Consider the following 56125-nt stretch of genomic DNA (forward strand, 5'->3'; position numbering starts at 1 on the left):
GCCGGCAAGCCGGCTCCCACAGGTACGGCGCAATCGCTGTGGTAGCCGGCTTGCCGGCGATAGGGCCGATACATTTCCTGCAGGCAAAAAAAGGCAGGAAATGCTGGATGGGGTCAGCATTTCCCGCCTGAGTGCGAAGCAGTGGTACGTGTCGCTTAGAACTTGGCTTCCAGGTCCACCTGCAGCGTGTCTACGTCAGCATCGCTGTTCGGCAGGTTGGAGTAGTCGGTCTTGGCCATCATGTAGGCCGCGCCGAGTGCGAAGTTCTTGTCGATCTCGTAGCCGACCTTGAACTTGTGGCCACGCGAACCGGTGAAGCCGTTGCCGAAGTCGGAGTCGGTGAACAGGCTGACCACGGCGTTACGCTGCACGTCGCGGTAGTTGTAGTCCAGGCTCCAGGCACCCACTTTGGTTTTCAGACCAGCCAGCCAGGCCTTGTCCTTGCCGTCGGTGCTTTCGGTGTTCTTGACGAACTGGCCGTAGGCCGACAGCGGGATGGCGAAGCCGGTGAAGTCCAGCTGACCGAAACCTTCCACCAGGTTGAACTCGTTGGTGGTGTTGCCCAGCGAGCGCAGTGCCGCCGATTCCTTGTCGTTGTCGTAGCCGTAGATGCTGCCGCCCACGGTGACCTTGAGGGTGTCGGCGGCGTTGAACTTGGTACCCAACTGGCCGTGGTACAGCTGTGCGTCGTGCTTGAACTGCACGCCGTCGCCGTCGACGTTGTCCTTCAGGTTGTAGTGACCGAGGCTGCCGAACACTTCGGCCGGGCCCAGGTTGGTCTTGTAGGTGACGGCCAGGCCTTCGGGGTTGATGTCGCTGTCCCAGATGATGTCGCCCATGCTGACCCAAGGCTGCATCATCTTGCCGCCGATCAGGTGCAGGTTCGGCACCGCGGTGGGGTGCCAGTCGAGGTAGGCCAGGTCGACCCACAGCGATTTCTTCTCGAAGTAGTTGTCCAGGCTCTGGTTGGTCGAGCGGGCATCGGCGCTGCTGCCGGTGGCCACACGCACGCCGGCGTCGACCTGCGGGTTGATCTCGCTGTAGAAGCCGACACGGGCACGGACGCGCTCACGGTCCTGGTTGCCGCTGCGGGCGATCGGGTTGTCGACGTTGACGTCTTCGTAACGCAGGCGCACATCACCCTTGATCTGAGTCTTGGCGGCCCATGCCACTTTTTGTTCAAAGGAGCTCATACGTTCGGACTGAGCTTTCTGGTCGGCCTTTTCCTTGGTTTCTTTTGCCAGGTCGCCTTGCAGTTCGTTGTACTGCGCCTGGTTGATCGAACCATTGGCGCGGAGCATTTCGAGCAGCTTGGCGTCGACAGCAGCACTGGCTGGAGTACTCAGAGCCAGCATCATGCCGGTGAGGCTCACTCCAGTTAGTGTAGAAACAAGACGCATAAGGTTCTCCCTGTTGAATAAAGTGGGGAGGCTCACGCGGCCGCCCCCGAGTTGGCATGCCTTCGGAAAAGCCCTGGCTAGACAGGTTCTGGGCTTCCGAAAAACAGGCGCCAGTATTGCGGGGGGGAATGACAGAATAATGTCCAATTGGTGGCACTGCGGTTAAGTGAACAGCAGTTCAATTGAGTGTCGCGGCTGCATTGGCAATACTGCCCACTTCAATTCAACGAGTCGGAATCGTGATCAGCCTTCACAGCCTTGCCCACCTGCGCGACCTGCCGGCGACCACCTGGGATGCACTGGTGCCCGCTGGCCAGCCCTTCCTGCGCCACGCCTTTCTCAGTGCCATGGAAGACAGCGGCAGTGTCGCGCCTGACAACGGCTGGGCCGCCGAACACCTGGTGCTGGAGCGCGACGGTGAGGTGCGAGCGCTGCTGCCGGCCTACCGCAAGTGGCATTCATTCGGCGAGTACGTGTTCGACCATGGTTGGGCAGACGCCTGCGAACGTGCCGGCATCGCCTATTACCCCAAGCTGCTCGGCGCTGTGCCGTTCAGCCCGGTCAGCGGGCCGCGCCTGTTGAGTACCGAGCCCGGCGACGCCATGCTGTTGTTGCAGGCACTACCGGAATACCTGGGCAAGGGTGGGTTGTCCGGGGCGCATATCAACTTCACCGACAGCGCCCTGGACGAGGTGGTGGCTGGCCTGCCGGGCTGGATGGAGCGCCTGGGTTGCCAATTCCACTGGCGCAACCGGGGTTACCGCGACTTCCAGGACTTCCTCGACACGCTCAGCTCGCGCAAGCGCAAGCAGATGCGCAAGGAGCGCGAGCAGGTATCGGCACATGGCATCGAGTTCGCGTGGTACCGGGGCGATCAACTGAGCGAGGCGCAGTGGGACTTCGTCTACTTGTGCTACGCCAACACCTACACCGTGCGCCGCCGTTCACCCTACCTGACCCGCGAATTTTTCAGCCTGATTGCCGCGCGCATGCCCGAGGCGATCCGGGTGGTGATTGCCCGGCAGAATGGTCGCGAGGTGGCCATGGCTTTGAGCCTGGTGGGGGGCGAGAGCCTCTACGGCCGTTACTGGGGCTGCCTGGACGAGTTCGACCGCCTGCATTTCGAGACCTGTTTCTACCAGGGCATGGACTTTGCCATTGCCGAAGGTCTGCAGCGTTTCGATGCCGGGGCACAGGGTGAGCACAAGCTGATTCGAGGGTTCGAGCCGGTGATCACCCGTTCGTGGCACTACCTGCTGCACCCGGGGTTGCGGCGGGCGGTGGAGGATTTCCTGTTGCAGGAGCGGGCGGGGGTGCGGGCCTATGCCGAAGAAGCGCGGGGGATGTTGCCGTATCGTCAGGCATGAACATCAAGGGGGACGTGGGAACAGCGTGGGAGCGGGCAAGCCCGCTCCCACGCTGTTTACTGTATCAATCCACCCCGACAAACCCACCGGTCTGGTGATGCCACAGCCGCGCATACAGCCCGTGCTGAGCCAGCAGTTCACTGTGGCTGCCGCTTTCGACGATATGCCCTTTGTCCAACACCACCAGGCGGTCCATGCGGGCGATGGTCGACAGGCGGTGGGCGATGGCGATCACTGTCTTGCCCTGCATCAGCGTCTCCAGGCTCTCCTGAATCGCTGCCTCGACCTCCGAGTCCAGCGCTGAGGTGGCTTCGTCCATGACCAGGATCGGTGCGTTCTTCAGCAGCACCCGGGCAATGGCGATGCGCTGGCGTTGACCGCCGGAGAGCTTGACCCCGCGCTCGCCGACATGGGCGTCAAAGCCGGTGCGGCCCTGGGCGTCGGACAACTGCGGGATGAACTCGTCGGCCTTTGCCCGTCGCACCGCTTCCCACACTTCTTCATCAGTGGCATCGGGGCGACCGTACAGCAGGTTGTCGCGGATCGAGCGGTGCAGCAGCGAGGTGTCCTGGGTGATCATGCCGATCTGTGCGCGCAGGCTGGCCTGGTTGACCTCGGCGATGTTCTGGCCGTCGATGAGGATGCGCCCGGCCTGTACGTCGTACAGGCGCAGCAGCAGGTTGACCAGGGTCGACTTGCCGGCGCCGGACGGGCCGATCAGGCCGATCTTCTCGCCGGGGCGGATGTCCAGGTTCAGCGCATCGATGACCTGGCTGCCCTTGCCATAGTGAAAGCTCACGTGCTCGAAACGTACCGCGCCCTGGCTGACTTTCAGTGCCGGCGCATCGGGCTGGTCGCTGACCGTTACCGGCTGGGCGATGGTCTGCAGGCCGTCCTGGACCATGCCGATGTTTTCGAAGATGCCGTTGACCACCCACATGATCCAGCCCGACATGTTGACGATGCGAATCACCAGGCCCGTGGCCAGGGCAATGGCGCCGACGGTGATCAGCGACTGGCTCCACAACCACAGCGCCAGCCCCGTGGTAGCGACCACCAACAGGCCGTTGAGCGAGGTGATGACGACGTCCATGCTGGTGACGACCCGCGCGGCCAGTTGGGTTTTTTCGGTCTGCTCGCGGATCGCTTCACGGGCGTACTGCTGTTCGTAGTCGGTGTGGGCGAACAGCTTGAGGGTGGCGATGTTGGTGTAGCCGTCGACGATGCGGCCCATCAGTTTGGAGCGGGCGTCGGAGGAGATCACCGAGCGCTCTTTCACCCGGGGCACGAAGTAGTACAACGCCGCGATGTAGCAGACGATCCATACCAGCAGCGGCAGCATGAGCCGCCAGTCGGCTTCGGCGAACAGTACCAGCGAGCTGATGGCGTAGATCAGCACATGCCACAGCGCGTCCACCGCCTGCACTGCCGAGTCGCGCAGGGAGTTGCCGGTTTGCATGATGCGTTGGGCAATGCGCCCGGCGAAGTCGCTCTGGAAGAAATTCAGGCTCTGCTTGAGCACGTAGGTGTGGTTCTGCCAGCGGATCAGGCTGGTCATGCCCGGGCTGATGGTCTGGTGCACCAGCAGGTCGTGCAGGCCGAAGAACAGCGGCCGCAGCAGCAGGATGACCACCAGCATCCAGATCAGCTCAGCGCTGTGCGCGCTGAAGAAGTTGGCGTTGGGCGTGCCCTGGGCCAGGTCGATGATCCGGCTCAGGTAGCTGAACATCGCCACCTCGATCAGCGAGGCGAACAGGCCGACGATCAGCAGGGCGAGGAAGCTGGGCCACACCTGGCGCAGGTAATAGAGGTAGAAGGGCCAGACCTTGCCGGGCGGCGCCTCGCTCGGCGCCTCGCGGAAGATGTCGATCAATTGCTCGAAACGACGGTACAGCATGGGTGAGGTAACTCCTGTTCCATCCGACCCTCAGGCGGTTCACATCCTTGTGAAGCCTGCGGTCAGTCGATGCGTTTGGCTGACTTGATGTACACCGGGTCGGCCGGCACGTCGCGCATGCCTTTCTTGACGGTAGTTGGCGAGTTGACGATCTGGTCGACCACTTCCATGCCCTTGGTGACCTTGCCGAACACCGCGTAACCACGGTCACGCCCGGGGTTGAGGAAATCGTTGTCGGCCACGTTGATGAAGAACTGGCTGGTGGCCGAATTCGGGTCGGAGGTACGGGCCATGGACAAGGTGCCACGGGTGTTCTGCAGGCCATTGCTGGCTTCGTTGCGGATCGGGTCTTTGGTGCTCTTCTGCACCATCTGGTCGGTGAAACCGCCGCCCTGGACCATGAAGCCCGGGATCACGCGGTGGAAGATCGTATTGTTATAGAAACCGCTGTCGACGTACTGCAGGAAATTCTTCGTACTGATAGGCGCTTTTTCAGCGTTCAGCTCGATCTCGACCTGGCCGAAGCTGGTATCCAGCAACACGTGTGGCGTCTTGTCGGAGGCCATGACGCTGGTGGCGAAGGCGACCGAGCAGGCGGTCAGCAGGAGTTTTTTCAGCATGGGCTCAAAGATCCTTGAGAGGTGGAAGCGGCTGCGAGGAAAGGCAGCAGGGTACGGTTGAAGACTGCGGGTTGGTCCAGGGGCGTAGCGTGCCGGGAATCCTCGATGACCGCCAGTCGGGCGTGCGGCATCAGGGCGACGTAACGCTCCTTGAGTTGTATCGGTGTGTAATCGTGGTCGGCGGCGATCACCAGGGTAGGACAGGCGATCTGCCCGATGCGTTCCTGTACGCCCCAGTCGACGATGGCGTCGAAGCTTTTGAGATACGCGCGTTTGTCGTTGCGTGCCCAGCGTTCGGCCATCTTGCGCCGCAGTTCGGCCTGCTGGGGTTTGGGAAAGAGCCTGGCGGCCAGGCCCTTGCCCACGGTTTCGACGCTGAGCACACGGGCCAGGCCCCAGCGTTTGAGCCACCAGACCCAGTCACTGCGGGTGCGGCGTTTGACTTCCGGCGCACTGTTGACGATGCACAGGCTGCGCAGCCAGGCGGGGTGGTCGACGGCGAACTGGAAACCGACCATGCCGCCCATCGACAGGCCCACGAAGTGCACGGGACCAGTGCCAAGGTGCTGGAGCAGGGCCAGCAGGTCTTCGCTGAAGGTCTTGATGTGGTAGCCGCGCCGCGGCTTGGAGGATTGGCCATGGCCGCGGATGTCCATGAGGATGACCCGGTAATGGCGGCTGAACTCAGGTACCTGCAGCTCCCAGTCCTGGCTGCTCGAACCCAGCCCGTGCAGCAGCACCAGGGGTTCACCCTGGCCATGTTCCTCGTAATGCAGCAGGCATCCGTCATGTTCGAAACAGGCCATGGGCGCGGTCCTCTCAGGCTTGCGGGGGGGCTGCGAAGGGCACGTCCAGCGGCGCGGTGTCGAAGTTGCGCAGCAACTCGATGAGAATCTGCGTGGCCGGGCCCAGGGTCTTTTCCTTGCTCGAATAAAGGTAGAACAGCGGGTGGCGGCTGCCACCCTGATCCAGTGGCAAAGGCTTGAGCACGCCATCGCGCAGCTCGCGTTCGATCATGTGCCGGGGCAGCCAGGCAAAGCCCAGGCCGCTGCTGACGAAGGTGGTGGCGGTGCCCAGGCTGCCCACCGTCCAGCGCTGTTCGGCGCCCAGCCAGCCGACGTCGCGCGGTTGGGCGCGGCCGGAGTCGCGGATCACCACCTGCAGCTGGCTTTCCAGGTCCTGGAAGGTGATCTCGCGGCCCATGCGGTGCAGGGCGTGCTCGGGATGGGCGACGGCGACGAACTCCACCGGGCTGAGCTCGGTGCCCAGATAACCACCGATGTTGAAGCTGCTGATGGCAAGGTCGGCGATGCCTTCGTGCAGCACTTCCTCGACCCCGGACAACACTTCTTCACGCAGGCGCACCCGGCAGCCGCGGCTTTGCGGCATGAACGCACTGAGGGCGCGTACCAGGCGGGCACTGGGATAGGCGGCGTCCACCACCAGGCGCACTTCGGCTTCCCAGCCCTGTTCCATGTGGTGGGCCAGGTCTTCCAGTTGGCTGGCCTGCTTGACCAGCTGCCGCGAGCGGCGCAGCAGCACGCTGCCGGCCTCGGTGAGCACGGCCTTGCGCCCGTCGATGCGCAGCAGCGGCACGCCCAGTTGCTCCTGCATGCGCGCCACGGTGTAGCTCACCGATGACTGCGAGCGGTGCAGCGCTTCGGCGGCCTGGGCGAAGCCGCCGTGATCGACCACCGCCTGCAGGGTCCGCCACTGATCCAGGGTTACGCGCGGCGCTTTCATCCAGGGCTCCTGTTGTCCTAAGCTGCGCTCTTCTCAAGGAGAGCGCCGGTATGAAGAAATGTTGTGCGGCTTTGCTGTTGTGCCTGCCCCTGGGGGCCATGGCCTACCCCATCGATGTGGAGAAACAGACCGACGGGGTCAAGGTCGACTACACCGCCTATGACACCACCTATGACATCGGTTCGATCAACCTCAACAACTATGGGCAGGTGCCGGCGGCGTGCAAGGTCACGTTCCGCAATGGCCCCGAGGCGCCGCGCGTGCGCCGGGTCAATGTGCCGGCGGGCAAGAGCGTCGATGTAACGGCGAAGTTCAACCGCGAGATTCTCAAATTGCGCATCCAGGTGGACTGCAAAGCGGAATAAAACGGATTCATCGATAGATTGGTCCCACTTTTTACGCTTTTTTATCGATAGGTCAACCCTTAATCTCACCTCCATCGAATCGCCACCCTTTACCGCCGATGGAGGCACCCATGTCCCGCGTACTGATCATCGAAAGCAGCGCCCGCCAGCAGGATTCCGTTTCCCGTCAACTGACCCAGGATTTCATTGCGCAATGGCAAGCGGCGCACCCTGCTGACGAGATCAAGGTCCGTGACCTGGCCGTGGACCCGGTGCCACACCTGGATGCCAACCTGCTGGGCGGCTGGATGAAGCCTGAAGAGCAGCGCAGCGCCGCTGAGCTGGAGGCCCTGGCCCGTTCCAACGCACTGACCGACGAACTGCTGGCAGCCGACGTGCTGGTGATGGCGGCACCGATGTACAACTTCACCATCCCCAGCACCCTCAAGGCCTGGCTCGACCATGTGCTGCGTGCCGGGATCACCTTCAAGTACACCCCGACCGGCCCGCAAGGCCTGCTGGCCGGCAAACGCGCCATTGTCCTGACCGCCCGTGGCGGCATCCATGCCGGCGCCAGCAGCGATCACCAGGAACCTTACCTGCGCCAGGTGATGGCCTTCATCGGCATCCATGATGTGGACTTCATCCACGCCGAAGGCCTGAACATGAGCGGCGAGTTCCACGAGAAGGGCCTGAACCAGGCCAAGGCCAAGCTGGCCGCGGTGGCCTGAGGCTCAACGAATTCCCAACCCTGACACCTTGTTGCTCCTTTGGGTGTACCTGCCCGGTCATTGCGATGGCCGGGCTTTTTTATGGCTGGGACACAGCAAGTACCAATGCCGGCCTCTTCGCGGGTGAATCGCAGCGGCGAACCGCCGCTCCCACAGGTCATACATGTTCCTGTGGGAGCGGGTTCACCCGCGAAGAGGCCAGCACAGGCCTTACAAACCTCATGGTTGAACTGCCCGGACCCAACCCGCTAAGGTCGCCGCCTTGATCCACGAGAGGCCACCATGGGCTACCTGATAATCGTCGCGCTGATCCAGGCGTACTCTTTCAACCTGATCGGCGAATACCTGGCCGGCCACGTCGACAGCTACTTTGCCGTGCTGGCCCGGGTGCTGCTGGCCGGGCTGGTGTTCCTGCCATTGACCCGCTGGCGCCAGATCGAACCGCGCTTCATGCGTTCCATGTTGCTGATCGGCGCGCTGCAGTACGGCATTACCTACGTGTGCCTGTACCTGAGCTTCCGCGTGCTGACCGTGCCTGAAGTGCTGCTGTTCACCATCCTCACACCGCTGCACGTGACCTTGATCGAGGACGCCCTGAATCGGCGCTTCAACCCGTGGGCGCTGCTGGCTGCGCTGGTGGCCGTGGCCGGCGCGGCGGTGATCCGTTTCGACAGTGTCACGGGTGAGTTCTTCGTGGGCTTTTTGCTGTTGCAGCTGGCCAACTTCACCTATGCCGCCGGCCAGGTGCTGTACCGCCATCTGGTGGCCCGCCACCCCAGCGACCTGCCGCACTACCGACGTTTCGGCTATTTCTACCTTGGCGCGCTGCTGGTGGTGCTGCCGGCCTTCCTGCTGTTCGGCAACGCCCAGCACCTGCCGAGCACCGACACCCAGTGGCTGGTGCTGTTGTTCCTTGGGCTGTGCCCGACCGCGCTTGGCCTGTACTGGTGGAACAAGGGCGCCTGCCTGGTATCCGGCGGCACCCTGGCGGTGATGAACAACCTGCATGTGCCGGTAGGGCTGCTGCTGAACCTGCTGATCTGGAACCAGGATGAGCCGCTGGGGCGGTTGGCCATCGGCGGCTCGATCATCCTGGCGTCGGTGTGGATGAGCCGGTTGGGCGGGCAACGTACTGTGCAGCCTGCATCGCGTTGATTGTCAGGCTTTAATGGCCTTATCGCGGGGCAAGCCTGCTCCCACGGTGTTTGTGGGAGCGGGCTTGCCCCGCGATGGCTTCAGGCCAGTTCCTGACGCGTAGCTCGCGTCGCAAGCCCCACGCGCATGTCATTGCCACTGGGCTGCTGGTACAGGCTAAGCCCGAACTCCGGCAGCACCGCCAGCAGGTAGTCGAAGATATCGCCCTGGATGCGCTCGTACTCGGCCCATACCGTGGTGGTGGTGAAGCAGTAGATCTCCAGCGGCACGCCTTCGGCGGTGGTCTGCATCTGGCGAACCATGCAGGTCATGTTCGGGTGCACGTTGGGGTGGCTCTTCAGGTACGCCAGGGCAAAGGCGCGAAAGGTACCGATATTGGTCAGCTGTCGGCGGTTGGCCGACAACCCGGCATTGTGGCCCTGGGCCTCGTTCCATTCGCGCAGCTCCTGGCGCTTGCCAGCCAGGTAGTCGCCGAGCAGACGTATCTGGCCCAGGCGCTGTTCTTCTTCCTGGGTCAGGAAGCGTACGCCCGCGGCGTCAATGAACAGGCTGCGCTTGATCCGCCGCCCGCCGGACTGCTGCATGCCGCGGTAGTTGCGGAACGACTCGCTCATCAGGCGCCAGGTGGGGATGGAGACGATGGTCTTGTCGAAGTTCTGGACCTTGACCGTGTGCAGGGTGATATCCACCACATCGCCGTCGGCCCCGGCCTGGGGCATCTCGATCCAGTCGCCGACGTGGAGCATGTCGTTGCTGGTCAGCTGCACGCTGGCGACGAACGACAGCAGGGTGTCCTTGTATACCAACAGCAGCACCGCCGACATGGCACCCAGACCCGACAGCAGCAACAGCGGCGAGCGGTCGATCAGGGTGGCGACGATGACGATGGCGGCGAAGATCCACAGCATCATCTTGGCCAACTGCATGTAGCCCTTGATCGAGCGGGTGCGGGCATGTTCGGTGCGGGCGTAGATGTCCAGCAGCGCGTCGAGCAGGCACGAAAGCGCGCGGGTCATGAACAGCAGGGTGATGGCCAGGGCGAGGTTGCCGAGAAAATGCTGGGCGGTGGCCGAGAGCTCCGGCACCAGCTTCAGGCCGAACTGCACCACCAGCGATGGGGTGGTCTGGGCCAGGCGGTGCAGCACCTTGTTGTGGCGCAGGTCGTCCAGCCATCTGAGCGCCGGTTGCCGGCCCAGCAGGCGGCTGGTGTGCAGGATCAGGAAGCGCGCCAGGCGGCCGATCAGCAGCGAGACGAGCAGCAGCACGGCCAGGCCGAGGGCGGCGTGCAGCAGCGGGTGTTGGTCGAGGGTGCCCCAGAGGTCAAGGGCATCGCGCCAGAATCGTTGGAGGTCCATAAGCGTAGGAAACGGTCTGTGTTGCGGTACGAAACGGCATTAGAGCGTGGATCGGCGCAAAGTTGCCAAAAGAAATTCGGTTCTGGCGGCGGAAAACGTTACCCTATGCAACTTGAATTTTTCGCACTTGCCCGAGGTTACCCCCGTGTTTTCCCAATTCGCCCTGCACGAACGCCTGCTCAAAGCCGTGGCCGAGCTGAAATTTGTCGAGCCGACCCCGGTGCAGGCAGCGGCCATTCCCCTGGCCCTGCAAGGGCGTGACCTGCGGGTGACGGCACAGACCGGCAGCGGCAAGACCGCTGCATTCGTCCTGCCACTGCTCAACCGCCTGGTCGACCGCAGCGGCCCGAGCGTGGAAATCCGTGCGCTGATCCTGCTGCCGACCCGCGAGCTGGCCCAGCAGACCCTCAAGCAGGTGCAGCTGTTCTCCCAGTTCACCTACATCAAGTCGGGCCTGGTCACCGGCGGCGAAGACTTCAAGGAACAGGCCGCCATGCTGCGCAAGGTGCCGGATGTGCTGATCGGCACCCCGGGCCGCCTGCTCGAGCAGCTCAATGCCGGCAACCTCGACCTGTCCCATGTGGACGTGCTGATCCTCGACGAAGCAGACCGCATGCTCGACATGGGCTTTGCCGAAGACATGGAGCGCCTGTGCAAGGAGTGCGAGAACCGCAAGCAGACCCTGCTGTTCTCCGCCACCACCGGCGGCGCAGCCCTGCGCGACATGATCGGCAAGGTCCTCAAAGACCCTGAGCACCTGATGCTTAATAGTGTCTCGCAGCTCGCCGAAGGTACCCGCCAGCAGATCATCACCGCTGACCACGACCAGCACAAAGAGCAGATCGTGCAGTGGCTGCTGGCCAACGAGACCTACCAGAAGGCAATCATCTTCACCAACACCCGTGCCCTGGCCGACCGCATCTACGGCCATCTGGTGGCCAAGGAAGTGAAGGCCTTCGTACTGCACGGCGAGAAGGACCAGAAGGACCGCAAGCTGGCCATCGACCGCTTCAAGGAAGGCGGCTCCAAGGTGCTGGTGGCCACTGATGTGGCGGCGCGCGGCCTGGACATCGACGGGCTGGACCTGGTAATCAACTTCGACATGCCACGCAGCGGCGACGAGTACGTGCACCGTATCGGCCGTACCGGTCGTGCCGGCGGCGAAGGCCTGGCGATCTCGCTGATCACCCACAACGACTGGAACCTGATGTCGAGCATCGAACGCTACCTCAAGCAGCAGTTCGAGCGCCGTGTCATCAAGGAGGTCAAGGGTACCTACAGCGGGCCGAAGAAGGTCAAGGCCTCGGGCAAGGCGGCTGGCACCAAGAAGAAAAAGACCGAGAAGAAGACCGGCGACAAGAAGGGCGCCGCCAAGCGCAAACCGACCGCCAAGCCGAAGGCCAATGCGCCATTGGCCAGTTCCGATGGCATGGCGCCGCTGAAGAAGCGCAAGCCAGCGGCTGAGTAAGCGCTTTTTGATGCAAGCCCGCCACTGCAAAGGTGGCGGGTGATTTCGCGCTTTCCCCAAGCGTGCGTAGCCCATTTCCCAAACTGCTCCTCGGCCCATGCATTTTGCTGTCTGGCTTCCAGAATACCTCTGGCATGTTTTCGCTGGCAGGAGTAGCGTATGTACAACTGTAAATACGAAAGTCCCATGCGTTTTGAATGGGACGAGGAAAAGAACCAGCTGAACATCCGCAAGCACGGTATCGATTTCAATGAAGTGCCCGACATGTTCCGGCACCCGATGCTGGTGCTCAAGGATGAGCGGTTCGACTACCTGGAACCACGCTGGATCAGCATGGGCTGGATCAACGCCTGGGTTAGCGTGGTCGCGTACACCGAACGGCAAGGGGATGTGATCCGAGTCATCTCCGCCAGAAGAGCCACCCGACGCGAGGAAATGCGCTATGTCGAAACCATCCATAAACAGTGATGAACACTCCGGTCGCGGGCCGATCGACACCTCGGATATCCCCGAGTTGGACGACGATTTCTTCCGCCAGGCCGAGCTTCGCTTACCGGCCAAGCAAACCGTGACCATTCGCCTCGACGCTGACGTGCTGGCCTGGTTCAAGGACCAAGGCAGCGGCTACCAGACCCGAATCAACCAGTTGCTGCGCCAATACATGTTGGCCCAGCAGCGCCGCTGAAGCGGGCGCTGCTCAGGTCTTTTTCTCGGCTTCCTTCAATTCCTTGATCCGCTTGTCGATCAGTTGGCACTTGTCCGGCAAGTCCTTGCTCGCCGTGCCGAGCTCCATACCTTGCAGCTCGTCGTTTATCTCTTTGGCTTTCTGCGGATTCTGCTCGGTCAGCCGGGCGACCAGCCCGGCCAGTTCCTCGCGTTTGTGCGTGGCTTCTTCTGGCGTGCAGGCCCAGGCGGGCAAGGCGCACACCAGGCTGGCAAGCATTGCGGCGCGGTAGAGGGTTTTCATCATCTTGGCCTCTGATGGTCCTGCTACGTGTGAGGGGCGGGGCAATTTGAAAGTTCAGATTGCCTGGGATGCCATCGGTAGCTTGCCGATCTGAACGCCGGTCGGCTTCTGTCGGTCCCACCTTGTGTAACCCATCCGTTCATTGCAGGAGGCCATTCCATGAGCCGCTACGACTGGGACCTGATCGAGCGCTTGCTGCACGAGGTGCAGAACGGCGCCGGTCATAGCTTCACGCCACGCCCCTATGCCGAACAACACGCCGCAGCGCTGGCTGCAAATGGCCAGGCACCGGGCGACCTGGACCATCTGAAAACCCGCGCCTGCGAGTACGAGAAGCTTCTGTTCGAACGTGGCTTCATCGCCAGCCGGCCTGAAGAAGACGGCGGCAATGGCGAGAACTTCGTGCTGACCGAGCGTGGCTCACGCCTGCTCAGCCTGATTGACAGCAGCATCCCGGGTTTCGGCCATCCGCGCGAAGTCCTTGACCGGCAGGAGGATGCGCTGGACGAAAATACCTTCGACCAGGTCTCGGCAAACGCGCAGATCGCTTGAGGTCGTTTTGAGGCTGGCAAGTGGCGGGCTGAACGGCTGATAATCGCCGTTCGTCTGCCACTGCCGAGCCCTTGATCATGTCTGTAGAAACCCAGTTGGCCCGCTTATGAGCGAGGTCCGCAAGAACCCTGACGCCTTTGCCCTGCAGGTGATGCTGGGGCTGTGCCTGATCTGGGGCTGCCAGCAGGTGCTGATCAAATCCGCTGCCGTCGACATTGCCCCGGTGATGCAGGCGGCGTTCCGTAACGGCATCGCCGCCGTGCTGGTAGGGCTGCTGGTCTGCTTCAAGGGAGGCTGGGGTCAGGTGGGTATCACCTGGCGTGCCGGGGTGCTGGCCGGTGCGCTGTTCGGGCTGGAGTTCCTGTTCATCGCCGAGGGGCTGAAGCTGACCTCGGCGGCGCACATGTCGGTATTCCTCTACACCGCGCCGATCTTCACCGCTCTGGGGCTGCATATCATGATGCCCAGCGAGCGGCTTCGCCTGTTGCAGTGGCTGGGCATCCTGCTAGCGTTTGCCGGCATCGCCCTGGCATTCGCCGGAGGCGTCTCGTTCGAGCAGCTCGATGGGCGCATGTTGCTGGGTGACGCCCTGGCTATCCTGGGCGGCTTGGCCTGGGGCGCGACCACGGTGGTGGTGCGTTGCTCGCGGTTGTCCGAGGCGCCGGCGACCCTGACCCTGTTCTACCAACTGGCGGTGGGCTTCGCCGGGCTGTTGCTGATGGCTCTGGTGAGCGGGCAGATCGCTGATTTCGCGCTGACCCCGCTGGCAGTTGGCAGCGTGCTGTTCCAAGGCATCGTGGTGTCGTTCATCAGCTACCTGACCTGGTTCTGGTTACTGCGCAAATACCTGGCTTCGAACCTGGCGGTGTTCTCCTTCATCACGCCGCTGTTCGGGGTGACCTTTGGCGTCGTGCTGCTGGACGAACCGCTGAGCTTGAACTTCGTGCTCGGCGCGGTCCTGGTGCTGGTGGGGGTGATCATGGTCAGCGCCGAGGCTTGGGTGCGGCGGCAACTGCGCAGGGTCGTGGGGTAGTTGGCGAGCGGCAGGGGCGCCAGGCTCAACCCGACTGGCGCAGGCCGGTGCATGACGCGGATCGTGGCACGGCCCCCGTCAGCACCAGTACCCCGGCCAGCCCCAGCCCCGCAGCCGCCATCACCAGCGCCGGCTGCAAGCCACCACTGAAGTGGCTGCTCAAGGCCGCCAGTAGCGGCCCGCTCAACTGCCCCAGGGCAAAGCACGCGGTCAGCAGCCCGGCATTGCGCTGGGTCGCATGGGGCGCCAGTTCCCGCGAGCGCTGCATCACCAGTTGCATGCAGGCCAGGAACGGCCCACCGCAGAGCACTACCCCCAGGCCCAGCCCGATGCCGCCGCCTTGCAGGCAGGCCAGCACACCCAGGCCTTGCAGCCAGAGCGTGGCGGTCAGCCACGCCGAGGTGCGCCCTGGGCGGCGCAGGCTGACGACCACCACGCCCAGCGCCGCCGACAAACCGAACGCCGGCCAGAACAGATCGGCCATCCACTGCCCTTGGAACTGCTGGTTGGCCATCTGTGACAGGAAGGTGGCTGGCAAGATATAGCCAATGCCGTACAGCCCATACACCAGGCCCAGGCGACCGATACCCTTGCCCTGTGTCGGGCCACTGTTGCTGGTGGCCGCGACAGGCGCAGGCTCCAGGGCTTGTGGCAAGCACTGCAGCACGGCCAGCAGCATCACCAACGCCGCCATCGCGTAGATCAGCCACAGCGCCGCCGAGCCGAGCCCCAGCAGGTGCGCGCCCAGTGCCAGCAGGCCGGTGACGGCGATCCCGACACCCGGCCCGGCGAACACCAGGGCACCGAGGCGCTGTCGGCCATGGGCGTTGGCCAGTTGCTGGCTGAGGCTGGTGATCATCACCAATACCCAGGCACTGGCCACGCCCGTGCCGAAGCGCAGCAGCAAGTGGCTCCAGAAGCCTTCGGCGGCCGCTGAGGCGAGGGTGAGCAACACGCAGAGCCACAGGCCGCCGTGCAGGCGCAGACGCACCTGGGCCGGCTGGCGGGCGAACATGCCGTCCACCGCACCGAGGAAGTAGCCCAGGTAGTTGGCGGCAGCCACAAGGCCACCTGCCGTAAGGTCGAACTGGCCCTCGGCGATAAGGCGGGGTAGTTGCGGGGTGAGGGCGAAACGGCCGATGCCCATGGCCATCATCAGGGCCACGGCGCTGGCCAGCAGTTGCACGAAGGGCGACATGGAGGCGTCTCCTGCTCGAAGGGTTGCGATGAATGGCAGGGTAGGGCGGATTGACTTTCAATAAAATTGAATAATGATGATCAAGTTGTTCTGTTTTGGAGAATGATATGGAGTTCAGCCAACTGCGTATCTTCCTGGCCGTGGCCGAGGAAGGCTCGATCACCCGCGCGGCCGAGCGCCTGCACCGAGTCCCGTCGAACCTATCGACGCGCCTGCGCCAACTCGAGGAGCAACTGGGCGTGGAGCTGTTCGTGCGTGAGCGCCAACGCCTGCAACTGTCGCCTGCGGGCAAGGTACTGCTGGATTACGCCAACCGCCTGTCGGCCCTGCGTGACGAAGCGATGGCCGCCGTGCAAGGCGGGCAGCCGGCCGGTGATTTCGTGCTGGGTACCATGTACAGCACGGCGGCGATCCATTTGCCGGCGCTGTTGGCGCGCTATCACCAGGCCTACCCCGCAGTGAACCTGCAAGTCCAGGCCGGCCCCAGTGGCGATTTGCTGGAGGGGCTGCTCAGCCATCGGCTCGATGCCGCGCTGGTGGATGGGCCGCCAAGCCTGGCCGGGCTGGATGGCGTGCCCTTGTGTGAGGAAGAGCTGGTATTGATCACCAGCCCCGAGCATCCACCGGTCAGCAGCGCCCGGGATGTGGCTGGCAGGGCGGTGTTCACCTTCCGCCAGGGTTGCTCCTACCGTATGCGCCTGGAGGCCTGGTACGCCCATGCCCACACGCCCATGGGGCGAGTGATGGAGATCGAGTCGTACCAGAGCATGCTGGCCTGTGTGATCGCTGGCGCCGGGGTGGCGCTGATGGCGCAATCGATGCTCGACAGCCTGCCGGGGCGTGACCGGGTGCGTGCCCATCGCTTGCAAACGCCGTTCGATCAGGCGGTCACCTGGTTGATGTGGCGCCAAGGCATGCGTGGGGCCAATCTGCAGGCGTGGATCGAACTGCAACAAAGCGAAACGATTGACCGACCGTCGGAAGCTGTCGCCTGCGCTTGATCCGGGTCAAAATCGCCCATATCTGTAAGAACAGGCGCATGCGCAATGCAGGACATCGGACTATGATCTGTATGACGCATCGCAGGATTGATTGACCGTGAGGCTGAACCCGTCAAGGGGGCATTTATGAACGAACGCATGTATAACTGGCTCCACGACCTAGCCGTCGCCCTGGGCTTGCTCCCGCCACCTCTACAGCCGGTGCCGATCCCTACCGACGAAGAACAGCGCAAGCGCCAGCCGCGTCGTCGCTGATACACCAGACAAAAGGCCGCCGCATCGACAAGATGCGGCGGCCTTTTGCATTGAGGGTACTGCGAATCGCGGGGTCTGATGCGGGAGCGGGGTTGGCGTCAGGCCAGGTTGACTGCCGCAGCCGGCTTGCGCGACGCCAGGCTGACCACCACGAAGCTCACCAGGCCGACCGCCAGGCTGTAGTAGATCGGCGAGTTGGCATCCAGGCCATCCTTGAACATGAAGAACAGCGCGGTGACAAAGCCCAGCGACATGCTGGCGATGGCCCCGGCGGTGGTCGCGCGCTTCCAGAAGATCGCCCCCATCAGCGGGATCAGCATGCCGCCTACCAGCAGGTTGTAGGCCAGGGTCAGGGCGCTGATCACATCGTTCACCGCCAGGGCGATGCCCAGTACCACCAGGCCAGTCAGCAGGGTGAACAGGCGGTTGATGCCCAGGCTCGACTGCTTGCCGCCGCGCAGCTTGGGCAGCAGGTCTTCGGTCAGGGTGGTCGAGGCGGCCAGCAGGCCGGCACTGGCGGTGGACATCATCGCGGCCAGGGCGGCGGCCATCAGCAGGCCACGGATACCTTCAGGCAACTGGCCCTTGATCATCTCGGCGAAGGCATTGTTCGGGTTGGCCAGGTCTGGCATCAGCACATGGGCGGACATGCCGATCAAGGCGCAGGCCAGGCCGTACAGTACGCAGTAGACACCCGCAGTGGTACCTGCGCGCTGGCAGACTTTCTCGTCACGGGCGGTGAACACCCGCTGCCAGATGTCCTGGCCGATCAGGATGCCGAAGAAGTAGATCAGGAAGTAGGTGATGATGGTGTCCCAGCCGATGGTGGTCCAGCTGAAGCTGGCCGCCGGCAGCTTGGCCACCAGGGTGTCCCAGCCACCGGCCTTGTACAGGCACACCGGAAGCAGGATGAACATCAGGCCCACGGTCTTGATCACGAACTGGACAATGTCGGTCAGGGTCAGCGACCACATGCCACCGATGGTCGAGTACACCACCACCACGCCACCGCCGAACAGCAGTGCCAGCCAGAACGGCACGTCGAGCAGTACCTGCAGCACGGTGCCCATGGCCAGGGTCGAGGTCACGCCGATCATCAGCGCATAGGCCAGCATGATCGCCGCACTGGCCTGGCGCGCCATGGGGTTGTAGCGGCGCTCCAGCACCTGGGTCACGGTGAAGATCTTCAGGCGCAGCAGCGGTTTGGCGAGGAACAGGTTCAGCGCGATGATGCCCAGGCCCAGCGCGGCGCACAGCCAGAAACCGGAGATGCCATGCACGTAACCCAGGCGCACGGTGCCGACGGTGGACGCGCCACCGAGCACGGTGGTGGCCATGGTGCCCATGTACAGGGTCGGGCCGAGGTTGCGCCCGGCCACCAGGTAATCTTCGTGGGTCTTCGCACGTCGCATGCCGTACCAGCCAAGCGCGAGCATGCCGGCGGCATAGATCAGTACAACGATGATGTCCAAGGCCATTGGGGGTCTCCCGATTATCTTTATTATGGCGAGATCGGCCGTCCGGGCGGGTTTACGCGCCCAGCGGTCCTGTGATGTGTTGGCGGGCCTCTATGGCCCTCCCGAATGGCTCCTGCCGGGGTCCTGCAATTCATCAGCGGCCGCTGTTGGTGTAGGAGCGGCCTCGTGTCGCGAAAGGGTCGCAGAGCGGCCCCAGCGGTTCAGGGTTCAGCACGCAAGGCCGGGGCCGCTGCGCAGCCCTTTCGCGACACAAGGCCGCTCCTACAGAAAAAGCGATTCGGCCCAGGTCAGCGGCGTACTACCCCTGGCAGCACGCAGAGCATTTCGAACAACAGGTTGGCGCCCAGCAGCGAGGTGTTGCCGGTGGTGTCGTAAGGTGGGGAGACTTCGACCAGGTCACAGCCGATCAGGTCCAGGCCGTGGCAGCCGCGGATGATCTCCATCGCCTGGATGGTGGTCAAGCCGCCGATTTCCGGAGTGCCGGTACCAGGAGCCCAGGCCGGGTCGATGCCGTCGATGTCGAAGGACAGGTAGACCGGGCCACCACCGACTTTCTCACGCACCTCGGCCATCAGCGGTTCCAGCGATTTGTGCCAGCACTCTTCGGCCTGGACAACACGGAAGCCCTGGCGACGGCTCCAGTTGAAGTCGTCGGCGGTGTAGCCCTGGGCGCGCAGGCCGATCTGCACCACGCGGTCGCAATCAAGCAGGCCTTCTTCCACGGCGCGGCGGAAGGTGGTGCCGTGGGCGATCTTCTCGCCGAACATGTGGTCGTTGACGTCGGCGTGGGCGTCGATGTGCACCAGGCCGATCTTGCCGTGCTTCTTGTGCAGCGCGCGCAGGATCGGCAGGGTGATGGTGTGGTCGCCGCCCAGGGTCAGCGGGATGACATTGTGCTCGACGATCTCGTCGTAGGCTTCTTCGATGATGCGCACGGCGTCGAGCAGGTTGAAGGTGTTGATCGCCACGTCACCGATGTCGGCGACCGACAGCGAGTCGAACGGGGCGGCGCCGGTGGCCATGTTGTACGGGCGGATCATCACCGACTCGGCGCGGATCTGCCGTGGGCCGAAGCGGGTGCCCGAGCGCAGCGAGGTACCGATGTCCAGCGGCACGCCGATGAAGGCGGCGTCCAGGCCTTGGGCGCTTTGCAGGTGGGGCAGGCGAAGCATGGTGGCGATGCCGCCGAAACGCGGCATTTCGTTGCCGCCCAGTGGTTGGTGGAGAGTCTTGTCCACGGTGGGCCTCATCAGTCGGTCGATTGTTATGTTTGTTCGAACCTGTGCCGCCGCGCGCCTCGATGAACGATGGGGCCGGCGGGCAGGGACATTTCGCCGCAGTCTGCGCAAGGTAGTGCTTCGGAAGAATCGCTACCGACAAATACTTACTTCAGGAATTTCTGAACTATCCGCCTGAAGGCGCGTTAGACTCTGGCGATTTCCAGCCCGCGGAACCCTCGCCCCATGGCCTCATCGCTGCCCGACCTGAAACTGCTGCGCATCTTCGCCAGCGTGGTGCGCCACCAGGGGTTCGCCAACGCCCAGCGCGACCTCAACCTGTCGACGTCGGCCATCAGCACCTACATGAGCCAGTTGGAGGGCGCCCTGGGTATCGTCCTCTGCCACCGTGGCCGCGGTGGTTTCAGCCTGACCAGCAAGGGCGAGCTGTTCCATCAGGAGACCCTGCGCCTGCTCGGCGAACTGGATGGTTTCGAGCAATACGCGGCGGCGCTCAAGGGCGAGCTGCGCGGCACCCTCAACCTCGGGGTGATCGACTCCACGGTGGGTGATCGCGCCCTGCCATTGGCCGAGGCCATCGGTGCCTATAGCCAGGAGCACCCAGGGGTGCACCTGCACCTGTCGGTTTCCAGCCCCTACGAATTGCAGTTGGGCGTGCAGGACAACCGCCTGGACTTGGCCATCGGCGCCTTCTCTTCGCGCATGAGCGGCCTGGTGTACCAGCCGCTGTACCGCGAGCAGCACTGGCTGTACTGCAGCAGCCGCCACCCGCTGTTCGCCGAGCGGCGCATCCCGGAGCCGGTGATCACCCAGCAGCGCATGGTCGGGCGCGGTTACTGGAGCCAGGCCGAGCTGGCCCGCCACGGCTTCAAGCACAGCGCGGCGACGGTGGAGAGCATGGAGGCGCAGCTGATTCTGATTCTCTCCGGCGCCTACATCGGCTACCTGCCCGAACACTACGCCCAGGCCTGGGTCGACAAGGGCGACTTGCGGGTATTGTCGCCGGCCACCTTCGGTTACCAGGCGCCGTTCTCGCTGATCATCCGCCGCGGCCGCAGCCGGGAACCCTTGATCCAGACGTTCCGCGACCTGCTCAAGAGCCAGCTCAACGTTGGCTGAGCAATGTCGTTTTCAGCTGATTGCGTCATGTCGGTAAAAATTCCTGCAAAACTTGACCACTGACGTGATGGCCTTCTGCTAAACATCTACTTGCTTTGATGAATTTCCCACTCATCTGGATAAGCAAGGGATCGCCAACGATGCGCATGAATTTGCCCGTCACCGAACACGAAAGAACCTTTCCCAACCACCAGCGGCTGATTTCCACCACCGACCTCAACAGCCGCATCACCTACTGCAACGACGCTTTCGTGGCCATCAGCGGTTTCACCTACGACGAACTCGTCGGCCAGACACACAACCTGGTGCGTCACCCGGACATGCCGCCGTCAGTCTTCGGCCATATGTGGGACACCATCAAGCAAGGCAAGCCCTGGATGGGGGTGGTCAAGAACCGCGCCAAGAACGGCGATTTTTACTGGGTCAGCGCCTATGTCACGGCGGTGTACGAGAACGGCCGCATCAGCGGCTACGAGTCGGTGCGTTCGGTGCCCACCCGCGAGCAGATCCGCCGTGCCGAAGCGCTCTACGCGCGCCTGCGCGCCGGTCGCTCGCCGGTGGCGTTGGCCGCGCGCCTGGGCCATGGCATCGGTCACGGCTGGCCGTTGATCGGTGCCGGGCTGATCTCGGCTGCCGGCTACCTTTGGTTGCCCCAGTACGCCGCACTGGGGGTGCTGATGGCCAGCCTGCTGGCGGCCTGGTACCTGGTCGAGCACCGGCAGAACCAGGCCATCCGCCGCACCCTGCAGGAGCATCCCAAAGCGTTCACCAGCCCGCTGGTGGCCCTGACCTACAGCGACAACCCCGGCCTGCAGGGCCAACTCGACCTGGCGATCCTCAGTGAAGAGGCACGTCTGCAGACCGCGCTGACCCGCCTGGTGGACGCCGGGGTCGGGGTCAAGTCGCGGGCCGCGCAGTCCGCCGACCTGTCCGACGCCCAGGCACAGATGCTCGACCGCCAGCGCAGCGAAACCGACCAGTCGGCCACCGCCATCGCGCAGATGGCGGCGACCATCCAGCAGGTCACCCACAACGTGCAGAGCACCGCCCATGCCGCCAGCGACGCCGACCAGCTGGCCCAGCAGGGCAGCGACCTGGCCCAGCAGAGCTTGCGCGCGATGGGCAGCATGAGCGAGGCGGTGAGCGATATCGGCCAGGCAGTCAATGCCCTGGCCGAGCAGACCCAATCGATCGGCAGCGTGGTGGACGTGATCACCTCGATTGCCGAGCAGACCAACCTGCTGGCGCTCAACGCCGCGATCGAAGCCGCCCGTGCCGGTGAACAGGGCAGGGGCTTTGCCGTGGTCGCCGACGAGGTCCGCTCGCTGGCCCAGCGTACCCGCGCTTCCACCGAGGAGATCCACCACATCATCGCCGGCCTGCGCACCGGCGCCGACCGTGCGGTGGCCAGTGCCAGCCGCGGCCAGCAGATCTCCAGCGACAGCGTGCACAGTGTCGAGGCGGTGCAGGAAGCGTTGTCCGGTATCGCCCAGGCGGTCAGCCGCATCACCGGCATGAGCCAGCAGATGGCCACGGCGTCCGAGCAGCAGAGCCACGTGGCCGAAGACATCAACCAGCAGATCGTGCGCATTGCCCAGCTGTGCGATGAAAGTGCCGGGCAGGCCAGGCAGGGGGCCGAGATCAGCCAGGACCTGGAGCGCATGGCGGAGTACCTGCATAGCCTGGCGGAGCGGTTCAACCGGTAGTGACAGACTGTCGGGCCAATCGCGGGGCAAGCCCGCTCCCACGAGGGCTTACTCGTGGGAGCGGGCTTGCCCCGCGATTGGCCCGTAGTCACACAACCAACCTGTGGCAAACTGCGCGCCCCCAAGGAGCCCGCCATGCCCAGACCCCGCTGCGAACGCTGCCAGCGCCCGATCGCCCACTGCCTCTGCCCGCTGATCCCCAGCCTCGACAGCCGTACCCGCGTGGTCGTGCTGCAGCACCCCAGCGAAACGTCGCATGCGCTCAATACCGCGCGCCTGGCAGCCCTCGGGCTGATCAATGCCGAGCTGCGGGTGGGGGAGGTATTCGATGACCTCGAAACGTTGCTGGCTTCGCCGGGGTATAGGCCGGTGCTGCTGTTCCCCGGTGACGCTGCCGAGGTTCTGCAAGCCTATGGCGCAGGCATCGACGAGCTGCCGCTGCTGTTGATCGTCCCCGACGGCACCTGGCGCAAGGCGCGCAAGATGCTCTACCTGAACCCGCTGTTGGAGGCGCTGCCGCGGGTGACGCTCGGGCAGGTGACGCCCTCGCGCTATCGGCTGCGCAAGGCGCCGGAACCGGGCGCGTTGTCGACCATCGAGGCGGTGGTGCAGACGTTGAATGTGCTGGAGGGGGCGGGCCGGTTCGATCCCGTGTTGCGACCTTTCGAGGCCCTGATCGAGGGGCAGATCAGGGCGATGGGGATGGACACATTCGAGCGTAATCACAACCTGGGATCAGACTAGTTCGAGTTTGATGCCTCGATTGGGCCGCATCGACCTTGGCGCGTGTTTGAAATCCATTGGAACCACACGGGGCCACCCGAGGGCTTATCGGCTGATCCCATACCCATGCAGGTCGCGCATTTCGATCAGCGTTCGCGCAACGCTTCGGTCCGAGCCTTCAACACCGGCTTCAACAGGTAGTCCAGCACACTCTTCTGCCCGGTGATGATATCCACCGTGGCCACCATTCCCGGGATGATCAGCAACGGCTTGTTATCCCCACCCAGGTGGTTCTTGTCGGTGCGTACCTGGATCAGGTAGAACGCGTTGCCCTTGTCATCGGTGACGGTGTCCGCACCGATCAGCTCCAGCTTGGCCTTGAGCCCGCCGTAGATGGTGTAGTCATAGGCACTGAACTTGACCATCGCCGTCTGCCCCGGGTGCAGGAACGCCACATCCTGTGGCCTTACCTTGGCCTCGATCAGCAGGTTGTCCTCGATCGGCACGATCTCCACCAGATCGCTGCCGGGCTGTACCACGCCGCCGATGGTGTTGACCTTGAGCAGCTTGACGATGCCGTGCACCGGCGACACCACGGTGGTGCGGTTGACCCGGTCGTCGATGGCGATGCTGGTGGCGGTGATCTTCGAAAGCTCTGTACGTTTGTCGTTGAGCTCCTTGGCCGCCTCGGAGCGGAAGGTGGCGTCGGACTCCTGGATCTTGCTGCGGATCTCGGCCACGGCCGCTTCGGCGCGGGGGATCGCCAGGCTGGTGGCATTGAGCTGGCCGCGGGCTTCGACGGTGCGCTGCTTGAGGCGCAGGATTTCCACCGGCGAGATGGCGCCCTTGCTGACCAGCGGCGCCGACATGTCCAGTTCCTGTTGCAGCAGGCCCAGCGCCGAGCGGTATTGGTCGACCTTGGAGCGGAATTCGGCGAGCTCCTGGGTCTTCTGCCGCAGTTGTTCGTTGAGGGTCTGTTTCTCGCTGGCCAGGCGGCGCTGGCGTGAGTCGTACAGGGCCGCTTCGTCCTCGGCTACTTGCGGGGCTTTGTCACGGACGTCCTGCGACAGCACGAAAGGGCGGCCTTCAGCTTCGGCCGACAAGCGCTCGACCTGGGCGGTGAGGGCGTAGCGGTCGGCTTCGCTTTCGCCCTTGTTCGACTTGAACCGGGTGTCGTCCAGGCGCAGCAGGGTGGCGCCCTTGTCGACCATCTGGCCTTCGCGCACGAAGAGCTCGGTGACGATGCCGCCTTCGAGGTTCTGCACCACCTGCACCTTGCTCGACGGGATGGCCTTGCCTTCGCCGACCGTGACCTCGTCGAGCACGGCGAAGTTGGCCCAGACCAGGGCCACCAGCAGCAGGATTGCGGCCAGCCACACGGTCAGACGCGACAGGCTGGGTGAATCCTGCAGGGTGGCGCCGGCGAGCTCTGGCAGGTAATCGCGTTCAGCGTGCTTTTCGGTGCCTTGGAGGTAGCTGCGAACGCTGTGGAAAATGGACATCTGCTGCCTCCGATGGAGAGTGTAGAGCCTGTGGGAGCGGGTTTACCCGCGAATGCGGCAGTGGCCCTGCTGGCGCTTTCGCGGGTGAACCCGCTCCCACAGAGAGGGTGTTGCACTTGCAGACCTACAAAGCCGAACCGATACGGCCCTTGCGCAGTGCATCAATCACCGCATCTTTTGGCCCGTCGGCGACGATCTTGCCGTTGTCCAGCACCAGCAGCCGGTCCACCAGGCTGAGCATCGAGGTGCGGTGCGTGACCAATAGCAGAGTCTTGCCCGGTACCCAGTTCGCCAGGCGCTGGCGCAGTTGTTCCTCGCTGCTGTTGTCCATGTGGCTGGTGGGCTCGTCGAGGATCAGGATCGGTGGCTCCAGCAACAGTGCCCGGGCCAGCAGCACGGCCTGGCGCTGGCCACCGGAGAGCAGTTGGCCGCGCTCGCCCACCGGGCGCTCGAAACCTTGCGGGTGCTGCCGGGCGAGGTCACTGACGCCGGTCAGCTCGGCCACTTCGAGCATGCGTGCATCGCTGACATGCCGCGCACCGAGGGTGAGGTTATCGCGCAGGCTGCCGGCCAGCAGCGGCAGATCATGGGCGACGTAGCCGATCTGGTTGCGCAGGTCGGCAATGTCCAGTTGACGCAGGTCGAGGTTGTCCAGCAGTACCTGGCCCTCGTCGGGGTGATGGAAGCCCATCAGCAGCCGCGCCAGGGTGCTCTTGCCCGAGCCGCTGCGGCCAATGATGCCGATGCGCTCGCCCGCTTTGAGGGTGAAGCTCACGTCGTTGAGGGCTGGGGCAGCCTGGCCTGGGTAGCGGAAGGTGACGTGGCTGATGCTCACGCCGCCGTGCAGTGTGGTGTGCTCGAGCGCCAGCCGGTCCGCCTGACGCTCCTGCGGCAGGCTCATCAGCGCATCGGTGCTTTGCATGGTCAACTGCGCCTGCTGGTAGCGGGTGATCAACCCGGCAATCTGGCCCAGTGGGGCAAGCACGCGACTGCCCAGCATGTAGCTGGCAACCAGGGCGCCTACGCTGAGGTTGCCAGCGATGATGCTATACACACCGGCGACTATGGTGGCCATGCCGCAGAACTGCTGGATGAACAGCGTACCGTTGGTGGCCAGGGACGACAGGTTGCGGGCGTGGGCGTCGAGGCGAGTGATGGCGCCGTTGGTGTGCTCCCACTGGTACTGGCGCTCGCTTTCGGCGCCGCAGGCCTTGAGTGTTTCCAGGCCGCCGAGGGTTTCGATCAACAGGGCCTGGCGCACGGCGCCAAGGTTCAGGCTCTTTTGCACGGTGTCGCGCAGGCGCGCCTGGATGAACAGCGCCAGGGCCATGGCCACCGGGAAGGCAATCAGCGGGATCAGTACCAGCCAGCCGCCAAGCAGGCCGATCACTACCAGCATCAGCGCGACGAAGGGCAGGTCGATGATGCTGGTCAGCGTCACGGCGGTGAGGAATTCGCGCAGGCCCTGGAAATCGTGGATGCTCTGGGCGAAACCACCGATGGTGGCTGGGCGGGCTTTCATGCTCATGCCGGTGATGCGTTCGAACAGGGTGGCGGACAGGATCAGGTCGGTCTTCTTGCCGGCCTGGTCCAGCAGGTGGGCACGGACCATGCGCAGCACCAGCTCGAAGGCGGTGCCGATGAACAGGCCGGCGACCAGTACCCACAAGGTCGACAGCGCCTGGTTGGGGACCACGCGGTCGTAGGTCTGCATGACGAACAGCGGCACCATCAGCCCCAGCAGGTTGATCAGCAGGCTCGCCAGCAGTGCGTCGCCGTACAGCCAGCGGGAATGGCGCAAGGTGTCGCGGAACCAGGCGTTGACCCTCGGAATCAGCGGCGTGCGTACGTCTTCCAGGGTGTGGCGGGGGCGGGCGAACAGGGCCTGGCCGCTGTAGGCCTCGGCCAGTGCTTCGCGCTCGACCCATTGTTCACCACCTTCGGCCTCGCACGGCAGCAGCAACGCCCGGCCGTCATCCGCCCAACGTTGCAGCACGGCGCTGCGGCCATCGTTGAGGATCAACAGCACGGGCAGGTTGAGCGGCGAGATGGCGTCCAGCGAGCGCTGCAGCACCCGCGCCTGTAACCCGGCACGGGCGGCAGCGCGCGGCAGCAGCGCCAACCCCAGGCGTTGCTCGGCCAGCGGCAGGCCGCTGCACAGGCTGGCGCGGCTGGCCGGGCAGCCATGCAGCTTGCACAGGATCAGCAAGCCATCGAGCAACGGATCATCCACATCCAGGCGCGGTTGGGTGCTTTGCATGCTGGTCACGATGGCCTACTCCTGCCGCGGTGGACGCAAAAGATCCCTGTTTATTTGAGGCCTAGCGCATGTCGGGCAGCCTGGCCTCGTTACGCACTTCGCTCTTGGCGATGGCCTCCGGCGGCAGCGAGATGCGTTGTTTGCCCAGCAGTTCACCCATGGTCGCCAGTACCCGGTACATCGAGAACTCCTCGGTGTAACGCACCTCGGTGTAGCGGCGGTTGGCGTTGTACAGCTCGTTTTCGCTGTCGAGCAGATCGAGCAGGGTGCGTTGGCCGAGGCCGAACTGGTCCTGGTAGGCGGCGCGCACGCGCTGGGTGGTTTCGGCGTACTCACGTGCGGTGGGGGTCTGCTTGCGCGCGTTGTTCATGGCGTTCCAGGCCAGGCCGAGGTTTTCGTTGAGCTCGCGCAGGGCGTTGTTGCGGATGTCCATGGCCTGGTTGATCTTGTGGGCGTCGGACTGCAGGCGGGCCTTGTCACTGCCCCCGCGGAAGAGGTTGTAGCTGAGCTCGACGCCAGCCTGCCAGTCGTTGTTGTCGTGGCCCTTCTGGCCGGCGATGTTGTTGTTGGCGCCGGTGGCCAGCACCGCGTCCAGACGCGGATAGAAGGGCGACTTGGCCACTTCGTACTGTTGCTCGGCGGACTTGATGTCCGCTTGTGCCGACTTGAGGTAGGGGTTGTTCTCGAGCATGCCCTGGCGGGCATCCTGCAGGGTGCCTGGCACTTCGCCCTTGATTGTGACCGGCGTTTCCAGCTCGTCGGGCACGCGCCCGACCACGCTGTAGAAGTTGGTTTCGGCGTCTGCCAGATCGACTTCGGCGGTGTCCAGGTTGTTCTCGGCCAGGGCGCGACGGGCGCTGGACTGGTCGAGGTCGGCGTTGCTGCCCACGCCACGCTCGCTGCGCAGGCCGATCTGGTCATTGACCCGCAGGTGGGCCTGCAGGTTGTTCTTGGCCAGGGTCACCAGTTCGCGGCGCTTGAGCACTTCGAGGTAGACCTCGATGGCGCGCAACGCCACGGTCTCGGCGGTGGCCTGGGTGTAGTAGGCGCGGGAGTTGGCCACCGCTTCAGTGCGGCCGACCTCGTTGGCGGTGTTGAAGCCGTCGAACAGCATCTGCCGCAGGCGCAGTTCGGACTGGGTGTAGTTGAGGGTTTCCTTGTTGTGGTTGCGCGTACCGTCCGGGTTGAAGCCGCGGGTGTTGGTGTTGTCCGAGCGTTGGCGGCCATAACCGCCCACCAGGTCTACGGTTGGGTAGTAACCCCCGCGGGCGAACTTCACATCCTCGTCGGCCGACAGCCGGCTGTTGCGGCTGGCGCTGATCTGAGGATGCTGGTCCACGGCACTCTGCACAGCCTCGGTGATGGACATTGCCTGAGTATTGGCACACGCCATGGCCAATAAAATCGCACTGGTGAGGGGGGTTAATGTGCGCATGGGGTACTTCTCCCTGGTCTCTAAAAAGTCCTGCGATCGCCAATAAAATGACGAAATATTAGAATCAAACCGTTTCAGGTTTGTAACAACAGAGCTAAGAACATTTAACGCGCGAACTAAGAAGAATTTCTCATAAGGTATATGCGAAAAAAAACTTATGCGGTCTAAAGAAACCACGACATTGTTTTATCCAGGTGGCTCGGCAAACTGGCTGGGATCGGCAGTTTTCGGGCTTTGCAGAAAGTTCTAGATTTTTTGCGGATAAGCAGTACGGGGAGGACGGCGAAAGCGGAATTTGGCGACAATAAATTGGCATCTATTAATGGCCATTGCCTATCACCGCTATCGCAGCAGTAGTCACATGGAGGGTGATTCCCGCGTATGTGACAGTGACGGTCCGGCAAACAGCCCATACGGAACGTTGCACGATTTACCCGACATGCCTTGATCTGCGAAAAGCCCATCGGCAGGGGAGGCGTGCATTCATGGCCAGATTAGTCGGCGTGGTCAGCAAGGTGGTTGGCCAGGTTTTCGCGGTTGGGGACGACGGCCACCGTCGGTTGCTGGTGGAAGGCGACCGCCTGTTTGCCGGTGAGCAGCTTGAAACGGGGGATGCCAGTGCCGTGGCAGTGCGCCTGCAGAACGGTGCTGAACTCACACTGGGCCGCGACAGCAGCCTGCAGATGACCCCGGAGCTGCTGGCCAATCACGCACCCCATGTGCACACCCCCGACCTGCAACCGAGCGAGGCGCAACTCAGTGATGTCGAGCGCTTGCAAAAGGCCATCGCTGTGGGCGCCGACCCGACTGAGGAAGCCGAGGCCACTGCGGCGGGTGGTAACCCCGGCGGCGTGGCAGGCGCGTTGGGTGGCGGGCACAGTTTCGTCATGTTGTCCGAGGTGGCAGGGCGCGTCGCCCCTACCATCGGTTTCCCCACGGCAGGTTTCAACGGTATCCCCGAGCTGGCCAACCGTTACCTGGGGGAGCGGGACATCGACGGCAACGACAGTGGGGCATTGAATCCGCTTGCGCCACCACCGCCAGTCAATCCGCCGGATCACCCGGTCACCCTCAATGGCCTGGAGGTCCAGCCCGGTGAGCTGACCGTGAATGAAGCCAACCTGCCCCAGGGCAGCGCGGACAACCCGGCGGCACTGACGCAGAGCGGCAGTTTCAACGTGGTGGCGCCGGATGGGGTATACAACCTCAGTGTCGGCGGCATCAACGTGGTTACCGCCGGTGTGGTGACCGGTGTGGGGCAGTCCATCGTCACCGGCCTTGGCAATATCCTCACCATCACCGGCTACAACCCGGCCACGGGCGTGGTCAGCTACAGCTACACGCTGCAGAGCAACGAAAGCCATCCCAATGGCGATGGCACCAACAGCCTGATGGAACATTTCCCAGTCAGTGTCACCGACAGCAACGGCAGCCATGCCAGCGGCAGCCTTGATGTGAACATCGTCGACGACGTGCCCAAGGCCAATGCCGACTTCGCCCAAATCACCGAGGGTGACAGCTTCAGCGGCAACGTGCTGAACAACGACGTCAAAGGCGCCGATGTACGCGGCGACGGCCAGTATGTGGTCGGGGTGCGTGCAGGCGACGATACGTCGAGTTCCGCGCACGGTCATTTAGGCGACCCGATCTACGGCCAATATGGCTACCTGACCCTGGATGCCCAGGGCAACGCCACCTACCACGCCAACCCCAACCAGGACTTGCCGCCTTGGGCGACGGACACCTTCGTCTACACCATCCGTGATGCCGACGGTGATGAGAGCACCACGACCATTTCGGTGAAGGTGCTGGACAGCAAGCTGATCGCCGGCACCGACAGTGAAGTGACGGTCTACGAGAAAGCCCTGGACCTGACCAAGGGCGGCAATGACCTGGCCGCTGGCAACGTAGTGGGGAGCGACCCGCATTCCAGTGGCGAAACAGCATCCGGTTCGCTGACCAATGCGGTCACCGGTGGTGTCGGTGCATTGACCTTCACTTTGGTCGGCAATGCTGCTGGCCAATACGGCCAGATCCTGCTGAACACCGATGGTAGCTACACCTATACCCTGACCTCGGCGCCGAACTCGCCAAACCACGTCAATGATGGCCCGAACGTGATCACTGAAAGCTTCACCTATCAGGTGAAGGACTCGGTGGGTAACATGACCACCAGTACCATCGTGATCAGCATCGTCGATGATGTGCCCAAGGCTCAGGCCGACTTCGCCCATGTCAGCGAGGGTGACAGCTTCAGCGGCAACGTGCTGGACAACGACGTCAAAGGCGCCGATGTGCGCGGCGACGGCCAGTATGTGGTGGGGGTACGAGCAGGCGACGATACGTCGAGCTCTGCGCACGGGCATTTAGGCGACCCGATCTACGGCCAATATGGCTACCTGACCCTGGATGCCCAGGGCAACGCCACTTACCACGCCAACCCCAACCAGGACTTGCCGCCTTGGGCGACGGACACCTTCGTCTACACCATCCGTGATGCCGACGGCGACGAGAGCACCACGACCATCTCGGTCAAGGTGCTGGACAGCAAACTGATCGCCGGCACCGACAGTGAAGTGACGGTCTACGAGAAAGCCCTGGACCTGACCAAGGACGGCAATGACCTGGCCGCTGGCAACGTAGTGGGGAGCGACCCGCACTCCAGTGGCGAAACAGCATCCGGTTCGCTGACCAATGCGGTCACCGGTGGTGTCGGTGCATTGACCTTCACCTTGGTCGGCAATGCTGCTGGCCAATACGGCCAGATCCTGCTGAACACCGATGGTAGCTACACCTATACCCTGACCTCGGCGCCGAACTCGCCGAACCATGTCAACGACGGTCCTAACGTGATCACCGACAGCTTCACCTATCAGGTGAAGGACTCGGTGGGTAACACGACCACCAGCACCATCGTGATCAGCATCGTCGATGATGTGCCCAAGGCTCAGGCCGACTTCGCCCATGTCACCGAGGGCGACAGCATCAGCGGCAACGTGCTGGACAACGACGTCAAAGGCGCCGATGTGCGCGGCGACGGCCAGTATGTGGTGGGGGTACGAGCAGGTGACGATACGTCGAGTTCTGCGCACGGTCATTTAGGCGACCCGATCTACGGCCAATATGGCTACCTGACCCTGGATGCCCAGGGCAACGCCACCTACCACGCCAACCCCAACCAGGACTTGCCGCCTTGGGCGACGGACACCTTCGTCTACACCATCCGTGATGCCGACGGTGATGAGAGCACCACGACCATTTCGGTGAAGGTGCTGGACAGCAAGCTGATCGCCGGCACCGACAGTGAAGTGACGGTCTACGAGAAAGCCCTGGACCTGACCAAGGACGGCAATGACCTGGCCGGTGGCAACGTAGAGGGGAGCGACCCGCATTCCAGCGCCGAAACAGCGTCGGGTTCGCTGACCGATGCGGTCACCGGTGGCGTGGGCGCATTGACCTTCACTTTGGTCGGCAATGCCGCTGGCCAATACGGCCAGATCCTGTTGAACGCGGATGGCAGCTACACCTACACCCTGACCTCAGCGCCGAACTCGCCGAACCATGTCAACGATGGTCCGAACGTGATCACCGACAGCTTCACTTACCAGGTGAAGGACTCGCTGGGTAACACCACCACCAGCACCATCGTGATCAGCATCGTCGACGACGTGCCCAAGGCTCATTGCGATTACGCCCATGTCAGCGAGGGCGACAGCATCAGCGGCAACGTATTGGCCAACGATGTGTTCGGCGCCGATGTACGCGGCGACGGCCAGTACGTGGTGGGTGTACGCGCCGGCAACGACACCTCCACCTCGGCCAGTGGTCATGTCGGCGACCCCATCAACGGGCTGTACGGCTACCTGACCCTGGATGCCCAGGGCAACGCCACCTACCACGCCAACCCCAACCAGGACCTGCCGCCTTGGGCGACGGACACCTTCGTCTACACCATCCGTGATGCCGACGGAGATGAGAGCACCACGACCATTTCGGTGAAGGTGCTGGACAGCAAACTGGTCGCCGGCACCGACAGTGAAGTGACGGTCTACGAGAAAGCCCTGGACCTGACCAAGGACGGCAATGACCTGGCCGGTGGCAACGTAGAGGGGAGCGACCCGCATTCCAGTGGCGAAACAGCATCCGGTTCGCTGGCCAATGCGGTCACCGGTGGTGTCGGTGCATTGACCTTCACCTTGGTCGGCAATGCTGCTGGCCAATACGGCCAGATCCTGCTGAACGCCGATGGCAGCTACACCTATACCCTGACCTCGGCGCCGAACTCGCCAAACCACGTCAATGATGGCCCGAACGTGATCACTGAAAGCTTCACCTATCAGGTGAAGGACTCGCTGGGTAACACCACCACCAGCACCATCGTGATCAGCATCGTCGACGACGTGCCCAAGGCTCATTGCGATTACGCCCATGTCAGCGAGGGCGACAGCATCAGCGGCAACGTATTGGCCAACGATGTGTTCGGCGCCGATGTACGCGGCGACGGCCAGTACGTGGTGGGTGTACGCGCCGGCAACGACACCTCCACCTCGGCCAGTGGTCATGTCGGCGACCCCATCAACGGGCTGTACGGCTACCTGACCCTGGATGCCCAGGGCAACGCCACCTACCACGCCAATCCCAACCAGGACCTGCCGCCATGGGCGACGGACACCTTCGTCTACACCATTCGTGATGCCGACGGCGACGAGAGCACCACGACCATCTCGGTCAAGGTGCTGGACAGCAAGCTGACGGCGTCCGAGGACAACGACGTCACTGTGTATGAAAAAGCCCTGGACCTGCATAAGGACGGCAATGACCTCGCGGCCGGCAGCGTCGTGGGCAGCGACCCAGGGTCGACCGGCGAGACGGCGTCCGGCAGCCTGGTCGGGTCGGTCACCGGCGGCTCCGGTGCCTTGACCTACAGCCTGGAGGGCAATTCGGCAGGGCAGTACGGGCAGTTACTGCTCAAGGCTGACGGTTCCTACACCTACACCCTGACCTCTGCACCGAAAACCCCGGGCGGTGCCAACGATGGTGCCAACACGGTGGTGGAGCACTTCACTTACAAGGCCACCGACGCCCATGGCAACAGTGTCACCAACACCATTGCCATCAACATCGTCGACGACGTGCCCAAGGCCGAGTGCGCAGTGCGCAGCATCACCCCCGGCCAGGTGGACTCCAATATCCTGCTGGTGATCGATGTCTCCGGCAGCATGGCCTGGGACTCCGGCGTGAATGGCCTGAGCCGGCTGGACCTGGCCAAGCAAGCGATCAACACGCTGTTGGACAAGTACGACGCGATGGGCGACATCAAGGTGCAGATTGTCACCTTCTCCAGCGGCGCCACCCAGCAAGCGCAGACGTGGGTATCGATCGGCGAGGCCAAGAACCTGATCGCCGGGCTCCACGCCGACGGCGCGACCTACTACGACTCGGCAGCCACCAAGGCCCAGCAGGCGTTCGCCACCAGCGGCAGAATTGATGGTGCACAGAATGTCAGTTACTTCTTCTCCGACGGTGAGCCGAGCTCGGGCCACGGGATGACCTCCACCCGTGAAAGCACGTGGGAGACGTTCCTCGACCAGAATGGCGTCAAGTCCTACGCCATCGGTATGGGCAATGGCGTCAACGAGGGCAATCTCGACCCGCTGGCCTACGATGGCAGCAGCCATGTCGATACCCAGTCGGTGGTGGTTACCGACCTCAACCAGCTCGGAGCGGTGCTCTCGGGCATGGTGCAGGGCGCACCGATCACCGGCAGCCTGATGAGTGGCGGCGACTTCGGTGCCGATGGTGGCTTCATCAAAGCCCTGATGGTGGACGGCACCACCTATGGCTTCGACCCGAAAGCCAACGGCGGGCAGGGCGGTTACACGGTCAGTGGCGGGGTGGACAAGGCGTCGTTCGATACCCTCAGCAACAGCCTCACCATCAAGACCAGCCTGGGCGGCACCCTGCTGGTGAACATGGACAACGGTGAATTCACCTACACACCACCCAAGGACAACGGCGGCCAGGTGGAGAAATTCACCTTCACGGCCAGCGACAACGATGGTGATACCAGCACTGCCACCCTGACGGTGAACATCAACGGCAACCATGCACCGATCGCCGGTGCGGACCACATCATCACCAATATCAGCGGTACCAGCGTCAGCGTGCCGGCCGAAGCGCTGCTGGCCAACGACAGCGATGCGGACCACGATCGGCTGAGCGCGGCGCCGATCACCTTCAACACCGGCTTCGCCGACAAAGGCGCAGGCTTCACCCCGGGCGTCCAGGCGCAGACCGTCTACATGGACGGCACCAAGGACCGTGCCGAAAACCAGTTCCGTACCCTGGCGCGCAGCGAGTTCACCAGCCAGTCGGGCAGCATGACCGCGGCACTGGTGGTGGCGGGCTACCTCGGGCTGATCAGCAACAGCAACGCCAACGACGAGGACACTTTCACCGTCACCCTGCGCAAGGGCGAAACCCTTACCCTCGATCACGACCGCCCGGCCGGCAACCTGTTGATGGAGTGGAAGGATGCTACTGGCAGTTACCAGCCGATTGCCGATGGCCAGAGTTTCACGGCCAGCCATGACGGGGTGTACAGCATTCACCTGGTCAACACCGAGAACGCCCTGGGTAGCAGCAAGGCTGCCGAGAACTACAAGCTGAGCCTGCTGGTGGACTACAGCAACGCCAGTAACCCCGTGGTCCATGACACCTACAGCGTCAGCGACAACCATGGCGGCACGGCGACCGGCAACGTCGATATCACTTATCAGGCAGGTCATGTTCTCGAGGGCACGGGAGGGGACGATGTGCTGCTCGCCGGGGCTGGCGACAATACGCTGAACGGCGGCGCCGGCAATGACGTGCTGGTGGCCGGGGCCGGCAATGACAGCCTGTATGGCGGCGACGGCAATGACTTGCTGATCGCAGGGCCCGGCAATGACTTGCTCGACGGCGGGCAGGGCATCGACACGGTCAGTTTTGCCAAGGCCGCTGCCGGGGTGGTGGTCGATCTGGGCAACCTCGGTGCGCAGAACACCGGGGGCGCCGGCGTGGATACCCTGACCAGCATCGAGAACCTGATCGGCTCAGATTACAACGATACCTTGATCGGCAATGGCGGCGACAACGTGCTCAATGGTGGCGCTGGCAATGATGTGCTCAAGGGCGGTGGCGGCAACGACACGCTCATTGGCGGCCCGGGTGATGACACCCTGACCGGCGGCAGTGGCAACGACACCTTCGTCTGGCAGAAGGGCGATAGCGGGCATGACACCGTGACCGATTTCACCCCGGGCTCCGATCGCCTCGATCTGTCCCAGTTGCTGCAGGGCGAGAACGCCACCAGCGCCTCGCTGGATGACTACCTGCACTTCAAGGTCAGCGGCACGGGCAGCAACGTGGTGTCGACCATCGAGGTGAGCAGCGTCGCGGGGGCGGCGCCGACCCAGACCATCGAGCTGGCCGGGGTCGACCTGGCCCAGCATTACGGGGTCACGGCAGGTGCCGGTGGGCTGATCGCGGCCGGGCATGATACGGCGACCATCATCAACGGCATGCTCAATGACCATTCGTTGAAGGTGGATACGGTGTAGATGGCCTTGACACCTTCACTGGGCAAGTCGCAGCGACTTGCCCAGTGAAGGTGTCAGCCTTGGCGGCGCAATGTTTTCTGCTTGAGAATCCAGGCACTGACCAGCACCGCGCTGGTCAGCATGAACGCCCGAGCCCAGAACAACGGCACCAGGTAGCACGACAAGCCGATGCTCGCCCACATCAGGCCGATCGCATACACCTTGCCTTTGAGCGGGATGCCCTCGCCGCTGAGGTAGTCGCGAATCCACGGCCCGAGTTTCGGGTGGTTCACCAACCAAGTGTGAAAGCGCGGCGAGCTACGGGCAAAACAGGCCGCCGCGAGCAGCAGGAAAGGGGTGGTGGGCAGGACCGGCAGGAAGATCCCCAGCACCCCCAGCGCGACGCTGAGCCAGCCGACGGCCAGCAGCAGGTAGCGCACCACGCCGATCAGTGGCGGCGTGGTTTGAGTACGGCAGGTTTTTCGTCCGGTGCGTGCTGCAGCAGGAACAGCGCGCTCAGCGCTTCGGGAATCTGCACGATCATGTCGTCCTGCAGGTTGGCATCGCTGGCGATGTCGGCGAACTCCGGTTGCTCGTCGAACAGGCCCGAGCCGACCATGATCGGCAGGAGCATTTCGCTGACTTCATCCTCGGAGTTGTCGAACCAGGCCTCTTCACGCAGGAATACGCCCTCCATGAAGCCGATGCACCAGCCGCGCAGGTCCGAGTCGTCCGGCTCGTCGGTCAGGTCGAGGTCGCACGGCAGGTCGAATTCCTCTTCGCTGGCCAACTGGCGAGCGATGTGGCCTTTGAGGGCTACCAGCGTCGCTTCGATCTCGGTGCGCTGGGCATCGCTGGTGTAGTGGGGCTCTTCAGCGAACAGCGCGTCGATCCATTCGCGCTCGGGAACCTCTTCCGAGCAGATCGACAGTGCGGTCAGGTAGCCGTGTGCGGCGACGTAGTCCAGCGCTTCTTCGTGCAGCTCATCGGCATCGAGGAAGGCTTGCAGGCGGGTCAGTTGCTCGGCGAAGGACATTACAGGGCTACCTTGGGGAATAAACGATAACGAATTCTAGCACCTTGCGGCGTTCACGGGGCAAAGGGAACGTCTGTCACCGCAGCCTGCCGTGGGCTGAGCCAGTCGGGTATACTCCGCCACTTTTCGTGTTGGGTGGCCTGTACGGCGATCCGGCAAAAACCGCTTACGCATTTGTACGGTGCCTGGCGGATTTATCGTCCAGCCTGTGTCCAGGATGGTACGGCGATTTTGGAGTGGCAAATGCTCGAACAGGCTCAGCGCGTCCTCAAGGATGTCTTCGGTTACGACAGTTTCCGTGGGCGCCAGGCCGCGATCATCGAATGCGTGGCCAACGGCGGCGATGCCCTGGTGCTGATGCCCACCGGCGGCGGCAAGTCGCTGTGCTTCCAGGTGCCGGGGCTGCTGCGCCCGGGCCTGACGGTAGTGGTGTCGCCATTGATCGCGTTGATGGCCGACCAGGTCGCTACCCTTGACGAACTGGGGGTGGCCGCCGCGGCGCTCAATTCCTCCCTCAGTGCCGAGCAGCAGCGCGAACTGGCAGGGCGCCTGCGCCGCGGCGAGGTGAAGATGCTGTATCTGGCGCCCGAGCGCCTGGTACAGCCGCGCATGCTGGATTTTCTGCGTGACCTCGACATCTCGCTGTTCGCCATCGATGAAGCCCACTGCGTATCGCAATGGGGCCACGACTTCCGCCCCGAATACCTGCAACTGGGCCAGCTCGCCGAGCTGTTCCCCCATGTGCCGCGCATTGCCCTCACCGCCACCGCCGATATGCGCACCCGCGAGGAAATCGTCCAGCGCCTGCACCTGCAGGGCGCCGAGCGCTTCCTGTCGAGCTTCGACCGGCCGAACATCTTCTACCGCATCGTGCCCAAGGAAGCGCCGCGCAAGCAGCTGATGGCCTTCCTCGCCGAGCGCCGTGGCAACGCCGGCATCGTCTACTGCCTGTCACGCAAGAAAGTCGACGAAACTGCAGCCTTCCTCTGCGAACAAGGCTTCCCGGCGCTGCCCTATCACGCAGGCCTGGCAGCCGAAACCCGCGCCGCCAACCAGCACCGCTTCCTCAACGAGGAAGGGCTGATCATGGTCGCCACCATCGCCTTCGGCATGGGCATCGACAAGCCCAACGTGCGCTTCGTCGCCCACCTCGACCTGCCCAAGTCGCTCGAGGCTTACTACCAGGAAACCGGCCGCGCCGGTCGTGATGGCCTGCCGTCGGACGCCTGGATGGCCTACGGCCTGCAGGACATGGTGATGCTCAAGCAGATGCTGCAGAACTCCGAAGGCGACGAGCGCCACAAGCGCATCGAGCAGCACAAGCTCGACGCCATGCTGGCGCTGTGCGAAGAGACCCGCTGCCGCCGCCAGTCGCTGCTGGCCTACTTCGACGAAGTGCTGGAGCAGCCTTGTGGGCACTGCGACAACTGCGTAGACCAGATCCAGACCTGGGACGCCACCGAGCCTGCCCGGCAGGCCCTGTCGGCGGTGTTCCGCACCGGCCAGCGTTACGGCGTCGGCCACCTGGTCGACGTGCTGCTGGGCAAGGACAACGAAAAGGTACGCAACTTCGGCCACGAAAAACTTTCGGTATACGGCGTCGGCAAGGCGTTGGCCGAGGCCGAATGGCGCTCGTTGTTCCGTCAGTTGGTGGCACGCGGTTTAGTGGATATCGACCTCGAAGGCTATGGCGGCCTGCGCCTGTCCGACAGCTGCCGCCCGCTGCTGCGTGGCGAGGTCAACCTGCAACTGCGTCGCGACCTCAAGCCGCAGACCGTGGCCAAGTCGTCCGGCAGCAGCGGTGGCAGCCCGGCCAGCCAGTTGGTGCGGGCCGAGGAGCGCGAGCTGTGGGAGGCGCTGCGCACCCTGCGGCGCAAACTGGCCGAAGAGCACAGCGTGCCGCCCTACGTCATCTTCCCCGACTCGACGCTGCTGGAAATGCTGCGCAGCATGCCCACCAGCCTCAGCGACATGGCCCAGGTCAGCGGCGTCGGCGCGCGCAAGCTGGAGCGCTACGGCCAGGCCTTCCTTGAAGTGCTCAATGGCGCCGGCGGCACCGAAGAGGCGCCGAAAGTGGTGCTCGACCTGCGCCACGAGCTGGTCAGCCTGGCCCGCGCCGGCATGACCCCGGCGCAGATCGCCGGTCAGCTCAACTGCAGCGAGAAGAACGTCTACAGCCTGTTGGCAGAAGCCATTGGCCGCCAGGAACTGAGCCTGGAGCAGGCGCTCGACCTGCCCGAAGAGCTGATGATGGAGGTGCAGGATGCCTTCCTCGATGGCGAGGGCGAGCTGCCGCCGGTGTCGGCTGTCGCGCCGTTGTTCGGCGCGCGCGTCCCCGAAGGCGTGTTGTATTGCGTGCGGGCGGCGCTGGCATCGGAGTTCGAACTGTAATCGCTGGCATTTGTGCCATTTGCTGACCTTTGTCAGGCGATTACAGGATTATCGGATGTTTCCCAAGCGCTGAACCTTGCCTCATGGGCTGGGGCATGGTTAGCTGACTAATAATTAGTTCTATTCATTGAGTTGCTTATGCCCCTGACCGACAACCAACACCGCTTCGGCATGCAGCTGGCCCAGATGTCCCGGGGCTGGCGTGCCGAACTGGACCGCCGCCTCGCCGGGCTCAATCTTTCCCAGGCGCGCTGGTTGGTGCTGTTGCACCTGGCGCGTTTTGACGATGCGCCAACCCAGCGTGAGCTGGCCCAGAGCGTCGGGGTTGAAGGCCCGACCCTGGCCCGCCTGCTCGACAGCCTGGAAACCCAGGGCCTGGTGCGGCGTCAGGCAGTAGTGGAAGATCGCCGGGCGAAGAAAATTGTGCTGTGCCCACCGGCCAAACCGCTGATCGAGCAAATCGAGACCATCGCCAATGCTTTGCGCGTCGAGCTGTTCAGCGGTGTCGATGAAGCCGACCTGGAAGTGTGCATGCGGGTGCATGCCAAGATCCTCGGCAATCTCGAGAAATCTTGACAGCAGCGGCAAGTGGCAAGTGGCAAGCCACAAGTGAAAGCGGATCTGCGTACTGACGCGATCCGCTTTTTTCTTGCAGCTTTACACTTGCCGCTTGCAACTTAGAAGGTGTGCCCCAGATTCAGGTACACCGCCTGCTCATTCGCATCGTTGGCCCCATAGCTCAGGTTAAGCGGGCCCAGCGGCGTCTCCAGCCCAAGGAAGATGCTCGCGGCATTGATGTAGCCGCTGTCGAACTCATTGTCGTTGTTCCACGCCCGGCCCCGCTCCAGCGACCCTCCGATGTACAGCGGGAAGTCCAGCGGCAGGTAGGCGCGCGGTGTCAGGCGGCGGTAATAGACCATGCGCAGCAGGCTCATGTTCTGCCCGGAGATCGAGTCCTGGCGGAAGCCCGACAGCTGCCGGGCACCGCCAAACACGAAGCTCGATGTCACCACTTCGGCCTCATCCAGCGTGCGCCCGTAGCGTCCACCCAGCACCAGGGTATTCGGCCCGCTGCTGAAGGCCTTGTCCAGGTTGAACAACCACTGCCGGTAGTTCTGGTCCGAATCCAGCGACTGGTCGTACTTGCGCGCAGTCAGGCCGATCTGCTCGCCGCCATGGGGGAAGTAGACATTGTCGAAGGTATCGTACGAGTACTTGAGCTCGTAGAAGCCCTCGTTGAAGCTGACCTTAGGCAGGCTCTGGTCGCCGATGCGCACCTCGGCCTGGCCCCAGGCCTTGCCCACGCCCAGGCGCACTTCGCCGTAGGTGCTGATCTGCCGCCCGACGTTCAGGCCAAAGCCGTAGCGCTCCAGGCGGTATTCGGCCACCGGGTCGTTGTCCAGCGTGGCCTCGACGTTCTGTGAACCGAGGTCCAGATAAGGGGCGATGAAGTAGCGTGAGCCAACGTCCAGCGGCTGGTAGAACTCGCTGTACAGCTCCTGCTGGTCGCCGATCTGGGCGCGGGTGAGCCATTCGGCGCCCAGGCGGTTGATGCCGTTGACCCGGTAGCTGGCCCCCAGGTTGAAGGCGCTATCGCCGCGCAGGTCGTCGGACAGGTTCAGGCCCAGGCGCAGGTAGTCGGTGCCGCCGCGCCGCCCGCGGGCCTTGATCACCAGGGTATTGGCGTCGCCTTTGTGCACCACGCGGTATTGCACCTGGTCGAAATAGTCCAGGCCGTACAGGGTGCCCATGTCGGTCTGCAGGCGATCGAGTTGCAGCGGCTCGCCGATCGGCTGGCGGATGTAGTAACGAATCACGTCGTCGCTGACCTTGGAGTCGTTTTCCACCTTGATCGCAGTGATCACCGGGGTGCGTTGGCCGGGTGAGCGGGCCACCGCCAGGCCGGCATCACCGTCGGCCTGGCGCAGCGCCGCCAGCCGCGGGTCAAGGGCGCGAGTGGCGCGGTAGCCCGCGTCGATCATGTCGCTGGCGCGGCCGAAGTCGGTGACGCCGAAGCTGGCCAGCGGCGGCTGAACCAGGATGTCGTCGCGGGCCAGGCTGGCCAATTGTTCCTCGGAGTTGCGCCGGGTCATCAGGGTGATCGACTGGTTGAGCACGTCGACCACCGTGGCCAGCTGCTTGCGGTTGCGCAGCGGGGTGCCGATGTCGACCACGATGGCGATGTCGACGCCCATCTCGCGCACCACATCCAGCGGGATGTTGTCGGTCATGCCGCCGTCCACCAGCAGCCGGCCGTCCAGCTCTACCGGGGCGAACACCGCCGGGATCGACATGCTGGCGCGCACCACCTGGGGCAGGTGGCCGCGGCGGAACACCACTTTTTCACCCGTGGTGATATCGGTGGCCACGGCGCGGAAGGGAATCGGCAGCTTGTCGAAGTCGCGGATGTCGGCGGTGTGCGCCAGCTTGCTCTCCAGCAGCAGCGAGAGGTTCTGGCCTTGGATCACCCCCAGCGGCAGGCCCAGGCTGCCATCGTCGCGAAAGCTCAGCTTCTGCTTGACCAGGAAGTCGCGGTCATCCTGCTTGCGGCGGAACGGGATGTCCTCGCGGGGCGGGGCATCGGACAGCGTCTGCTGCCAGTCCAGGGTGGTCGCCAGTTTTTCCAGCTCCTCGACGCTGTAGCCCGAGGCATACAGGCCGCCGACCACCGCGCCCATGCTGGTGCCGGCGATGGCGTCGATGCGCACGCCTTGTTCCTCCAGGGCCTTGAGCACACCGATGTGCGCCAGGCCGCGGGCGGCGCCGCCCGACAGCACCAGGCCGACCTTCGGCCTGGCAGGCTCGGCGGCGAACAGGGTGAGGGAGGTGAGCGTCAGCAAAAGGCATAACAGCAGGCGGCGCATCGTGAGTCTCAAAAGCAGCGGTAAAGACCGCTAGTATAAGCGGCCCTTCCTCTGGAGATGCCCGACATGGCCGACAGCAAACCGCAGATCGTCATTACCTACTGCACCCAGTGCCAATGGCTGCTGCGTGCCGCCTGGCTGGCCCAGGAGCTGCTCAGCACCTTCGCCGACGAGCTTGGTCAGGTGGCGTTGGCGCCAGGTACCGGTGGCGTGTTCCGCATCACGTGCGACGGCGTGCAACTGTGGGAGCGCAAGGCTGATGTCGGCTTCCCCGAAGCCAAGGTGCTCAAGCAGCGGCTGCGCGACCTGATCGACCCCGAGCGCGACCTGGGCCACAACGATCGCTGATCAGGCGCTCTCCACCACGGCGCGTGGTTTCACCGGCTGCTCGGCGGCCATGCGGCTGGACAGCACGATGGCGAAGATGATCAGCGCGCCGCCGGCGAGCATGCGCAGAGTGGGGGTTTCGGCGAACACCACCCAGGCCACGGCGATGCCGTAGACCGGCTCCATGCCGAACACCACCGCCGCGGTGCGGGCCTTGATCACGGCCAGGCTGGCGACGAACAGGCTGTGGGCGACGCCGGTGCAGAACACCCCCAGCAGGGCGATCCACAGCCAGTCCATGGGCGCTACGCTGGCCAGCCCCGGGGCGGCGAAGGGCAGCAGGCACAGGCTGACCACCAGGTTCTGCCACAGCGCCGCCTGCACCGCCGGCAGGCGCCCGGAACCTGCGCGGTTGGTCAGTGACAGCAGCGAGAACAGCAGCCCCGAAAGCAGCGCCCAGAGCAGCCCGCCGGTGGCCTCGCTGGCCAGGTCGAAAGCCGGGGTGACCAGCACCAGGCCGATGCTCACCAGCACAACCAGCACGGCCTCGTTGCGACGGATACGTTCACGGAACAACAGGCCTTCAAGGATGACCGTGAAGGCCGGGAAGCTGGCAAAGCCCAAGGTGGCAATGGCCACGCCCGCGACCTTGACCGCGACGAAGAAGCTCACCCAGTGCCCTGCCAGCAATACCCCGCCCAACAGCAGGCGGCGCAGGTCGCGCCCGCCCAGAGGCTGCCAGGTCTGACGCGCCAGGCTGGCGAACAGGCCCAGGGCGAGCACGGCGAAGGCGGCGCGGCCGAAGACGATGATCGACGGGCTGGCACTGGCTGCCAGTTTGCCGAACACGCCGGTCAGGCCAAAGAACAGCGCGCCAATGTGCAGGGCGCCGAGGGCGGTGCGGTGGTTCATGGTGGTCCTTGGGTTGTTTGCGCGATAGGGTGGGTACCGGCGCTCAGTGTAAAAGGCCGGTTCGCCGGTGTCTGTCGCCAGCCTCGCGTCAGTTATCGCCGGGCTCTCGCCGCAACGCCGAAGGTGTGCAGCCAAATGCCCGCATCACCGCCGCACTGAAGGCACTCTGCGACTCGTAGCCCACCCGCGCGGCGATCTCGCCCACTGGCAGCAGGGACTCGCGCAACAACTGCCGGGCCATCAGCAGCCGCCGCTGGCGAATGTAGTCCATCGGCGTGATGCCGCATTCCGCAGTGAAACGCGCATGCAGTCGAGCGCTGGACAGCCCGGCCAGCCGCGCCAGGTCAGCGACCTGCAGTGGGTAGGCGGCATGCTGTTGGATATGGGCGTCGAAGGCTGCGTACGGCAGGCGGCTGCTGGCGACTATCGGTGCCGCCGCCTGCGGGTTGAGGCTGGCCAGCAACAGCACCGCACCTTGGCGGGCGATCAATGGGTCGTCCATCGGGCTGGTCGCCAGCCAGTCCACCAACTGCTGCTGGCGGTTGTCCAGGCCCAGCGCGCCGGGGCGGTCGAGCAGGCGGCGGCTGGCATCGGCATGCGCCCCCAGCTGTTCGCCGAGCCAATGCTCGCCCGGCACATCCAGCACCAGGCAGTGACTGCCGGCGGTGCTGCCGCAGGTGTGGTGGGCGCCGGCAGGCACCACCATCAAGGCCTGGCGATCGACCCGCGCACCCTGGCCCTGCACCTCGAAGTCCAGCCGCCCGCGCAGGCCGAACACCAGTTGCGGGTGCTCGTGGCTGTGGGCGATCAACTCGTCACGGTAGTGGCGCAGTGAGAGCAGCGGGGCGGTGGTCATGGTGGGTCCTCGCAGGGCAGGGGAAGAGTGTACACCCGGCAAGGCGCGATCAGTCGTCATCGGCCTGCCACCAACCTGTCACCTGTGCCTGCCAGTCTCCAGCAAACAGTGCCGGAGCCTGCCCATGACCCATGCCGAAACCGTCCGCCCGTCACGCAAGCAGCGTGTCCGTACCCTGTGGATCTCCGACGTGCACCTGGGCACCCGGGATTGCCAGGCCGAACACCTGTCGCATTTTCTCAAGGGTTATCAGGCCGACCGCATCTACCTGGTTGGCGACATCATCGATGGCTGGAAGCTGCGCGGCGGCATCTATTGGCCCCAGGCGCACACCAACGTCATTCGCCGCCTGTTGACCATGAGCAAGCGCGGTACCGAAGTCATCTACGTCACCGGCAACCATGACGAGTTCCTGCGCCGCTATTCCAAACTGATCCTCGGCAATATCCAGCTGGTGGACGAAGCCGAACACCTCACCGCCGATGGCCGTCGCCTGCTGGTGATCCACGGCGACCAGTTCGACGTGATCACCCGTTATCACCGCTGGCTGGCGTTCCTGGGCGACCGCGCCTACGAATTCACTCTGGTGCTCAACCGCTGGCTCAACCACTGGCGCGCCCGTTATGGCTATGGCTACTGGTCGCTGTCTGCCTACCTCAAGCACAAGGTCAAGGGCGCGGTGAGTTTCATCAGCGATTTCGAGGATGCGATTGCCCACGAATGCACCCGGCGAGGCTTCCAGGGCGTGGTCTGCGGGCATATACACCATGCCGAAATACGCCGGGTTGGCGAGGTGGAATACCTCAACTGCGGTGACTGGGTGGAGTCGTGCACGGCGCTGATCGAGCATTGGGACGGGCAGATCGAGCTGTACCGCTTCGCCGATGCCCAGGCGCGCGAAGTGGCGCAGCGGTTGGCGGAGCTTGGTGAACCGGCGTAAACCGTGCTGGCTTCATCGCTGGCAAGCCAGCTCCCACTTTGATCGCGCGCGCCTCAAGCCATACGCATTCCTGTGGGAGCCGGCTTGCCGGCGATGAGGCAGGGACTTGCGGCCTATGACTCAGGCAGATTCCTGCAAGGCCGCTTTGTAGACGGATTGCCTCGGCTGGGCGAACACCCGCTCAAGCATCGGCTCGAAGAACGACAACGGCAGGCTTTCATAGTCGGGGTCGAACGCGGCGGCATCGTAGCGCGCACAGAAATCGATGGTCTGCTGGTACTGCGGGTGTGCGCTGAATTGCTCGCGCAGGTGCCGGTCCATGCCCAGGTGGTGGAAGAAGTAGTAGCCCTGGAAGATCCCGTGGTGTTCCACCATCCACAGGTTCTCCGGGCTGACGAAGGGCTTGAGGATCGCCGCGGCGATGTCCGGGTGGTTGTAGCTGCCCAGGGTGTCGCCGATGTCATGCAGCAGCGCACAGACCACGTACTCCTCGTCGCGGCCGTCACGCCATGCACGGCTGGCGGTCTGCAGCGAATGGCTGAGGCGGTCGATGGGGAAGCCGCCGAAGTCGCCGTCGAGCAGACGCAGGTGCGCCAGGATGCGGCGCGGCAGTTGGCTGGCATAGGCGCGAAAGTCATCGGCGATGATCGCCCAGTCCTGGGCGGTGCCATCGCGCATGTGGTTGAAACTGGCTTGCTGGTTCATTGCCTTTGGGCTACTCGAGGCGGGGACATGCCAACAGTGTTGGGCATGTCGGCGGGCCTGGCAGTGGCCGGCGGGGACGTGAACCTGGCCTTGCGGGCCGTTATTCAGAGGCTGAGCCGGCCCAGCAGAATGTCGCGAAACATGGCGAAGTCGCCGATCAGGCTGTACCAGGGATGGGTGAAGGTGGCCGGGCGGTTTTTCTCGAAGAAGAAGTGGCCGGCCCAGGCAAAACCGTAGCCGGCCAGAGGCACGGCGAGCAGCAGCAGCCACTTGCCGCTGGCGAGGGTGTAGGCGAGCAGGGCGATCACCAGGCTGGTACCGACGAAGTGCAGGCGGCGGCAGGTGGGGTTGCTGTGCTCGCCCAGGTAATAGGGATAGAACTCGGCAAAACTGCGGAACTGCGCTGTGCTGGTCATGGCTGTGCTCCCGAAGCTGCTGTTTGAAGACAGGATACACGGCGTGGAGCCTGAATCGAGTCTAGAGTCAGCTGATGCGCTGGCCAGTGACAATTGGCGCCAATTGAGTATCCTTTCGATTCACCGCAGGAGCGGTCAGCACAAGAAGCCTGTCATGAGTGAGAGAACCACTTCAGCCAGCTGGGCATCAGGGATCGTCAAGGCGCTTGAGCTGGAGGGGCTCGACTGCCCGGCCATGTTCAGGCAACTGGGACTGGATTTTGCCGCCCTCGAAGACCCCGATGCGCGTTTCCCCCAGGACGCCATGACCCGGCTGTGGCAACTGGCGGTCGAGCTGTCCGGCAATGAAGCCATCGGCCTGAACATGGCCCGGGTGGTGCGCCCGGCTTCGTTTCATGTGGTCGGTTATGCGCTGATGTCCAGCCGCACCCTGGCCGAAGGTTTCGAGCGCCTGGTGCGTTACCAGCGGATCATTGCCGAAAGCTCGGACCTGAGCTTTTGCCTCGGGCCGGAAGGCTATTCGCTGATCCTGACGGTGCATGGCGACCATCTGCCGCCCACCCGGCACAGCGCGGAAGCCTCGCTGGCGTGCGCCCTGGCGCTGTCGAGCTGGCTCAGCGGGCGGCCGATCCAGCTGCGGCGGGTGCTGATCCAGGGCCCGCAGCCGAAGAATATCGAGCCGTACAAGGTGGCGTTCCACGCACCACTGGTATTTGGCGCGGCCCATGATGCGCTGCTGTTCGAGCGCGCCGACATGGAGGCGCCATTGCCCACCGCCAACGAAGCCATGGCCATACTGCATGATCGTTTTGCCGGCGAGTACCTGGCGCGGTTCTCGGAGAGCCGGGTCACCCACCGCGTGCGCCAGGTGCTGTGCCGTATCCTGCCGCAAGGCGAGCCCAAGCGCGACACCGTGGCCCAGGCCCTGCACCTTTCGCAGCGCACCCTGCAGCGGCGCCTGCAGGACGAGGGCACCAGCTTCCAGACCCTGCTCGACGACACCCGCCGGGAACTGGCCGAGCAGTACCTCGCCCAGCCGGGTACCACCTTGCTGGAAACCGCCTACCTGCTGGGGTTTGCCGACCCGAGCAACTTCTATCGGGCGTTCCGCCGCTGGTTCGATGCCACCCCCAGCGAGTACCGCGCGCGCTTGACCCTCAGTGACGCCAGAACGCTGGCATGCACAACACCAGCACCGTGATGATCTCCAGCCGGCCCAGCAACATGCCGCCGGCCAGGATCCACTTGGCGGCATCCGGCAAGGTGGCGTAGTTGCCGGCCGGGCCGATCACCTCGCCCAGGCCTGGCCCGACCCCCGAGACGGTGCCCGCGGCGCCGGTCAGCGCGGTCATCCAGTCGACGCCCAGGAGCGACAGCAGCAGGGCGATGATGCAGATGGTGATGGCGAAGAAGAACGAGAAGGTCAGGATCGAACGCACGATCTCTTCGTCGAGACGGTGGCCGTTGTACTTCTGCTTGATCACCGCGCGCGGGTGGATCAGCTGGTTGAGGTTGGCCTTGAGCAGGATATAGGCCACCTGGAAACGGAAGATCTTGATGCCGCCTGCGGTCGAGCCCGAGCAGCCCCCGACGAAACCCAAATAGAAGAACAGCATCAGCGAGAAGTTGCCCCACAGACTGTAATCGCCCAGGGCGAAACCGGTAGTGGTGACCACCGAGGTGACGTTCAGCGCCACGTGGCGCAAGGCATCGAGCCAGTGCAGGTCGGTGGTGGCCCAGTACCAGGTGCCCAGCACCAGCCAGGTGGCCACCAGCATGCCGAGCAGGCCCTGGACCTGCTGGTCCTTGATCAGTGCCTTGCGGTGGCCGCGCAGAGTGGCCACGTAGAGGGTGAACGGCACGCTGCCGAGAATCATCACCACCACCGCAACCCAGTGCACCGCCGGAATGTCCCATTTGGCCAGCGACTGGTCGGAGGTGGAGAACCCGCCGGTGGAGATCGCCGACATGGCGTGGTTGATCGCATCGAACAGGCCCATGCCCGCCCACCAGAACGCCAGGCTGCCGAACACCGTGATGCCGACGTAGACCCCGACGATCGACTTGGCGACCATGTGCGAGCGCGGCATGACCTTCTCCGAGCGGTCGGACGACTCGGTCTGGAACAGGCGCATGCCACCAATGCGCAGCAGCGGAAGGATCGCCACCGCCATGCCGATAAAGCCGATACCACCCAGCCAGTGCAGCATCGAGCGCCACATCAGGATGCCGGGTGACATGCTGTCCAGCCCGCTGAGCACCGTGGCGCCGGTGGCGGTAATGCCCGACATGCTTTCGAAGAAGGCATCGGTGTAGCTGATGTGCTGGGTGAGCAAGAACGGCAGGGCGGCAAACACGCACACCACCAGCCAGCTGCTGACGGTCAGCAGGTACATGTCGCGCGGGCGCAGGTGCACGTGTTCAGGGCGGCCGGGCACCACCAGGCCGAGGCCGGCGACGAAGGTGATCAGGCTCGACCAGAGGAACGACGGCATGTCGCCGGTGCGTTCGAAGACCACCAGGGTCGCCATGGGCACCACCATGCTCACCGCCAGGGTGATCAGGAAGATGCCGATGATGAAACCAATGATCCTTAAGGTCGGCAACGCCATGTGATCTGCCCTGACTCGCAACGGAAAGGGCGCCATTTTAAGCCGCAAGTTGCAAGCTGCAAGCTTCAAGTGCGAACGGGGCGGTATCGCGGCTGCTTTTTCTTGCGGCTTGCAGCTTGAAGCTTGCAGCTTGAGAATGGCGGCACTTTCAACTTGCCAGGAGGGAAGCCGATGGAGGCTCTCGACGCATTGCTCAACCGTGTTTCCGTGCCACGCCTGACGGAGCCCGCGCCCAACGCCGCGCAGCGCGAGGCGCTGTTCCAGGCGGCGCTGCGTGCGCCGGACCATGGCCAGCTGCGGCCTTGGCGCTTCCTGACCATCGAAGGGCAGGGCCGCGATAAGCTCGGCGAGCTGTTCGCCGAAGCGGTACAGGCCAAGGGTGATGCCACCCAGGCTGCCTTGGACAAGGCCCGGGCCATGCCACTGCGAGCGCCGCTGCTGATCGTGGTGATCGCCAAACTGCAGGATCACTTCAAGGTGCCGAAGATCGAGCAGCGCCTGGCCGCCGGTTGTGCGGCCCACGGGATCCTGATCGCGGCGCATGCCCAGGGCATCGGCGCGGTATGGCGCACCGGCGACATGGCCTTCGATGCCCATGTGCACAAGGGCCTTGGGCTGGCCGAGAACGAAGAGCTGATCGGCTACCTGTATGTCGGCACGCCAATGGCCGAGCCACGCACCGCACCGATCCTGGAAACCGCCGAGTACGTCAGCGCCTGGGGCGAGTGATGTGGCGGGGCCGCTTTGGGGCCTTTTCGCCGGCATGCCGGCTCCCACTGGGTTTGCGCGTGGGTTGGGTTGAGGGGGCGGGTGTGGGTGCCGGCTTGCCGGCGAAAGGGCTGCGCAGCAGCCCCAGAATCTGTCAGCCAGCGCTGACTTCACAGGGCAACACCAGCGTCGCCACAAACCCACCCTGCGGATGATTCGCCAGCGTCAGGCTGCCGCCATGGCGCTCCGCCGCCTTGCGCGCGATCGCCAGCCCCAACCCATGCCCTGGTGCCTCCTGGCCCGGTGCGCGGTAGAACGGCTCGCCCAACTGCGCCAGATGTTCCTCTGCCACCCCCGGCCCATGGTCACGCACGCTCAGGACAATGCGCTCCTGTTCACGGTGGGCATCAATTTCGATCGGTTGCCCCAGCGGGTTGAAGCGCAGGGCATTGCGCAGCAGGTTGTCCACCGCCCGTTCGATCAAGGTCGGCCAGCCTTGCAGGGTCAGCCCCGGCTGCATCTGCAGGCGCACTTCCTGATCTGGCGCCGCCAACTGGGCGTCTTTACGCACGCCACCCAGCACGGCATTGAGGTCCACGGGCTCGGCATGCGCCTGCTCGGCATCGACCCGGGCCAGCACCAGAATTTCACTGATCAGGTCTTCCAGGCGGTCGCACTCACGGGTCAGCCGTGGCCATAGGGCCTGGCGCTGTTCGGGCCCGGCGCGTTCTGCCAGGGCCAGGGCGACACGCAGGCGCGCCAAGGGCGAGCGCAATTCGTGGGACACATCGCGTAGCAACTGGCGCTGGCTGCCGATCAGGCTTTGCAGGCGCGCGCCCATCTTGTTGAAGTCGTTGGCCAGCACGCCGAACTCGTCGCGGCGCACGGCCAGGCGCGCCAGGCTGTTCTGCTGGTAGCTGGTCTGCCCCAGGTCATGCACCGCGCCGCGCAGGCGGCTCAGCGGGCGGGTGATCGACAGGGTCACCAGCAGGCTGAACAGGGTCAGCACCACCAGCGCGATGCCCAGCGCGCTGAGCGGCCAGATCAGGCTTTCGCGGTGCCAGGCGGCCAGTTCCGGGTGGGGGATACGGTAGATCAGCAGGTAGGTTTCGCCGCTGGTGGGGCTGGTGTATTCCTCGGTCAGGCGACGCCAGGGCAGGCGGCGTTCGTCGTTGTGCTGGCGCGCCTCGAACGCGGCAGCGCGGCGCGGGAAGGTGCCGGGAACCACGGCATCGCCACTGTCGTCGAGCACCTGCACGTCGATCTTGTAGCGTTGCTTGCGCCGTTCAAGGAAGCGTTGCGACGACTCCAGGCCTTCCTGTTCGTAATGCTGCACCCAGCGGCTGGCCAGGGTGTTCAGGCCGGGGTGACGGCTGAGGATCCAGGTGTCCTGGTTGAGCATGTGGCCCAGCAGGATCGACAGGCCGGCGACCAGGGCGATGGCCAGCCAGAAGCTGGCCAGGATGCGCCAGAACAGTGAACGCAAGACGAGCACCTCCGCGAAATGGCAAAAGCCCGGCCCGCTGCTGAGCGGGCCGGGCATTGGGGGGACAGCTTACTGGGCCTTGCTGCCTTTTTCAGCCTTCCAGGCCTGGAACTCCTGCCACTCGGCCTTGCGCGCGGCGCGTTCCTTTTGCAGTTCGTCGAACTTCTTCTGCTGGTCTGGCTTGAGCAGGGCGCGGATCTGGCCTTCGGTCTTGTCGTGGCTGGCCTTGATTTCGTCCTTCATGGCCTTCTGCTCGGCTGCCGGCAGCTTGTTCATGTAGCGCTCGGTGATGTCGCGGCGTTGTTGCATCTGCTCGCCCATCAGCTTGCCGATCTGCTGGCGCTGGTCGCGGCTCAGGTCCAGCTGGGCGAAAGGCGCGTCACCGCGATGATGCGGGCCGTCGTGGCGCGGGCCGCCTTCAGGCATGGCCATGGCTACAGTCGGCAGGGCGGCGGCGAACATCAGGGCGATAAGGGTCTTGCGCATGGTGTCTCTCCTTTCAGGGGCCGGTGGTTACCGGATGTGCCCAGTCTAGGGAGATCAAGGTCAAGGGCGGTCAGGCGAGGGTAAAGGGAGGGTAAAGAGCTGCAAGCTTCAAGCTGCAAGCTTCAAGTAAAAGCGGGGGTGATGCTCGATTTGCTGTTTCTTGAAACTTGAGGCTTGAAGCTTGTAGCTGCCTTCAAAGGCTGTAGTAGTAGCCTCGGCTGCGCAACGCGACGATGCGTGGGCGGCCGTCGGCGTGCGGGCCGATCTTCTTGCGCAGGTTGCTGACATGCATGTCCAGGCTGCGGTCGTAGAGGGTGAGCTTGCGGCCCAGGCCGATCTGCGCCAGCTCCTGCTTGTCCAGCGGTTCACCGGGCTGGCGCAGCAAGGCTTCGAGGATGCGGCTCTCGGACAGGGTAAGGGTCATCTCGCGCTGGTCGATACTGACCACGCCGCGTACCGGGCTGAAGACCATGTCGCCGACCTCGATCTGCGAGGTGGGCGCGCTGGGGTGGCTGCGGCGCAGCACTGCGCGCAGGCGAGCGGTGAGCTCGCGGGGGTCGCAGGGTTTGGCCAGGTAGTCGTCGGCGCCGAGCTCCAGGCCAAGGATACGGTCCAGCGGCTCGCCACGGGCCGAGAGCATCAGCACCGGCAGGTCGGCGTGTTCGCTGCGCAGCTGCTTGAGCAGTTCCAGGCCGCTGCCGTCGGGCAGCATCACATCCAGTACCACCGCTGCCGGCGCGTGGGCGGCCAGGGCCTGGCGCGCACTCGAGCCATCGTGGCAGGCGCGCACCTCAAAGCCTTCCTGGGTCAGCCAGCTGCCAAGCAGCTCACACAGCTCCTGGTCATCATCAATCAGTAACAGCTCGCTCATGTCTCACTCAATTCAACCATTGCCGGCGTCGTCTGTGACCGCCGCTGGCTAAGATACCGCAGACTACCGACAACAGTGCAACGGCCGAACCGATCAGGAACCATTGTTGCTGGTCTGTGAGCAGGCGTTGCACCGGATTGGCCCCGGCCTGCAGCTCCTTGATGGCCAGCTTCAGGCGCTGGTTGTCCTGGCGCAGGCGGCTCAGCTGGGCGCTCTCGCGTTCGCTGTCCTGGCTCTGCATTTGCTGGGCCAGCAGGGTGCGTTGTTTCTCGCTCTCTTCCAGGCGCTGCTGCAGTTCGGTGATTCGCGCCCCGGCTTCCAGCGACAACGGCTGTTCGGCCGCGGCGAAAGGGGACAGCAGCAACAGGCAAAGCAGCACGGACATCGGACCTTGACGCATTGGGACTCCTGATTCTTGTCGGTTCAGGAGGTTGTCGGCCGGTCGTCGCAATTTATGAATAGTGCAGTGCGGGGGGGAGCTGGGAGCAGCTGCGTGGGAGCGGGCTTGCCCCGCGATAGCGATAGCTTGGACTGGCGCAATCGCGGGGCAAGCCCGCTCCCACGAAGCTGCCCCCACAACAACTACTCTTACGGCAGGACTTGCTTGAACGGCTTGACCACGACCTTGTCGTAGACACCTGCAGCGATGTACGGGTCGGCGTCGGCCCAGGCCTGGGCGGCGGCCAGTGATTCGAACTCGGCGACGATCAGGCTGCCGCTGAAGCCGGCGGCGCCCGGGTCGTTGCTGTCGATGGCCGGGTGCGGGCCGGCCAGCACCACGCGGCCTTCGGCCTTGAGCTGTTGCAGGCGCTCGATGTGGGCAGGGCGGGCGGCCAGGCGTTTTTCCAGGGAGTTCGCGACGTCGCTGGCGATGATGGCGTAGAGCATGTCAGTCCTTGGGTTTGGAAGTGGAGGGGTCGGTGTCGTGCAGGTGACGCGAGAGGTATACACCCTGCGCCACCAGGAAGATCACGGTCATGCCCAGGCTGCCGAACACCTTGAAGTCGACCCAGAAGGCCTGGAAGGTGAAGGCGACGAACAGGTTGGCGGCGCCGCAGACCAGGAAGAAGACGATCCATGCCAGGTTCAGGCGGGTCCAGACTGTTTCTGGAAGTGTCAGGGCGTGGCCCATGATGCGTTTGATCAGCACCCGGTCACCGATGAAGTGGCTGCCGGCGAAGGCCAGGGCAAACAGCCAGTTGACCACCGGTGCTTTCCATTTGAGGAAGGTTTCGCTGTGGAAGGCCAAGGTCAGGCCACCGAACACCAGGCAGGCGACCAGGGTCAGCAACTGGCCTTTTTCGAGCTTGCGGTGGCGCAGGAACAGCGCGCCGTAAACCACCAGCGAGCTGAGGATAAGCATCGCCGTGGCGCTGTAGATACCGCCGAATTCAAAGCTGTGGCCGGCGAATTCGAGTGGGCGCGGGTCCAGTTTGTAGACGATGAAGAACAGCAGCAGCGGGATGAAATCGATGAATTGTTTCACAGTGGCAGCCAGAAGCGGGATGTGACGGCATAATAACAAACATCGATTCCGGCGAAAGCGCTCCACCATGAATGTTGATCTGCACTGTCACAGCACGGCCTCCGACGGCGCCCTGTCGCCCACGGCACTGGTCGCCCGGGCCCATGAGCATGGGGTGCGGACCTTGTCGCTCACCGATCACGACACTCTCGAGGGCCTGCCCGAGGCCCGCCAGGCCTGCCTCGACAACGGCATGCACTGGGTCAGTGGCGTCGAGTTGTCATGCACCTGGGGCGGCGCGACCATCCATGTGCTGGGTTACGACTTCCCCCTCGATGCTCCGCCGTTGCTCGAAGCCATCGAAAACCTCCACCGTGGCCGCTGGCTGCGGGCTGAAGAGATCGATCGCAAGCTGGCCGCCAAAGGCATGCCCGGTGCGCTCGAAGGTGCGCGGGCGGTGCAGCAGGAGCTGGGCGACAGCGGCAACGCCCCGGCACGCCCGCATTTCGCCGAGTTCATGGTGCGCGCAGGCTTCGTCAAGGACCGCGGCGAAGCGTTTCGCAAGTGGCTGGGCGCCGGCAAGCTGGGTGACGTCAAATTGCACTGGCCGACACTCGAGGAAACCGTCGCCACGCTGCGCCAGTCCAATGCGTGGGTGAGCCTGGCTCATCCCATGCACTACGAACTGACCCGCAGCAAGCGCAGACGGCTGATTGCCGACTATATTCAGGCAGGTGGGCAGGCACTGGAAGTGGTCAATGGGATGATGCCGCCCGAGCAGGTGGGGACGATGTCCATCCTCACCCGTGAGTTCGGCCTGCTGGCAAGCGCTGGCAGTGATTTCCACGGCCCTGGCACCTGGGGCGAGATCGGTGCCTACCGGCCATTGCCTGAGGACCTGCCACCCCTGTGGCGCCGATTCCGACATGAACAGCCTATGGCGGTATGAACAGGACGACTTCGTGAGCCAATTTTTCCAGATTCATGCGGAAAACCCGCAGGCGCGGCTGATCAAGCAGGCCGTCGAAATCATCCGCAAGGGTGGTGTGGTGGTCTATCCCACCGATTCGGCTTATGCGCTGGGCTGCCAGATCGGCGACAAGAACGCCATCGAGCGTGTCCGCCGCCTGCGTCAGCTGGACAAGAACCACAACTTCACCCTGCTGTGTTGCGACCTGTCGCAGATGGGCACCTTCGCCAAGATCGACACGGCGACGTTCCGCCTGCTCAAGGCCCATGTTCCAGGCCCTTACACCTTCATCCTTAACGCCACCCGCGAAGTGCCACGCCTGCTGCTGCACGAAAAGCGCCGTACCATCGGCCTGCGCGTGCCGTCCAACCCGATCGTCCTGGCGCTGCTTGAAGAGCTCGGCGAGCCTTTGATGAGCGTGAGCCTGATCCTGCCGGGCGATGAAGACCCCATGACCGATCCGTACGAGATTCGCCAGCGCCTGGAGCACCATGTCGACCTGATCGTCGACGGTGGCTTTGGCGATTTGAAGGCGTCCACGGTGATCGACCTGACCGGCGATGAACCCGAGCTGATCCGCGAAGGGTGCGGTGACCCTGCGCCGTTCCTGGCCAGCGCGTGAGCCAGGTGGAAGCGCCCGAGGCGCCGGCCAGCGAGGCCGAGACGCCTTTCCAGCTGCAGTTGGCCCTGGTCTACGGCGAAGCCCTGACCGAAATGCCGGTCGATCTGTACATCCCGCCAGACGCCCTGGAGGTCTTCCTCGAAGCCTTCGAGGGCCCGCTGGACCTGCTGCTGTACCTGATTCGCAAGCAGAACGTCGACATCCTCGATATCCCGGTGGCAGAAATCACCCGCCAGTACATGAGCTATGTCGAGCTGATGAAGAACGTGCGCCTGGAGCTGGCCGCCGAGTACCTGGTGATGGCTGCGATGCTCGCCGAGATCAAGTCGCG

51 protein-coding genes (1 of these 51 cut by a window edge) are annotated in these 56125 nt (G+C 64.0%); 24 read left to right on the forward strand and 27 right to left on the reverse strand.

Translation table 11 applies throughout. The features are described from left to right. Nucleotides 1-155: 155 nt before the first annotated feature. Nucleotides 156-1400 carry a putative porin gene (locus ABE459_RS12505; protein ID WP_125465083.1) on the reverse strand — a complete coding sequence of 415 codons (1245 nt, stop codon included), beginning with the start codon at nt 1398-1400 and terminating at the stop codon, nt 156-158. A 239-nt stretch (nt 1401-1639) separates the two neighbouring features. On the opposite strand from ABE459_RS12505, the gene ABE459_RS12510 reads away from it, so the two are divergent. Continuing rightward, nucleotides 1640-2767: a GNAT family N-acetyltransferase gene (locus ABE459_RS12510; protein WP_323828512.1), complete on the forward strand. Its 1128-nt coding sequence runs from the start codon at nt 1640-1642 to the stop codon at nt 2765-2767. 64 nt (nt 2768-2831) lie between these two features. On the opposite strand, the gene ABE459_RS12515 is transcribed toward ABE459_RS12510, so the two are convergent. The 4 genes from ABE459_RS12515 to ABE459_RS12530 all read right to left on the reverse strand — a co-directional run bounded on the left by ABE459_RS12515 (nt 2832) and on the right by ABE459_RS12530 (nt 7027). Further along, nucleotides 2832-4664: an ABC transporter ATP-binding protein gene (locus tag ABE459_RS12515; protein ID WP_323828510.1), complete on the reverse strand. Its 1833-nt coding sequence runs from the start codon at nt 4662-4664 to the stop codon at nt 2832-2834. Between the two features lie 62 nt (nt 4665-4726). After that, nucleotides 4727-5284 (reverse strand): peptidylprolyl isomerase, encoded by a 558-nt coding sequence (locus tag ABE459_RS12520; RefSeq protein WP_125859592.1) that lies wholly within the window; start codon nt 5282-5284, stop codon nt 4727-4729. Continuing rightward, entirely contained in the window at nt 5278-6090 is an 813-nt protein-coding gene (locus tag ABE459_RS12525; protein WP_125465080.1) for an alpha/beta hydrolase, read from the reverse strand. Before ABE459_RS12525 ends, ABE459_RS12520 begins: the two co-directional genes overlap by 7 nt. Nucleotides 6091-6103: 13 nt before the next feature. Then, entirely contained in the window at nt 6104-7027 is a 924-nt protein-coding gene (locus ABE459_RS12530; RefSeq protein WP_110995903.1) for a LysR family transcriptional regulator, read from the reverse strand. 50 nt (nt 7028-7077) lie between these two features. On the opposite strand from ABE459_RS12530, the gene ABE459_RS12535 reads away from it, so the two are divergent. The 3 genes from ABE459_RS12535 (at nt 7078) to ABE459_RS12545 (ending at nt 9257) form a co-directional block, all read left to right on the forward strand. Further along, nucleotides 7078-7392 carry a 3-phosphoglycerate kinase gene (locus tag ABE459_RS12535; protein WP_125465079.1) on the forward strand — a complete coding sequence of 105 codons (315 nt, stop codon included), beginning with the start codon at nt 7078-7080 and terminating at the stop codon, nt 7390-7392. A 110-nt stretch (nt 7393-7502) separates the two neighbouring features. Next, complete coding sequence (locus ABE459_RS12540) at nt 7503-8102, forward strand: FMN-dependent NADH-azoreductase (protein WP_323828506.1); 600 nt, start codon at nt 7503-7505, stop codon at nt 8100-8102. A 282-nt stretch (nt 8103-8384) separates the two neighbouring features. After that, entirely contained in the window at nt 8385-9257 is an 873-nt protein-coding gene (locus ABE459_RS12545) for a carboxylate/amino acid/amine transporter (protein WP_323828504.1), read from the forward strand. 80 nt (nt 9258-9337) lie between these two features. Here the strand turns inward: ABE459_RS12545 and ABE459_RS12550 are convergent, their stop codons facing one another. Continuing rightward, nucleotides 9338-10612, reverse strand: coding sequence for a mechanosensitive ion channel family protein (locus ABE459_RS12550; RefSeq protein ID WP_346648039.1), 1275 nt, complete (start codon nt 10610-10612; stop codon nt 9338-9340). A gap of 145 nt (nt 10613-10757) precedes the next feature. Between ABE459_RS12550 and ABE459_RS12555 the strand changes: the two genes are divergently transcribed. The 3 genes from ABE459_RS12555 (at nt 10758) to ABE459_RS12565 (ending at nt 12765) form a co-directional block, all read left to right on the forward strand. Continuing rightward, on the forward strand, nt 10758-12080 hold the full coding sequence (locus tag ABE459_RS12555) for a DEAD/DEAH box helicase (protein ID WP_125465075.1): 1323 nt from the start codon (nt 10758-10760) through the stop codon (nt 12078-12080). A 186-nt stretch (nt 12081-12266) separates the two neighbouring features. After that, nucleotides 12267-12548 (forward strand): BrnT family toxin, encoded by a 282-nt coding sequence (locus ABE459_RS12560; protein WP_322360228.1) that lies wholly within the window; start codon nt 12267-12269, stop codon nt 12546-12548. Beyond that, complete coding sequence (locus ABE459_RS12565; protein WP_110996369.1) at nt 12523-12765, forward strand: BrnA antitoxin family protein; 243 nt, start codon at nt 12523-12525, stop codon at nt 12763-12765. Before ABE459_RS12560 ends, ABE459_RS12565 begins: the two co-directional genes overlap by 26 nt. A 12-nt stretch (nt 12766-12777) precedes the next feature. Here ABE459_RS12565 and ABE459_RS12570 read toward each other — a convergent pair whose 3' ends face one another. Next, nucleotides 12778-13047: a hypothetical protein gene (locus tag ABE459_RS12570; protein WP_322360230.1), complete on the reverse strand. Its 270-nt coding sequence runs from the start codon at nt 13045-13047 to the stop codon at nt 12778-12780. 159 nt (nt 13048-13206) lie between these two features. Between ABE459_RS12570 and ABE459_RS12575 the strand changes: the two genes are divergently transcribed. Then, nucleotides 13207-13599 (forward strand): transcriptional regulator, encoded by a 393-nt coding sequence (locus ABE459_RS12575; RefSeq protein ID WP_110996368.1) that lies wholly within the window; start codon nt 13207-13209, stop codon nt 13597-13599. Between the two features lie 106 nt (nt 13600-13705). Further along, nucleotides 13706-14632 carry a DMT family transporter gene (locus tag ABE459_RS12580; RefSeq protein ID WP_323828464.1) on the forward strand — a complete coding sequence of 309 codons (927 nt, stop codon included), beginning with the start codon at nt 13706-13708 and terminating at the stop codon, nt 14630-14632. 25 nt (nt 14633-14657) lie between these two features. Here ABE459_RS12580 and ABE459_RS12585 read toward each other — a convergent pair whose 3' ends face one another. Next, complete coding sequence (locus ABE459_RS12585; RefSeq protein ID WP_323828462.1) at nt 14658-15830, reverse strand: MFS transporter; 1173 nt, start codon at nt 15828-15830, stop codon at nt 14658-14660. A 107-nt stretch (nt 15831-15937) separates the two neighbouring features. On the opposite strand from ABE459_RS12585, the gene ABE459_RS12590 reads away from it, so the two are divergent. Together ABE459_RS12590 and ABE459_RS12595 are read left to right on the forward strand one after the other, a co-directional pair. Continuing rightward, nucleotides 15938-16831, forward strand: coding sequence for a LysR family transcriptional regulator (locus ABE459_RS12590; RefSeq protein WP_125465070.1), 894 nt, complete (start codon nt 15938-15940; stop codon nt 16829-16831). Between the two features lie 126 nt (nt 16832-16957). Continuing rightward, complete coding sequence (locus tag ABE459_RS12595; protein WP_256206021.1) at nt 16958-17086, forward strand: PA1414 family protein; 129 nt, start codon at nt 16958-16960, stop codon at nt 17084-17086. A 98-nt stretch (nt 17087-17184) separates the two neighbouring features. Here the strand turns inward: ABE459_RS12595 and ABE459_RS12600 are convergent, their stop codons facing one another. Then, a complete protein-coding gene (locus tag ABE459_RS12600) occupies nt 17185-18564 on the reverse strand; it encodes a sodium:solute symporter (RefSeq protein WP_125465069.1) in 1380 nt (459 codons plus the stop codon). Between the two features lie 287 nt (nt 18565-18851). Beyond that, on the reverse strand, nt 18852-19802 hold the full coding sequence (speB, locus tag ABE459_RS12605; RefSeq protein ID WP_110996363.1) for an agmatinase: 951 nt from the start codon (nt 19800-19802) through the stop codon (nt 18852-18854). Between the two features lie 225 nt (nt 19803-20027). On the opposite strand from speB, the gene ABE459_RS12610 reads away from it, so the two are divergent. From ABE459_RS12610 to ABE459_RS12620, 3 genes are all read left to right on the forward strand, one after another. Next, the gene (locus tag ABE459_RS12610; RefSeq protein WP_125465068.1) at nt 20028-20921 is read left to right on the forward strand and encodes a LysR family transcriptional regulator; all 894 of its coding nucleotides are present in this window, start codon (nt 20028-20030) and stop codon (nt 20919-20921) included. 140 nt (nt 20922-21061) lie between these two features. After that, entirely contained in the window at nt 21062-22627 is a 1566-nt protein-coding gene (locus ABE459_RS12615; protein WP_125465067.1) for a PAS domain-containing methyl-accepting chemotaxis protein, read from the forward strand. Nucleotides 22628-22762: 135 nt separating this feature from the next. Then, the gene (locus ABE459_RS12620) at nt 22763-23371 is read left to right on the forward strand and encodes a DTW domain-containing protein (RefSeq protein WP_323828456.1); all 609 of its coding nucleotides are present in this window, start codon (nt 22763-22765) and stop codon (nt 23369-23371) included. Nucleotides 23372-23496: 125 nt separating this feature from the next. Here ABE459_RS12620 and ABE459_RS12625 read toward each other — a convergent pair whose 3' ends face one another. From ABE459_RS12625 to ABE459_RS12635, 3 genes are all read right to left on the reverse strand, one after another. After that, nucleotides 23497-24852 carry an HlyD family type I secretion periplasmic adaptor subunit gene (locus tag ABE459_RS12625; RefSeq protein ID WP_125859581.1) on the reverse strand — a complete coding sequence of 452 codons (1356 nt, stop codon included), beginning with the start codon at nt 24850-24852 and terminating at the stop codon, nt 23497-23499. Nucleotides 24853-24976: 124 nt separating this feature from the next. After that, complete coding sequence (locus tag ABE459_RS12630) at nt 24977-27112, reverse strand: type I secretion system permease/ATPase (RefSeq protein ID WP_323828563.1); 2136 nt, start codon at nt 27110-27112, stop codon at nt 24977-24979. A 61-nt stretch (nt 27113-27173) separates the two neighbouring features. Further along, nucleotides 27174-28547, reverse strand: a complete 1374-nt coding sequence (locus tag ABE459_RS12635; RefSeq protein WP_125465064.1) for a TolC family outer membrane protein — start codon at nt 28545-28547, stop codon at nt 27174-27176. A gap of 485 nt (nt 28548-29032) precedes the next feature. Here ABE459_RS12635 and ABE459_RS12640 point away from each other — a divergent pair, with 485 nt between their 5' ends. Further along, nucleotides 29033-36148 carry a retention module-containing protein gene (locus tag ABE459_RS12640; RefSeq protein ID WP_323828453.1) on the forward strand — a complete coding sequence of 2372 codons (7116 nt, stop codon included), beginning with the start codon at nt 29033-29035 and terminating at the stop codon, nt 36146-36148. 53 nt (nt 36149-36201) lie between these two features. Here ABE459_RS12640 and ABE459_RS12645 read toward each other — a convergent pair whose 3' ends face one another. Together ABE459_RS12645 and ABE459_RS12650 are read right to left on the reverse strand one after the other, a co-directional pair. Beyond that, complete coding sequence (locus tag ABE459_RS12645) at nt 36202-36567, reverse strand: YbaN family protein (RefSeq protein WP_125859578.1); 366 nt, start codon at nt 36565-36567, stop codon at nt 36202-36204. Between the two features lie 8 nt (nt 36568-36575). Then, nucleotides 36576-37163, reverse strand: a complete 588-nt coding sequence (locus ABE459_RS12650; RefSeq protein WP_125859577.1) for a YecA family protein — start codon at nt 37161-37163, stop codon at nt 36576-36578. A gap of 243 nt (nt 37164-37406) precedes the next feature. Here ABE459_RS12650 and recQ point away from each other — a divergent pair, with 243 nt between their 5' ends. Both recQ and ABE459_RS12660 read left to right on the forward strand, forming a co-directional pair. Next, nucleotides 37407-39554, forward strand: a complete 2148-nt coding sequence (recQ, locus tag ABE459_RS12655) for a DNA helicase RecQ (RefSeq protein WP_125465060.1) — start codon at nt 37407-37409, stop codon at nt 39552-39554. A gap of 138 nt (nt 39555-39692) precedes the next feature. After that, nucleotides 39693-40130 carry a MarR family transcriptional regulator gene (locus ABE459_RS12660; protein ID WP_125465059.1) on the forward strand — a complete coding sequence of 146 codons (438 nt, stop codon included), beginning with the start codon at nt 39693-39695 and terminating at the stop codon, nt 40128-40130. Nucleotides 40131-40231: 101 nt separating this feature from the next. Here the strand turns inward: ABE459_RS12660 and ABE459_RS12665 are convergent, their stop codons facing one another. Then, the gene (locus tag ABE459_RS12665) at nt 40232-42418 is read right to left on the reverse strand and encodes a patatin-like phospholipase family protein (RefSeq protein WP_323828447.1); all 2187 of its coding nucleotides are present in this window, start codon (nt 42416-42418) and stop codon (nt 40232-40234) included. Between the two features lie 66 nt (nt 42419-42484). Between ABE459_RS12665 and ABE459_RS12670 the strand changes: the two genes are divergently transcribed. Then, nucleotides 42485-42766 (forward strand): SelT/SelW/SelH family protein, encoded by a 282-nt coding sequence (locus ABE459_RS12670; protein WP_346648040.1) that lies wholly within the window; start codon nt 42485-42487, stop codon nt 42764-42766. On the opposite strand, the gene ABE459_RS12675 is transcribed toward ABE459_RS12670, so the two are convergent. Further along, entirely contained in the window at nt 42767-43657 is an 891-nt protein-coding gene (locus ABE459_RS12675) for a DMT family transporter (protein ID WP_323828445.1), read from the reverse strand. Between the two features lie 88 nt (nt 43658-43745). After that, nucleotides 43746-44513 (reverse strand): AraC family transcriptional regulator, encoded by a 768-nt coding sequence (locus ABE459_RS12680; RefSeq protein ID WP_323828443.1) that lies wholly within the window; start codon nt 44511-44513, stop codon nt 43746-43748. 124 nt (nt 44514-44637) lie between these two features. Between ABE459_RS12680 and ABE459_RS12685 the strand changes: the two genes are divergently transcribed. Further along, on the forward strand, nt 44638-45453 hold the full coding sequence (locus ABE459_RS12685) for a UDP-2,3-diacylglucosamine diphosphatase (RefSeq protein ID WP_258642742.1): 816 nt from the start codon (nt 44638-44640) through the stop codon (nt 45451-45453). Nucleotides 45454-45573: 120 nt separating this feature from the next. Here the strand turns inward: ABE459_RS12685 and ABE459_RS12690 are convergent, their stop codons facing one another. Both ABE459_RS12690 and ABE459_RS12695 read right to left on the reverse strand, forming a co-directional pair. Continuing rightward, the gene (locus tag ABE459_RS12690) at nt 45574-46158 is read right to left on the reverse strand and encodes an HD domain-containing protein (RefSeq protein WP_323828441.1); all 585 of its coding nucleotides are present in this window, start codon (nt 46156-46158) and stop codon (nt 45574-45576) included. 104 nt (nt 46159-46262) lie between these two features. Beyond that, nucleotides 46263-46574: a DUF962 domain-containing protein gene (locus ABE459_RS12695; protein WP_125465053.1), complete on the reverse strand. Its 312-nt coding sequence runs from the start codon at nt 46572-46574 to the stop codon at nt 46263-46265. Between the two features lie 154 nt (nt 46575-46728). Here ABE459_RS12695 and ABE459_RS12700 point away from each other — a divergent pair, with 154 nt between their 5' ends. Beyond that, nucleotides 46729-47775 carry an AraC family transcriptional regulator gene (locus ABE459_RS12700; protein WP_125859570.1) on the forward strand — a complete coding sequence of 349 codons (1047 nt, stop codon included), beginning with the start codon at nt 46729-46731 and terminating at the stop codon, nt 47773-47775. Here the strand turns inward: ABE459_RS12700 and ABE459_RS12705 are convergent. Then, nucleotides 47732-49186, reverse strand: a complete 1455-nt coding sequence (locus tag ABE459_RS12705) for a TrkH family potassium uptake protein (protein WP_110991943.1) — start codon at nt 49184-49186, stop codon at nt 47732-47734. The two genes, ABE459_RS12700 and ABE459_RS12705, sit on opposite strands and share 44 nt — an antisense overlap. 171 nt (nt 49187-49357) lie before the next feature. On the opposite strand from ABE459_RS12705, the gene ABE459_RS12710 reads away from it, so the two are divergent. Beyond that, a complete protein-coding gene (locus ABE459_RS12710) occupies nt 49358-49915 on the forward strand; it encodes an NAD(P)H nitroreductase (RefSeq protein WP_125859569.1) in 558 nt (185 codons plus the stop codon). A gap of 133 nt (nt 49916-50048) precedes the next feature. Here ABE459_RS12710 and ABE459_RS12715 read toward each other — a convergent pair whose 3' ends face one another. The 6 genes from ABE459_RS12715 to ABE459_RS12740 all read right to left on the reverse strand — a co-directional run bounded on the left by ABE459_RS12715 (nt 50049) and on the right by ABE459_RS12740 (nt 54223). Beyond that, nucleotides 50049-51437, reverse strand: a complete 1389-nt coding sequence (locus ABE459_RS12715) for a HAMP domain-containing sensor histidine kinase (protein WP_323828439.1) — start codon at nt 51435-51437, stop codon at nt 50049-50051. A 12-nt stretch (nt 51438-51449) separates the two neighbouring features. Beyond that, entirely contained in the window at nt 51450-51866 is a 417-nt protein-coding gene (locus tag ABE459_RS12720) for an LTXXQ domain protein (protein WP_125465049.1), read from the reverse strand. Between the two features lie 193 nt (nt 51867-52059). Continuing rightward, on the reverse strand, nt 52060-52737 hold the full coding sequence (locus ABE459_RS12725; RefSeq protein ID WP_323828437.1) for a response regulator transcription factor: 678 nt from the start codon (nt 52735-52737) through the stop codon (nt 52060-52062). Between the two features lie 7 nt (nt 52738-52744). Further along, on the reverse strand, nt 52745-53137 hold the full coding sequence (locus ABE459_RS12730) for a translation initiation factor 2 (RefSeq protein WP_110991938.1): 393 nt from the start codon (nt 53135-53137) through the stop codon (nt 52745-52747). A 188-nt stretch (nt 53138-53325) separates the two neighbouring features. Continuing rightward, entirely contained in the window at nt 53326-53625 is a 300-nt protein-coding gene (locus tag ABE459_RS12735) for a YciI family protein (RefSeq protein WP_110991937.1), read from the reverse strand. A gap of 1 nt (nt 53626) precedes the next feature. Beyond that, nucleotides 53627-54223 carry a septation protein A gene (locus ABE459_RS12740; protein WP_323828435.1) on the reverse strand — a complete coding sequence of 199 codons (597 nt, stop codon included), beginning with the start codon at nt 54221-54223 and terminating at the stop codon, nt 53627-53629. A 67-nt stretch (nt 54224-54290) separates the two neighbouring features. Here ABE459_RS12740 and ABE459_RS12745 point away from each other — a divergent pair, with 67 nt between their 5' ends. From ABE459_RS12745 to ABE459_RS12755, 3 genes are all read left to right on the forward strand, one after another. Continuing rightward, complete coding sequence (locus ABE459_RS12745; protein ID WP_125465045.1) at nt 54291-55151, forward strand: PHP domain-containing protein; 861 nt, start codon at nt 54291-54293, stop codon at nt 55149-55151. A 13-nt stretch (nt 55152-55164) separates the two neighbouring features. Beyond that, complete coding sequence (locus ABE459_RS12750; RefSeq protein WP_110991965.1) at nt 55165-55794, forward strand: L-threonylcarbamoyladenylate synthase; 630 nt, start codon at nt 55165-55167, stop codon at nt 55792-55794. Nucleotides 55795-55919: 125 nt separating this feature from the next. Further along, a protein-coding gene (locus tag ABE459_RS12755; RefSeq protein ID WP_323828561.1) for a ScpA family protein crosses the window boundary here: on the forward strand, nt 55920-56125 show its beginning. 493 nt of this gene lie beyond the right edge of the window; the window shows 206 of its 699 coding nt (coding positions 1-206); its start codon is at nt 55920-55922; its stop codon lies off the right edge, out of view.

The sequence above is a fragment of the Pseudomonas sp. TWI923 genome (assembly GCF_039673365.1).
In the GTDB taxonomy this organism is placed as follows: domain Bacteria; phylum Pseudomonadota; class Gammaproteobacteria; order Pseudomonadales; family Pseudomonadaceae; genus Aquipseudomonas; species Aquipseudomonas sichuanensis.

What these genes read in the sequence shown, in the direction of transcription:
- ABE459_RS12505 (WP_125465083.1), bottom strand. Translation starts at nt 1,400, where the DNA reads ATGCGTCTTGTTTCTACACTAACTGGAGTGAGCCTCACCGGCATGATG.
- ABE459_RS12515 (WP_323828510.1), bottom strand. Translation starts at nt 4,664, where the DNA reads ATGCTGTACCGTCGTTTCGAGCAATTGATCGACATCTTCCGCGAGGCG.
- ABE459_RS12520 (WP_125859592.1), bottom strand. Translation starts at nt 5,284, where the DNA reads ATGCTGAAAAAACTCCTGCTGACCGCCTGCTCGGTCGCCTTCGCCACC.
- ABE459_RS12525 (WP_125465080.1), bottom strand. Translation starts at nt 6,090, where the DNA reads ATGGCCTGTTTCGAACATGACGGATGCCTGCTGCATTACGAGGAACAT.
- ABE459_RS12530 (WP_110995903.1), bottom strand. Translation starts at nt 7,027, where the DNA reads ATGAAAGCGCCGCGCGTAACCCTGGATCAGTGGCGGACCCTGCAGGCG.
- ABE459_RS12535 (WP_125465079.1), top strand. Translation starts at nt 7,078, where the DNA reads ATGAAGAAATGTTGTGCGGCTTTGCTGTTGTGCCTGCCCCTGGGGGCC.
- ABE459_RS12540 (WP_323828506.1), top strand. Translation starts at nt 7,503, where the DNA reads ATGTCCCGCGTACTGATCATCGAAAGCAGCGCCCGCCAGCAGGATTCC.
- ABE459_RS12545 (WP_323828504.1), top strand. Translation starts at nt 8,385, where the DNA reads ATGGGCTACCTGATAATCGTCGCGCTGATCCAGGCGTACTCTTTCAAC.
- ABE459_RS12550 (WP_346648039.1), bottom strand. Translation starts at nt 10,612, where the DNA reads ATGGACCTCCAACGATTCTGGCGCGATGCCCTTGACCTCTGGGGCACC.
- ABE459_RS12560 (WP_322360228.1), top strand. Translation starts at nt 12,267, where the DNA reads ATGCGTTTTGAATGGGACGAGGAAAAGAACCAGCTGAACATCCGCAAG.
- ABE459_RS12565 (WP_110996369.1), top strand. Translation starts at nt 12,523, where the DNA reads ATGTCGAAACCATCCATAAACAGTGATGAACACTCCGGTCGCGGGCCG.
- ABE459_RS12570 (WP_322360230.1), bottom strand. Translation starts at nt 13,047, where the DNA reads ATGAAAACCCTCTACCGCGCCGCAATGCTTGCCAGCCTGGTGTGCGCC.
- ABE459_RS12575 (WP_110996368.1), top strand. Translation starts at nt 13,207, where the DNA reads ATGAGCCGCTACGACTGGGACCTGATCGAGCGCTTGCTGCACGAGGTG.
- ABE459_RS12580 (WP_323828464.1), top strand. Translation starts at nt 13,706, where the DNA reads ATGAGCGAGGTCCGCAAGAACCCTGACGCCTTTGCCCTGCAGGTGATG.
- ABE459_RS12585 (WP_323828462.1), bottom strand. Translation starts at nt 15,830, where the DNA reads ATGTCGCCCTTCGTGCAACTGCTGGCCAGCGCCGTGGCCCTGATGATG.
- ABE459_RS12590 (WP_125465070.1), top strand. Translation starts at nt 15,938, where the DNA reads ATGGAGTTCAGCCAACTGCGTATCTTCCTGGCCGTGGCCGAGGAAGGC.
- ABE459_RS12595 (WP_256206021.1), top strand. Translation starts at nt 16,958, where the DNA reads ATGAACGAACGCATGTATAACTGGCTCCACGACCTAGCCGTCGCCCTG.
- ABE459_RS12600 (WP_125465069.1), bottom strand. Translation starts at nt 18,564, where the DNA reads ATGGCCTTGGACATCATCGTTGTACTGATCTATGCCGCCGGCATGCTC.
- ABE459_RS12610 (WP_125465068.1), top strand. Translation starts at nt 20,028, where the DNA reads ATGGCCTCATCGCTGCCCGACCTGAAACTGCTGCGCATCTTCGCCAGC.
- ABE459_RS12615 (WP_125465067.1), top strand. Translation starts at nt 21,062, where the DNA reads ATGCGCATGAATTTGCCCGTCACCGAACACGAAAGAACCTTTCCCAAC.
- ABE459_RS12620 (WP_323828456.1), top strand. Translation starts at nt 22,763, where the DNA reads ATGCCCAGACCCCGCTGCGAACGCTGCCAGCGCCCGATCGCCCACTGC.
- ABE459_RS12625 (WP_125859581.1), bottom strand. Translation starts at nt 24,852, where the DNA reads ATGTCCATTTTCCACAGCGTTCGCAGCTACCTCCAAGGCACCGAAAAG.
- ABE459_RS12630 (WP_323828563.1), bottom strand. Translation starts at nt 27,112, where the DNA reads ATGCAAAGCACCCAACCGCGCCTGGATGTGGATGATCCGTTGCTCGAT.
- ABE459_RS12635 (WP_125465064.1), bottom strand. Translation starts at nt 28,547, where the DNA reads ATGCGCACATTAACCCCCCTCACCAGTGCGATTTTATTGGCCATGGCG.
- ABE459_RS12640 (WP_323828453.1), top strand. Translation starts at nt 29,033, where the DNA reads ATGGCCAGATTAGTCGGCGTGGTCAGCAAGGTGGTTGGCCAGGTTTTC.
- ABE459_RS12650 (WP_125859577.1), bottom strand. Translation starts at nt 37,163, where the DNA reads ATGTCCTTCGCCGAGCAACTGACCCGCCTGCAAGCCTTCCTCGATGCC.
- recQ (WP_125465060.1), top strand. Translation starts at nt 37,407, where the DNA reads ATGCTCGAACAGGCTCAGCGCGTCCTCAAGGATGTCTTCGGTTACGAC.
- ABE459_RS12660 (WP_125465059.1), top strand. Translation starts at nt 39,693, where the DNA reads ATGCCCCTGACCGACAACCAACACCGCTTCGGCATGCAGCTGGCCCAG.
- ABE459_RS12665 (WP_323828447.1), bottom strand. Translation starts at nt 42,418, where the DNA reads ATGCGCCGCCTGCTGTTATGCCTTTTGCTGACGCTCACCTCCCTCACC.
- ABE459_RS12670 (WP_346648040.1), top strand. Translation starts at nt 42,485, where the DNA reads ATGGCCGACAGCAAACCGCAGATCGTCATTACCTACTGCACCCAGTGC.
- ABE459_RS12675 (WP_323828445.1), bottom strand. Translation starts at nt 43,657, where the DNA reads ATGAACCACCGCACCGCCCTCGGCGCCCTGCACATTGGCGCGCTGTTC.
- ABE459_RS12680 (WP_323828443.1), bottom strand. Translation starts at nt 44,513, where the DNA reads ATGACCACCGCCCCGCTGCTCTCACTGCGCCACTACCGTGACGAGTTG.
- ABE459_RS12685 (WP_258642742.1), top strand. Translation starts at nt 44,638, where the DNA reads ATGACCCATGCCGAAACCGTCCGCCCGTCACGCAAGCAGCGTGTCCGT.
- ABE459_RS12690 (WP_323828441.1), bottom strand. Translation starts at nt 46,158, where the DNA reads ATGAACCAGCAAGCCAGTTTCAACCACATGCGCGATGGCACCGCCCAG.
- ABE459_RS12695 (WP_125465053.1), bottom strand. Translation starts at nt 46,574, where the DNA reads ATGACCAGCACAGCGCAGTTCCGCAGTTTTGCCGAGTTCTATCCCTAT.
- ABE459_RS12700 (WP_125859570.1), top strand. Translation starts at nt 46,729, where the DNA reads ATGAGTGAGAGAACCACTTCAGCCAGCTGGGCATCAGGGATCGTCAAG.
- ABE459_RS12705 (WP_110991943.1), bottom strand. Translation starts at nt 49,186, where the DNA reads ATGGCGTTGCCGACCTTAAGGATCATTGGTTTCATCATCGGCATCTTC.
- ABE459_RS12710 (WP_125859569.1), top strand. Translation starts at nt 49,358, where the DNA reads ATGGAGGCTCTCGACGCATTGCTCAACCGTGTTTCCGTGCCACGCCTG.
- ABE459_RS12715 (WP_323828439.1), bottom strand. Translation starts at nt 51,437, where the DNA reads ATGCCCGGCCCGCTCAGCAGCGGGCCGGGCTTTTGCCATTTCGCGGAG.
- ABE459_RS12720 (WP_125465049.1), bottom strand. Translation starts at nt 51,866, where the DNA reads ATGCGCAAGACCCTTATCGCCCTGATGTTCGCCGCCGCCCTGCCGACT.
- ABE459_RS12725 (WP_323828437.1), bottom strand. Translation starts at nt 52,737, where the DNA reads ATGAGCGAGCTGTTACTGATTGATGATGACCAGGAGCTGTGTGAGCTG.
- ABE459_RS12730 (WP_110991938.1), bottom strand. Translation starts at nt 53,137, where the DNA reads ATGCGTCAAGGTCCGATGTCCGTGCTGCTTTGCCTGTTGCTGCTGTCC.
- ABE459_RS12735 (WP_110991937.1), bottom strand. Translation starts at nt 53,625, where the DNA reads ATGCTCTACGCCATCATCGCCAGCGACGTCGCGAACTCCCTGGAAAAA.
- ABE459_RS12745 (WP_125465045.1), top strand. Translation starts at nt 54,291, where the DNA reads ATGAATGTTGATCTGCACTGTCACAGCACGGCCTCCGACGGCGCCCTG.